The organism is Empedobacter sp. UBA6305, from assembly GCF_002440405.1.
GTDB lineage: Bacteria > Bacteroidota > Bacteroidia > Flavobacteriales > Weeksellaceae > Empedobacter > Empedobacter falsenii_B.
Map to the genome: position 1 here is coordinate 1 of NZ_DJTP01000023.1, position 56,515 is coordinate 56,515.

The 56,515-nt window shown below is 31.2% G+C and carries 48 protein-coding genes; 22 read left to right on the forward strand and 26 right to left on the reverse strand.

Going from position 1 to position 56,515, the window contains the following annotated elements; all coding sequences use genetic code 11:
* Positions 1–534 precede the first annotated feature (534 nt).
* Both B3M86_RS06180 and B3M86_RS06185 read left to right on the forward strand, forming a co-directional pair.
* Positions 535–927, forward strand: coding sequence for a DoxX family protein (locus B3M86_RS06180; RefSeq protein ID WP_038330750.1), 393 nt, complete (start codon positions 535–537; stop codon positions 925–927).
* A gap of 183 nt (positions 928–1,110) precedes the next feature.
* The gene (locus B3M86_RS06185; RefSeq protein WP_291076107.1) at positions 1,111–2,103 is read left to right on the forward strand and encodes an OmpA family protein; all 993 of its coding nucleotides are present in this window, start codon (positions 1,111–1,113) and stop codon (positions 2,101–2,103) included.
* A gap of 209 nt (positions 2,104–2,312) precedes the next feature.
* On the opposite strand, the gene B3M86_RS06190 is transcribed toward B3M86_RS06185, so the two are convergent.
* Positions 2,313–4,508 carry a B12-binding domain-containing radical SAM protein gene (locus B3M86_RS06190; RefSeq protein WP_291076109.1) on the reverse strand — a complete coding sequence of 732 codons (2,196 nt, stop codon included), beginning with the start codon at positions 4,506–4,508 and terminating at the stop codon, positions 2,313–2,315.
* 59 nt (positions 4,509–4,567) lie between these two features.
* Entirely contained in the window at positions 4,568–5,518 is a 951-nt protein-coding gene (locus B3M86_RS06195) for a M20/M25/M40 family metallo-hydrolase (protein WP_291076111.1), read from the reverse strand.
* A 221-nt stretch (positions 5,519–5,739) separates the two neighbouring features.
* On the opposite strand from B3M86_RS06195, the gene B3M86_RS06200 reads away from it, so the two are divergent.
* From B3M86_RS06200 to B3M86_RS06220, 5 genes are all read left to right on the forward strand, one after another.
* Positions 5,740–6,303, forward strand: coding sequence for an RNA polymerase sigma factor (locus B3M86_RS06200; RefSeq protein ID WP_185144198.1), 564 nt, complete (start codon positions 5,740–5,742; stop codon positions 6,301–6,303).
* Positions 6,296–7,123 (forward strand): HEAT repeat domain-containing protein, encoded by an 828-nt coding sequence (locus tag B3M86_RS06205; RefSeq protein WP_125350355.1) that lies wholly within the window; start codon positions 6,296–6,298, stop codon positions 7,121–7,123. Before B3M86_RS06200 ends, B3M86_RS06205 begins: the two co-directional genes overlap by 8 nt.
* 22 nt (positions 7,124–7,145) lie before the next feature.
* Complete coding sequence (locus B3M86_RS06210) at positions 7,146–7,955, forward strand: hypothetical protein (RefSeq protein WP_125350354.1); 810 nt, start codon at positions 7,146–7,148, stop codon at positions 7,953–7,955.
* Positions 7,952–8,677, forward strand: a complete 726-nt coding sequence (locus B3M86_RS06215; protein ID WP_291076114.1) for a hypothetical protein — start codon at positions 7,952–7,954, stop codon at positions 8,675–8,677. Before B3M86_RS06210 ends, B3M86_RS06215 begins: the two co-directional genes overlap by 4 nt.
* 96 nt (positions 8,678–8,773) lie before the next feature.
* On the forward strand, positions 8,774–9,238 hold the full coding sequence (locus tag B3M86_RS06220) for an OsmC family protein (protein ID WP_291046614.1): 465 nt from the start codon (positions 8,774–8,776) through the stop codon (positions 9,236–9,238).
* 41 nt (positions 9,239–9,279) lie between these two features.
* On the opposite strand, the gene uvrA is transcribed toward B3M86_RS06220, so the two are convergent.
* The gene (gene uvrA / locus B3M86_RS06225; RefSeq protein ID WP_125350351.1) at positions 9,280–12,081 is read right to left on the reverse strand and encodes an excinuclease ABC subunit UvrA; all 2,802 of its coding nucleotides are present in this window, start codon (positions 12,079–12,081) and stop codon (positions 9,280–9,282) included.
* A 151-nt stretch (positions 12,082–12,232) separates the two neighbouring features.
* Entirely contained in the window at positions 12,233–12,571 is a 339-nt protein-coding gene (locus B3M86_RS06230) for a hypothetical protein (RefSeq protein WP_038331633.1), read from the reverse strand.
* A 158-nt stretch (positions 12,572–12,729) separates the two neighbouring features.
* On the opposite strand from B3M86_RS06230, the gene B3M86_RS06235 reads away from it, so the two are divergent.
* Positions 12,730–13,704 (forward strand): bile acid:sodium symporter family protein, encoded by a 975-nt coding sequence (locus B3M86_RS06235; RefSeq protein ID WP_280045722.1) that lies wholly within the window; start codon positions 12,730–12,732, stop codon positions 13,702–13,704.
* Positions 13,685–14,776, forward strand: coding sequence for a DUF3810 family protein (locus B3M86_RS06240; protein ID WP_219034592.1), 1,092 nt, complete (start codon positions 13,685–13,687; stop codon positions 14,774–14,776). The genes B3M86_RS06235 and B3M86_RS06240 overlap by 20 nt, the downstream gene beginning before the upstream one ends.
* A gap of 33 nt (positions 14,777–14,809) precedes the next feature.
* Here the strand turns inward: B3M86_RS06240 and B3M86_RS06245 are convergent, their stop codons facing one another.
* Together B3M86_RS06245 and pepT are read right to left on the reverse strand one after the other, a co-directional pair.
* The gene (locus B3M86_RS06245; RefSeq protein ID WP_125350349.1) at positions 14,810–15,478 is read right to left on the reverse strand and encodes a head GIN domain-containing protein; all 669 of its coding nucleotides are present in this window, start codon (positions 15,476–15,478) and stop codon (positions 14,810–14,812) included.
* A gap of 88 nt (positions 15,479–15,566) precedes the next feature.
* Positions 15,567–16,808 (reverse strand): peptidase T, encoded by a 1,242-nt coding sequence (gene pepT / locus B3M86_RS06250; RefSeq protein WP_115000674.1) that lies wholly within the window; start codon positions 16,806–16,808, stop codon positions 15,567–15,569.
* Between the two features lie 64 nt (positions 16,809–16,872).
* On the opposite strand from pepT, the gene B3M86_RS06255 reads away from it, so the two are divergent.
* Both B3M86_RS06255 and B3M86_RS06260 read left to right on the forward strand, forming a co-directional pair.
* Positions 16,873–17,739: a hydroxymethylglutaryl-CoA lyase gene (locus B3M86_RS06255; protein ID WP_125350348.1), complete on the forward strand. Its 867-nt coding sequence runs from the start codon at positions 16,873–16,875 to the stop codon at positions 17,737–17,739.
* Positions 17,740–17,875: 136 nt separating this feature from the next.
* Positions 17,876–19,246: a peptidylprolyl isomerase gene (locus B3M86_RS06260; RefSeq protein ID WP_286485166.1), complete on the forward strand. Its 1,371-nt coding sequence runs from the start codon at positions 17,876–17,878 to the stop codon at positions 19,244–19,246.
* A 60-nt stretch (positions 19,247–19,306) separates the two neighbouring features.
* Here the strand turns inward: B3M86_RS06260 and B3M86_RS06265 are convergent, their stop codons facing one another.
* Positions 19,307–19,849, reverse strand: a complete 543-nt coding sequence (locus B3M86_RS06265; RefSeq protein ID WP_291046588.1) for a lipocalin family protein — start codon at positions 19,847–19,849, stop codon at positions 19,307–19,309.
* A gap of 125 nt (positions 19,850–19,974) precedes the next feature.
* Between B3M86_RS06265 and B3M86_RS06270 the strand changes: the two genes are divergently transcribed.
* The 4 genes from B3M86_RS06270 to B3M86_RS06285 are packed head-to-tail and all read left to right on the forward strand — an operon-like array spanning position 19,975 to position 22,219.
* Positions 19,975–20,247, forward strand: coding sequence for a DUF2089 family protein (locus B3M86_RS06270; RefSeq protein ID WP_038331614.1), 273 nt, complete (start codon positions 19,975–19,977; stop codon positions 20,245–20,247).
* On the forward strand, positions 20,240–20,719 hold the full coding sequence (locus B3M86_RS06275; RefSeq protein ID WP_291053330.1) for a PH domain-containing protein: 480 nt from the start codon (positions 20,240–20,242) through the stop codon (positions 20,717–20,719). Before B3M86_RS06270 ends, B3M86_RS06275 begins: the two co-directional genes overlap by 8 nt.
* A complete protein-coding gene (locus B3M86_RS06280) occupies positions 20,700–21,296 on the forward strand; it encodes a hypothetical protein (RefSeq protein WP_291076118.1) in 597 nt (198 codons plus the stop codon). The genes B3M86_RS06275 and B3M86_RS06280 overlap by 20 nt, the downstream gene beginning before the upstream one ends.
* A complete protein-coding gene (locus B3M86_RS06285) occupies positions 21,293–22,219 on the forward strand; it encodes an alpha/beta hydrolase (protein WP_291046572.1) in 927 nt (308 codons plus the stop codon). Before B3M86_RS06280 ends, B3M86_RS06285 begins: the two co-directional genes overlap by 4 nt.
* Before the next feature lie 374 nt (positions 22,220–22,593).
* Here the strand turns inward: B3M86_RS06285 and B3M86_RS06290 are convergent, their stop codons facing one another.
* The 10 genes from B3M86_RS06290 to B3M86_RS06335 all read right to left on the reverse strand — a co-directional run bounded on the left by B3M86_RS06290 (position 22,594) and on the right by B3M86_RS06335 (position 38,395).
* Positions 22,594–23,445: a carboxylesterase family protein gene (locus B3M86_RS06290; RefSeq protein ID WP_291076120.1), complete on the reverse strand. Its 852-nt coding sequence runs from the start codon at positions 23,443–23,445 to the stop codon at positions 22,594–22,596.
* A gap of 103 nt (positions 23,446–23,548) precedes the next feature.
* The gene (locus tag B3M86_RS06295; RefSeq protein WP_219034584.1) at positions 23,549–25,003 is read right to left on the reverse strand and encodes a glycoside hydrolase family 30 protein; all 1,455 of its coding nucleotides are present in this window, start codon (positions 25,001–25,003) and stop codon (positions 23,549–23,551) included.
* 5 nt (positions 25,004–25,008) lie between these two features.
* Complete coding sequence (locus tag B3M86_RS06300; protein WP_291076122.1) at positions 25,009–25,848, reverse strand: endonuclease/exonuclease/phosphatase family protein; 840 nt, start codon at positions 25,846–25,848, stop codon at positions 25,009–25,011.
* An 88-nt stretch (positions 25,849–25,936) separates the two neighbouring features.
* A complete protein-coding gene (locus tag B3M86_RS06305; RefSeq protein WP_286500644.1) occupies positions 25,937–28,183 on the reverse strand; it encodes a glycoside hydrolase family 3 N-terminal domain-containing protein in 2,247 nt (748 codons plus the stop codon).
* 10 nt (positions 28,184–28,193) lie between these two features.
* Positions 28,194–29,534, reverse strand: coding sequence for a glucoamylase family protein (locus B3M86_RS06310; protein ID WP_291076125.1), 1,341 nt, complete (start codon positions 29,532–29,534; stop codon positions 28,194–28,196).
* A complete protein-coding gene (locus B3M86_RS06315) occupies positions 29,534–30,967 on the reverse strand; it encodes a RagB/SusD family nutrient uptake outer membrane protein (RefSeq protein ID WP_038330437.1) in 1,434 nt (477 codons plus the stop codon). Before B3M86_RS06315 ends, B3M86_RS06310 begins: the two co-directional genes overlap by 1 nt.
* Positions 30,968–30,986: 19 nt before the next feature.
* The gene (locus B3M86_RS06320; RefSeq protein WP_038330434.1) at positions 30,987–33,917 is read right to left on the reverse strand and encodes a SusC/RagA family TonB-linked outer membrane protein; all 2,931 of its coding nucleotides are present in this window, start codon (positions 33,915–33,917) and stop codon (positions 30,987–30,989) included.
* Positions 33,918–34,095: 178 nt separating this feature from the next.
* Positions 34,096–36,813: a helix-turn-helix and ligand-binding sensor domain-containing protein gene (locus tag B3M86_RS06325; RefSeq protein WP_038330432.1), complete on the reverse strand. Its 2,718-nt coding sequence runs from the start codon at positions 36,811–36,813 to the stop codon at positions 34,096–34,098.
* Positions 36,814–36,873: 60 nt separating this feature from the next.
* Entirely contained in the window at positions 36,874–37,587 is a 714-nt protein-coding gene (gene lipB, locus B3M86_RS06330; RefSeq protein WP_291063248.1) for a lipoyl(octanoyl) transferase LipB, read from the reverse strand.
* Between the two features lie 151 nt (positions 37,588–37,738).
* Positions 37,739–38,395: a hypothetical protein gene (locus B3M86_RS06335; RefSeq protein WP_291076129.1), complete on the reverse strand. Its 657-nt coding sequence runs from the start codon at positions 38,393–38,395 to the stop codon at positions 37,739–37,741.
* A 146-nt stretch (positions 38,396–38,541) separates the two neighbouring features.
* Here B3M86_RS06335 and B3M86_RS06340 point away from each other — a divergent pair, with 146 nt between their 5' ends.
* Positions 38,542–40,710, forward strand: coding sequence for a S46 family peptidase (locus tag B3M86_RS06340; RefSeq protein WP_291076131.1), 2,169 nt, complete (start codon positions 38,542–38,544; stop codon positions 40,708–40,710).
* A gap of 145 nt (positions 40,711–40,855) precedes the next feature.
* A complete protein-coding gene (locus B3M86_RS06345) occupies positions 40,856–42,004 on the forward strand; it encodes an AI-2E family transporter (protein ID WP_125350690.1) in 1,149 nt (382 codons plus the stop codon).
* A gap of 104 nt (positions 42,005–42,108) precedes the next feature.
* Here B3M86_RS06345 and B3M86_RS06350 read toward each other — a convergent pair whose 3' ends face one another.
* From B3M86_RS06350 to B3M86_RS06365, 4 genes are all read right to left on the reverse strand, one after another.
* On the reverse strand, positions 42,109–42,684 hold the full coding sequence (locus B3M86_RS06350) for a phosphatase PAP2 family protein (RefSeq protein ID WP_291076134.1): 576 nt from the start codon (positions 42,682–42,684) through the stop codon (positions 42,109–42,111).
* Positions 42,684–43,238 (reverse strand): twin-arginine translocase TatA/TatE family subunit, encoded by a 555-nt coding sequence (locus tag B3M86_RS06355; RefSeq protein ID WP_236688155.1) that lies wholly within the window; start codon positions 43,236–43,238, stop codon positions 42,684–42,686. The genes B3M86_RS06350 and B3M86_RS06355 overlap by 1 nt, the downstream gene beginning before the upstream one ends.
* Positions 43,239–43,330: 92 nt before the next feature.
* A complete protein-coding gene (gene secD / locus B3M86_RS06360; protein ID WP_291076136.1) occupies positions 43,331–46,246 on the reverse strand; it encodes a protein translocase subunit SecD in 2,916 nt (971 codons plus the stop codon).
* A gap of 121 nt (positions 46,247–46,367) precedes the next feature.
* The gene (locus B3M86_RS06365) at positions 46,368–47,216 is read right to left on the reverse strand and encodes a DUF6929 family protein (protein ID WP_291076138.1); all 849 of its coding nucleotides are present in this window, start codon (positions 47,214–47,216) and stop codon (positions 46,368–46,370) included.
* A gap of 123 nt (positions 47,217–47,339) precedes the next feature.
* Between B3M86_RS06365 and B3M86_RS06370 the strand changes: the two genes are divergently transcribed.
* The 5 genes from B3M86_RS06370 (at position 47,340) to mnmE (ending at position 52,446) form a co-directional block, all read left to right on the forward strand.
* Positions 47,340–48,557 carry an MDR family MFS transporter gene (locus B3M86_RS06370; RefSeq protein WP_219034569.1) on the forward strand — a complete coding sequence of 406 codons (1,218 nt, stop codon included), beginning with the start codon at positions 47,340–47,342 and terminating at the stop codon, positions 48,555–48,557.
* Positions 48,558–48,594: 37 nt separating this feature from the next.
* A complete protein-coding gene (locus B3M86_RS06375) occupies positions 48,595–49,161 on the forward strand; it encodes a cob(I)yrinic acid a,c-diamide adenosyltransferase (protein ID WP_291076140.1) in 567 nt (188 codons plus the stop codon).
* Positions 49,154–49,786: a thiamine diphosphokinase gene (locus B3M86_RS06380; RefSeq protein WP_280037555.1), complete on the forward strand. Its 633-nt coding sequence runs from the start codon at positions 49,154–49,156 to the stop codon at positions 49,784–49,786. Before B3M86_RS06375 ends, B3M86_RS06380 begins: the two co-directional genes overlap by 8 nt.
* 65 nt (positions 49,787–49,851) lie before the next feature.
* A complete protein-coding gene (locus tag B3M86_RS06385) occupies positions 49,852–50,586 on the forward strand; it encodes an SIMPL domain-containing protein (protein ID WP_291076142.1) in 735 nt (244 codons plus the stop codon).
* A 462-nt stretch (positions 50,587–51,048) separates the two neighbouring features.
* The gene (gene mnmE / locus B3M86_RS06390; RefSeq protein ID WP_291074396.1) at positions 51,049–52,446 is read left to right on the forward strand and encodes a tRNA uridine-5-carboxymethylaminomethyl(34) synthesis GTPase MnmE; all 1,398 of its coding nucleotides are present in this window, start codon (positions 51,049–51,051) and stop codon (positions 52,444–52,446) included.
* A gap of 70 nt (positions 52,447–52,516) precedes the next feature.
* Here mnmE and B3M86_RS06395 read toward each other — a convergent pair whose 3' ends face one another.
* The 5 genes from B3M86_RS06395 to B3M86_RS06415 all read right to left on the reverse strand — a co-directional run bounded on the left by B3M86_RS06395 (position 52,517) and on the right by B3M86_RS06415 (position 56,115).
* On the reverse strand, positions 52,517–52,849 hold the full coding sequence (locus B3M86_RS06395) for a hypothetical protein (RefSeq protein WP_291076144.1): 333 nt from the start codon (positions 52,847–52,849) through the stop codon (positions 52,517–52,519).
* Positions 52,850–52,971: 122 nt separating this feature from the next.
* On the reverse strand, positions 52,972–53,199 hold the full coding sequence (locus B3M86_RS06400) for a hypothetical protein (RefSeq protein ID WP_115000470.1): 228 nt from the start codon (positions 53,197–53,199) through the stop codon (positions 52,972–52,974).
* A complete protein-coding gene (locus B3M86_RS06405; RefSeq protein ID WP_306822320.1) occupies positions 53,186–53,602 on the reverse strand; it encodes a DUF5675 family protein in 417 nt (138 codons plus the stop codon). Before B3M86_RS06405 ends, B3M86_RS06400 begins: the two co-directional genes overlap by 14 nt.
* Complete coding sequence (locus B3M86_RS06410) at positions 53,599–54,354, reverse strand: hypothetical protein (RefSeq protein ID WP_219034567.1); 756 nt, start codon at positions 54,352–54,354, stop codon at positions 53,599–53,601. Before B3M86_RS06410 ends, B3M86_RS06405 begins: the two co-directional genes overlap by 4 nt.
* 132 nt (positions 54,355–54,486) lie before the next feature.
* Positions 54,487–56,115, reverse strand: a complete 1,629-nt coding sequence (locus B3M86_RS06415; RefSeq protein ID WP_291076147.1) for a helix-turn-helix domain-containing protein — start codon at positions 56,113–56,115, stop codon at positions 54,487–54,489.
* Positions 56,116–56,515: the final 400 nt, after the last annotated feature.

Genomic DNA, 56,515 nt, shown 5'->3' on the forward strand with positions numbered 1-56,515 from the left:
CTCGACTTTTCAGCAATGACGATTTATAAATTCATTGTAAAAAAAGGATTTTGAATATTGAAAAAGGAGTTAAAAATCCGACGATTTAGAATCGAAATGTTTTAATCATAGTAAATAAATCGATATTTTTCAGTTTACTGAACTATACAATTTCTAAAATAAAAAAAACTATGTTTCTATTGTGGTTAGAAAATTAGAGGATTCGGTTCGACACTTCGACACTTCGTAAACTCAGTAACAAGTTTCAATACTCACATCAAATACCGTCACTTCGAGTGATTTTCGAAATGTAATGTAGAAAATTATATCAAGAAGTTAAACGTTTTAAAACAATTTTCATCTTATTCTTCAACATAATAAATGTGACAGCAAGAAAGAAAAAAACGTAAAAAGTTAAGCGTAAAACATAATAAATTAATTCCCTATAAATTTCAAATAAAAAATCTTGATTTTTCACCTATTCAAAACCCATTAAGTGTTAGTTGTACGATTTTTGATTCATTATTGAATAATAACATTCTAAAAATGAATACCATGAAAAATAACACGACACAAAACATCGCACGATATACCTTAGGAGCTTTTTTGATTGGAGCAGGAATTGCTCACTTAACTATAGCTAGAAAGGAATTCAAGGCACAAGTACCAAATTGGGTTCCTTTACCCAAAGATGACACAGTTGTGTATTCGGGAATTGCAGAAATAGCCTTGGGTAGTACGATTGTTTTAGCTCCAGATAGTAAAAAAGAAATAGTTGGAAAAATAGCAGCTTGTTTTTTTGGGGCTGTTTTTCCTGGAAACTGGGCTCAATATAAAAACAAAAGAGATGGTTTTGGATTGGATACAGATCAAAAAAGATTAGCACGATTATTCATGCAACCTTTACTAATTATATGGGCTTTGAAATCGACTAAAAATACTAAATAACTTGTTTGAAGTAACCAACTTACGACAATTGAATTATATTAAACAAATTTGAATGAAAGAGGATGACTTTTAATAAAGATCTAAATAAAAGATTAAAAAAATTACGCAAATAAATAGCTGTTTGATAATAATTTATAGTATTTTTATCTCAAATAATACTATAAAATTAATACTTGAACAGCGATGAATAAACTATTTAGTGTAGCAATTGCTGCAACTTTGATTGTTTCTTGTAACAACAAAACAGAAGAGAAGAAAACGAATAATGTTGCAGTAGATACTAATCAGAACAAAGAAAACACGATTGCTGATAATGGATTTGACATCAGCAAAATTCCATTTTCGACAGCTGATATTGGGGATTTTCCTTTCATAAATCTTCCGCAAGGTTTACAAGAAATGAACAAACCTTTGGTAAAAGAATTCGACATATGTTTTTTTCCTATTAACGGTGTTATGACACCTTTTGAAGGAAAGTTGTATAAAACTTTTGTTTCACCTAAACAAGGAGAAGAATTTTCGCAACATTTCTTTGAAAAAAGTATGGCTGATTATTTACAATCTATCGGGGCTGTTAAAGTGTTTGATGGTGAAATAACCAAAGAAGAATATGAGCGTTACAATAAACAAGATCCGAATAAAGGAGGCGAAGGTGATATGGGATACGCTGGACAAAATATGAAGTTTTGGGTATTACGTACAAAAGATAAAGGAAATGTATATATACAATACCTTTCTAACAATGCTGGTGCTTCGCTTAATGTACTACAAAAAACAGACTTTAAGCAAACTATCACCAAAGTAACAGCAGACGAAATTGCTGAGGATTTGACTAAGAATGGAAAATCTATTTTATATATTAATTTTGATGTTGATCAAGCAAAAATCACGCAAGAAGGTGATGAGATTGTGACTGAAATTTCAAATGCCTTAAAGAAAGATAACACATTAAAAATATCAATTGAAGGGCATACTGATAATTCTGGCGACGCTAAGCATAACAAAAAACTATCTAATGATCGTGCAAATGCTGTAATGCAAAAACTAATTGCTTTAGGTATTGATAAAACACGTTTATCTGCTATAGGATACGGAGCTGAAAAACCATTGGTAGCAAATGATACAGAAGAAAATAAAGCTAAAAATAGACGTGTAGAGTTGGTTAAAGTAAAGTAAAATCTATATATGTTTTAATTTTATTAAACATGAAAAATATTGATACTAATCCGTAGTACATTATTAAAAAAAGTTGCTCCAAACATTATAGAAACTAAAGAACTAGATTCTATACTAAAGAATGTTTAATTCTGATGGTTCTTTAAAATCATTAAATACAAATTCATATCTACCAAAAAAACCTTGAATAATTCAAGGTTTTTTTATGTTTAAACAATCAGTAAAACTGTTTCTTTTAATTTTTCGGCTTGTTTTGAATAAATAAAAATCTCAAAATCGGTTTGTATTTTTTCTTCAAAACTTTGTTTCATTTGTTGATAAGAAACTGCTTTTGGACTTTCTTTCAAGTATTGAACAAAATCAACCAACCATTCGCCAATCTCTTTGTCTACAACAATTTCAAGATAATCTTGTTTGGTATGAAATTGTAAAACTGCATTCTCAAAAGTTTTTCCTTTTTTTGTTTTCGTTACAAATTCTATTTGTGGTCTACCTCCTAACCAAACTACTTTTTGCGTTGGTTTATACATTACAAAAGTTTCATTATTCAAAACTGTTTCGATATAATTTGGTTGAATTGACGTTCTCGGAACTTTAAAATCAAACCACTCATTCAGCGACAACTCAAAACCAACACCGTGCATATAGTTAAACAATGATTTCTTTAATCCATTCGAGAATTGATCATGAATTAAACCTGATTTTTCTTCGTGAATCATATCATTATTCGCAAAAGTTCCTAATTCGGTGCTATGATTAATTACTTCATATTTCTCTGGATTCAACCCAACTGGGCTATGTGCTGTCATCGCAAATTGATGCCAAAATCCTGATTGAAGAATTCCTAATTCGAACATTTGACGCACCATTTCCAAACTATCAATCGTTTCTTGCTTTGTTTGTGTCGGAAAACCATACATCAAATATGCATGTACCATAATTCCAGCTTCGGTAAAATTTCGATTTACAACCGCAACTTGCTCCACTGTTACACCTTTATCAATCAATTTCAACAATCGATCCGAAGCGACTTCCAAACCTCCAGAAACCGCAATACAGCCCGAAGCTTTCAATAATCGACACAAATTATATGTAAAACTTTTCTCGAATCTTATATTTGTCCACCATGTTACAGTTAATTTTCTTCGAAGAATTTCTAACGCAACTTCTCGCATTAATGCTGGCGGAGCAGCTTCGTCCACAAAATGAAAACCTGTATTTTGAGTTGTTTCAATCAACTCTTCCATTCTATCCACAATTTGTTTTGCAGCAATTGGTTCATAAATTTTGATATAATCTAACGAAATATCGCAAAACGTACATTTCCCCCAATAACAACCATGCGCCATTGTCAGCTTATTCCAACGCCCATCACTCCACAAACGATGCATTGGATTAACCACTTCGATGACAGAAATATATTGATCTAATTTGATATCCGTATAATCTGGTGTTCCCACTTCGCTAAATTTATAATCGCGAACAGTTTGATTATTGATATAAGAAACTTGATTATTTTGAAGAGCAAAAGTTCTTTTTAACTCAGAAACTTCAACTTCATTGTTGATATATTTTAACAATTGCTCAGTTGGTGCTTCACCATCATCTAATGTAATAAAATCGAAGAACTCAAATACTCGTGAATCGCTTAAAGAGCGCAATTCTGTATTTGGAAAACCTCCACCCATGTCCACAACAATTTCAGGATAATTTGCTTTAATATATTGCGCACAACGGAAAGCCGAATATAAATTTCCTGGAAAAGGAACCGAAAAACCAATCATTTTTGGATTCGTTTTCTGAATTAATTTCTCTAATTCCGAAAGTGTAATTTTATCAATATAAGTTGGGGCTTTCTGTAATTCTTGATACAATTCATCAAAAGAATTTGCCGATCTTCCTAAACGTTCAGCATAACGAGAAAAACCAAAATTTTCATCAACAGCTTCAATGATTAAATCCGATAAATCTTCTAAATATAGCGTTGCCAAATGCTTCGCTTTATCTTGAAAAGACATCGAACCAAAAGCCCATTCCAAATCTTCAACTTCTGCAAAACGAGAAGCTTCTGGTAAATATCCATCTTGAATAATTGAATCAGCTAAGGTCGAATTTTTTCCTTGTAAAAATCGGATAACAGGATCAATAGTTGCGATATATTCGTCGCTTAACATCACCATTCTTTTACTATTATCACCTAATTCAATCTCTTGATTTTGAATAAATTCAAATAAATCAATTAAACCTTTTCTTGAAAATAATTGTAAGATAACATCTAAACCTAAATCAGCTTGAAAAGTTGAATATGAAAGTGTGTTTAGAAATCCTTTTAAATAAACTGTTCCAGGATATGGTGTATTTAATTGCGTAAAAGGTGGTGTGATTAATAAAAGATCCGTTTTCAATCGTTGAAATTTGTTGCAAAAATACGGATTGAAAAAAAATAATTTTAGATTTTTATCAATTATTTTTCAGTTTTATCAGTGCTTCTAAACGGCATCATCTCAATTTTGAAACTTCCTTCAATCACAGCTTTTTCGAGATTAAGAATTCCTTTCAACGATTCATAATCTACTTTATCTGCATCGTCAGTTGGTTTATGATAATCGTCGTGACCGCCTGTATGGAAAAATAAAACTGGAATATCTTTCTCATAAAACGAAGTTTGATCCGAACCGCCTCTACCTTCATAACCTGTATAAAATTTAACAAAATCAGTCGGATTAATTTCATTAAAAATTGTTTCGAAAGTTGGAGAAGTTCCATAACCTATAATTGAAACGCCAGATTCTTTGTTCAAACGACCAATCATATCCATGTTTAACATCCAATGCACTTTCGATAAATCATACGTTGGATGTTTCACAAAATAACGTGACCCTACCAAACCTAATTCCTCTGCACCAAAAGCAATGAATAGAAAATTAACAGGTTCTGTCATTTTATTTTTACTGTAAAATCTTGCCAATTCTAACAAACCAGCAACGCCAGAAGCGTTATCATCAGCACCATTGTGAATCATTCCATAACTATCTTTCGCCAAAGAACTTCCTTGCTTTCCTTCTCCCAAATGATCGTAATGCGCACCAATCACAATCGTTTTTTCCGCTTTATTATCTAAAAAAGCAATCACATTTTTTGCAGAACGAATACTGTCAACAACTTTTACTTTTTTTACTTTTGCCTCAAATCCTTGAAAATAGCCATCTTCTCCTAAAGGTTGAAGTTTATATTTTTTGAATTCTTTCACAATATATTTTGCAGCTTTCAAATTTTCTTCACTTCCAGTCCCTCTTCCTTTCATTTTATCATCAGCCAAAAAATAAACGTGTTTTTTAAGGTTTTTTACTTCAATTTCTTGCGCAAAAGACTTGGTTCCTACAACCAAAGATAAGATGATAACTATTTTTTTCATATTCAATTTCGACTAAGTATACGTCTAACAAAAATAGAAAAATAATCAAGAATATAGATGAGTAGGATAATTTTAGAAATTTAATTTCGCTTATTATCACTGAAAATCAGGGTGAATAATTCAATAATTGTTAAATTTCAAAAACTTTTTTAAAAATTGATGCAACATTCAAAAACTTGCTGCGTCTATACAATAGACACAACAATGAAACCTTGAAAATTTTGGAGAAAGAAAATTTTTCAATAAATGATAAACAACTATTAGATTGGTGCGAATCTGGTGTAGAGGCTGGTTATACTCAGCTCTATCATCGCTATTCGAAATCAGTTTACAATTCTGTTTATCGTTTGGTGACAGAAGTTTCTGATGCGGAAGATTTGACACAAGAAATTTTTATTTCACTTTTTTCTGATATTCAAAAGTTGAAAAGCATCGAGAATTTAGGAGCTTGGTTCAGTAGAGTTGCGATTAATAAATCGATTTCACATTTACGAAAAAATAAAGTTTATTTTTCTGATGTTGATGGAGCAAATATTATTGATGACAGTGAAGAAAGTTTGGAAGAAAAACAAATATTGGATGGTAAAATTGAAGAATTGCAACAAGCGATTGAAGAATTACCTACTGATACAAGAACAATTGTGAATCTATTTCTGTTCGAAGACATGCCGCAAGAAGACATTGCTCAACTTTTGGGATTGAGCCACAACACGGTGAGAAGTAAATATCATCGTGCAAAAAAGAAAATTTACGAAACCTTACAACAAACCGTTTGCAATGAATGATTCTTTAAAAAAACATATCGAAAAAAACAGAGAAGCCTTTGAAAACAAAGAACCTTCTGCAGAATTATGGAAAAGAATTCAGGCTGAGATTCCTAAACAGGAAGAAAAAACTTTGGTAATTGAACAGCCTAAGAAATGGAGAATTCAGAATTGGAGTATTGCTGCTTCTGCGCTTGTTTTATTGAGTGTTGGTGGATATTTTTTCTTAAAAAATGATCAAGTAAATTCACCAAAAACAATTGAAATTGTAAAAGAAAAACAGGTTAAAAAAGTAGAAGAAATTCAACCAGAAATTGTTCATCCAACTGAAATGAAAACTGAACAAAATGAAAAAGAAATTCAGTTTGTAAGGATTACTAAAGAGAAAAAAGTTGAAAAAATTGTTCAACCAAAAGAAGAACTAATTGGTATAGATGAAAATCTTAAAAATGAAATTTTAAGTTCATTAAATGATCAAGAATCAACAAGTAATCGTATTGATGCAATTGCAAAAATAGCTGATTTACCAAGTATTGATCACAATTTAAAAGAGAGTTTATACCACTTAGCTTTAAATGACAACAATACAATTGTGCGACTAAATGCACTCGAAGCACTTGCTTCAAAATTACCTAAATCAGAAGCTTCAAAAGAGTTAACAGATCTTTTTATGAAGCAAGATGATCCGATGGTACAAATGGAATTAATAGGAATGATTGCGCATATCAATAACGATCAAATCGATTTGAAATTAACAAATAAATTACAAGAAATGGTTTTGGATCCTACAACAAAACCGTTTGTGAAAGACGAAGCGTACGCGGTTCTTTTTAGAAAATAATAATTAACAAAAAAATCAAAAAATGATAAGAAAAATATTTTTGGTAGCTGCATCTTTTATGATGATGTCTACGTACACTTTTGCACAAAATGAATCGAAAAGTGCGAATGAAGATAATTCGAAAACGTACAAATTAGCTGTAAGTAAAGGAAAATTGAACCTTGATCTTGGACGCGTAACAGTAGAAGGTTACAACGGAAACGAAATTGTTTTTTCTACAAAAACAAGATCGCGAGATAATGACGAAAGAGCAAAAGGATTGCGCTCGATCAACTCATTAGGACTTGAGGACAACACTGATTTAGGAATAAATGTTGTAGAAAAAAATGGTGTAATTGAGGTAAAACAACTACAACAAATGACGCCTCCAAATATCAAAATTTTAGTTCCAAAAGGTGTAACAATTTCATTTAACCATCAATCTCAATTTGGAAGTACTATTACATTCAAAAATATCGAAAATGAAGTTGAAGCAACTGCAAGTTACAACAATGTAGTGTTAGAAAATGTAACGGGACCTGCAACAATCAATACGATTTATGGTTCTATCGATGCTAAATTTAGTCAAAATGTAAAAGGTCCTTTGTCGCTTGTATCTATCTATGGTCACGTGGATGCTTCAATTCCGAAATCATCTAAAGCAAATGTAAAATTAACGACTTCGTTTGGTGATATTTTGATTGCACCTGAATTATCGTTAAAATTAGAAACAGTTGATAAATCATCTGAAATGATAAAAATTAACAATCAAGCAACAGGAACATTAAATGGCGGAGGGACAAGTTTCCTTTTCAGATCAGATTATAGTAAAATATATTTGAGAGGGTTATGAGAACAGTAATTTTATCTTTAGCAGTGGGCTTATTGACAAATTTATCAATCGCTCAAACAAAAATTCAGAAGAATTTCTCAGTTGAAAAAGGTCAAGAATTAACATTAAAATTTGATTATCCACAAATCGTTAAAATCACAACATGGAAACAAAACGAAGTGAGTATCTCTGGAAATGTTAATATCAATAATGGTAAAAATGACTTGAATTTCAACTTAACTGAAAGCAAAAACAGTCAAGGAAAAACCATCGAAGGTAAAGTTGTAAAACTAGAAGATATTCCACATCAGGTGACAGCGACTTTTGGTAATGAGAAAAAACAATTTCAAACCAAAGAGGACTATCAAAAATATATTGATGCAAATGACATTAAATCCTCTTCGGTTTCTACAGGTGTACAAATGGATATTACATTGGAAATCAAAGTTCCTGAACATATGAAAACGACTATCGAATCAACGTATGGAACAATTGAAGTTATCAATTTTGATGCACCGATTATTGCACAATCAACATATGGAAGTGTAGATGCAACAATGAATGCAAAACAAATTGGAGAAATAAAAGTGGAAACTTTTTTTGGGAAGATGTACACGAATCTAGATTTTGGAATCAAAACTATAAAATCAGATAATTTTCATTCTGTAATTGCAGCAAACGTAGGTAAACAGCCATTGCAAGAATTTTCTTCGAAATATGGAAATGTCTATTTAAGAAAGTAAATAGTAGATAAATTATAACATTTTTTGAAAACACAATTGAGGATTCTCAGTTGTGTTTTTCTTTTAGAAAAGATTATTTTTGATAAAAATTAAGCCTTGAATCATTTATTTAAAGTTGCCCTAAATTGGATTAAGAAAGAGCCTCAAACAGATTCTTCAACCAGAATTTATACAAAAAGTCATCACATTTCGATTGAAGGAAAACCTGATTTAGAAGTTTCTGCTGCGAAAACTTTCAAAGGTGATCCAAACTTATACAATCCCGAAGATTTGCTTTTGAGTAGTTTGACCTCTTGTCACATGATGTCGTATTTATATTGTTGTACACAACATAAAATCGAAGTAATTTCTTACCAAGATCATTCGGAGGCCACATTGCAAGTGAATCCTGATGGAAGTGGAAAAATTATAAAAGTAGATTTATTTCCTGAAATCATTATTTCTAATTCATCACAAATCGAGTTGGCGCTTTCACTTCATAAAAAAGCAAACGAATTGTGTTTTATTGCGAATTCGTGCAATTTCCCTGTTTATCATCACCCAAAATGTAACGCAAAATAAAACCGAACTAAACTCGGTTTTAATAATTTATTTTATTTCTGTTATAATTTCTCTTTTAAGAATTGAGCTGTGTAGGACTCTTTTACTTTGACAATCTCTTCTGGCGTACCTTCGGCAACCAAATAACCGCCTTTCTTCCCTCCTTCTGGACCAAGATCAATCACCCAATCGGCAACTTTGATAATATCCATATTATGTTCGATTACAAAAACCGAATGTCCCAAATCAATCAAAGCACGTAATGCTTTAATCAACTTCTGAATATCATGGAAATGCAGACCTGTAGAAGGCTCATCAAAAATAAACAAGGTTTTATTTGTCGTTTCTCCTTTCGTCAAGAAAAAAGCCAGCTTCACACGTTGTGCCTCTCCACCAGAAAGCGTATTCGACGATTGCCCAAGTTTTACATAACCCAAACCAACATCTTGTAATGGTTTCAGCTTTTCGACAATTTTATTTTGCTGATGAGTTGCAAAAAAGTCAATTGCTTCATCAATTGTTAGATTTAAAATATCTGAAATCGATTTTCCTTCGAATTTAACTTCTAAGATTTCTTTCTTGAAACGTTCGCCATGGCAATCTTCACAAACCAGCTCTACATCAGCCATAAACTGCATTTCGATGGTAATTGTCCCTTCTCCTTTACATGCATCACAACGTCCGCCATCTACATTAAACGAAAAATGTTTTGGTTGAAATCCCATCACTTTACTTGCTTTCTGATTGGCAAATAAATTTCGGATATCATCGTAAGCTTTTACATACGTCACAGGATTAGAACGCGAAGATTTCCCGATTGGATTTTGATCGATTAACTCAATTCCTTCCAATTGTTTCAGATCTCCAACTAACTCATCAAAATCACCGATTTTATTTCCAAAAATCTCGAAATGACGCTGAACAGCTGGTGCTAAAATATCTTTCATTAAGGTAGATTTCCCTGAACCCGAAACACCTGTAATAACGGTTAATTCGTTCAGAGGAAATTTAACATCAATATTTTTTAGATTATTTTCTCTTGCTCCAATAATTTTCAAATAATTAGGAGATTTTAGACGTTTTTTAGGAACTTCAATTTCTAATTTTCCGTTCAAATATTTAGATGTTAATGTATCACCTTTTAATAATTCATCATAGGTTCCTTCAAAAACTACTTCACCTCCATTTGTTCCTGCTTCTGGACCAATATCGATGATATAATCAGCAGCTTTCATGATATCTTCATCATGCTCTACCACAATCACTGTATTGCCTAAATCGCGTAAACGATGTAAAATTGTAATAAATTTAGCTGTATCACGCGAATGTAAACCAATCGAAGGCTCGTCTAACACATACATCGAACCAACCAAACTACTTCCCAAAGAAGTTGCTAAATTGATACGTTGCGATTCTCCTCCAGACAAAGTATTCGAAGCACGATTTAGCGTTAAATATTCTAAACCAACATCTAACAAAAACGTTAAACGCGACTTAATTTCGTATATAATTCGACCCGCAATTTGCTGATCATATTCGTTAAATGTAATACTTGTAAAGAAATCATTCAACTCATTCAAAGGTAAATCAACCAAATCATTAATCGATTTATCCGCAATTTTCACGTAATTCGTTTCCTTACGCAAACGCTTTCCTTTACAAGTTGGACAAGTTGTTTTACCACGATAACGAGACAACATTACACGATATTGAATTTTGTATGTATTCTCCTCAACCATTTTGAAAAAGCCGTCCAATCCTTCCCAGTCGTTATCTCCGTGCCACAAATAGTCTTTTTGCTCTTCGGATAATTCAAAATAAGGTTTATGAATTGGAAAATCTACTTTTTGAGAAAGTTTGATAAAATGATTTTTCCACTCGCCCATTTTCTCGCCTTTCCAAGCTACAACCGCATCTTCGTAGATTGACAACGATTTATTTGGAACGACAAGATTTTCCTCAACTCCAATTACTTTCCCGTAACCTTCGCAAGTTGGACAAGCTCCATAAGGATTATTGAAACTAAAGAAATGAATAGTTGGTTCATTAAAAATCAAACCATCTGATTCAAATTTATTTGAGAAATATTTTACCGTATTATCTTCTACATTTACAATCGCTATTTCTCCTTTTCCTTCGAAAAAAGCCGTCTCGATAGAATCTGCCAAACGATGATAAAAAGATTCTTCGTCCTCTGTTGGCAAAGCGATACGATCAATGACAAGATGAATATCATTTTCGGGTTGAGGTTCAAAATTAAATGAAATTAAATCTTCAATTTTCACTTGATTTCCATCGACACTCAAACGTGTAAACCCTTGCTGTTGAAGAATATTCAAATGTTCTGCAAACGAACGCTCTTCTGGCACAACCAATTTTATTTGAAGAATAAATTTAGTTTCAGCCACAAAAGTTTTTAGATAATCAATCGCATCCGTTACCGAATCTTTTTGAACTAATTCTCCTGTAATCGGTGAATATGTTTTTCCAATTCGTGCGTACAACAACTTTAGATAATCATAGACTTCTGTCGTTGTTCCAACTGTAGAACGCGGATTTGTAGAATTTACTTTTTGCTGAATCGCTATTGCTGGCGCTATTCCTTTGATATAATCAACTTGAGGCTTATCCAATTTTCCTAAAAACTGACGTGCATAAGACGATAAACTTTCGACATAACGACGCTGACCTTCCGCATACAACGTATCAAAAGCCAAAGTAGATTTCCCAGAACCAGACATCCCAGTAATCACGACTAATTTATTTTTTGGAATCGCTAAATCAATGTTTTTTAAGTTGTGCAATTTTGCACCTTTAATCAGAATAAATTCTTTCGGATCAAGTTGATTGATATCTTTTTTCATCTTGGCACAAAGTTAAGTTATTTTAGAAAGTTAAACTTAATCGCAACAAAAATTAGTCATAAAATATAACGTATAAAAAAGAACAGATTTAGTTAAAATATAAAAGCGCATCAACATGTTGACGCGCTTTTTTCAATAAAAAAATAAAAATTTATTCCTGAAATAATAAATAATTTTCTTCGTTTAACTCTTGATATCCAACATCGTACACATAAAAAATTGTGCCATTTTTTGATTCATCTACATTTGTAATGTACTTAAAATCAAAGTTTCTCAAACTCAATTCGTTTTTATTTACCGAACGAGCTCCTTCTTCTAATAAAGTTTTTAAGATACGATTATTTTTTCTTAATCTGTTGTTAATATTTCGTACAATTTCTACTTTATCACGATTAAGATTATTATTATAAGAATTTCGACAAAAATCGTTACAAAACTTTTTGTCTTTTCGACCAAATAAAGTTTGGTTACATTGAAGACACGTATTCATAAGATAGATTTTAGGTTATTTAAATACAAATATAAAAAAAAGTTAATCAATTTACAAATACTTAACATTATACCCTTTTCTACTTTAAAACGAAAGTATTAAATATTTAGTAAATGTTTATCATCTTATTTATTATTTTTGTTTAAATTTTATTGATTTTGAAAATTCTAAATAAATTACCCGACCCTTTTATTCTGTTTTTATTCGTTGCCATTGTTGTCGCATATTTTTTCCCAGATATTAGTTTGTGGTCTTACAAGGATTTCAATCTGAATACAATAATTGATATTGGAGTTATCTTAGTATTCTTTTTTTATGGATTAAAACTTAATTGGAAAGAAGTTTTTAAAGATTTAGCAAATTGGAAAATGCATGTCTTGATTCAATCCATCACATTTATATTTTTTCCATTATTAGTCTTGTGTTTCTATCCTTTCATAAAAAATTACCCAATTTATTTTACTCTGTATGTCGCAATATTTTATTTAGCCGCGTTACCAAGTACAGTTTCTTCGTCAGTTGTAATGGTTTCTATTGCGAAAGGAAATATACCAAGTGCTATCTTTAACGCAAGTATTTCTGGACTAATAGGTATTGTTGTTACACCGCTTTGGATGAGTTTGTTTTTATCAAAAAGTAATGGTGAATTTGATTTATTAGGAACTTTTTTGGATTTAGTTCTTAAAATTATTTTACCTGTTTTTATCGGAGCTCTTCTTCAACCTTATTTAGGGTTCTTTTACAATAAATATAAAAAGCAATTCGGTAATTTAGATAAACTAACCATTGTACTTATTGTTTACAACAGTTTTAGTCATACTTTTTTGGATGGATTATTTACAAAATTAGGCGTTCTTCCGTTGTTGGCAGTTTTCATAATTGTAGTTGCGTTATTCTTTTTCTTTTTCAAACTTTCAAAATGGATTGGTAAGAAAATGAATTTTAATCGAGAAGATGATATCACAATTCAATTTTGTTCGACTAAAAAATCATTGGTTCATGGCTCGGTAATTGCAGCGGTTATTTTCACGGGAGATATCGGTATTTATTTGATTCCGATTATGCTTTACCACACTTTTCAGTTAATTTATATCAGTTATATCGCTAATCAATATGCTAAAGAAGTTGAATAAAACTTATCGAAGTATCCTTATCTTTCTATTTCAAATTATTTTATTTTCGATACTATTTTCAATCGAAAGCGTTGATGATTTCATCGTCAATCATCTTACATTTCCAATTTCAGGATTTATTGCAAAAATTACGAATTCAGTTCATTTTCCTGTTGGAGAATTGTTTTATTTAATCATTGGAATAATCGGTTTTGTATTGATTTTTAAATTGATTCGAAGTTTTTTCAAATCGAAAGAAAAAGTTTCGCATTCAATTTATTGCATTATGATTTTTGTAAACTGTATCTATTTTATTTACACGTTTGCTTGGAGCGTGATGTACAAAAAACAAACATTAACTATTGACAAAGAAAAAATCGTTATTCAACCTAAAATTCTGAAAGAAATCTATTGCTACGAACTTGATAAAGCAATATCAGCAAGAAATTTAATCGAACACAATGATTCAACAACAACGATAAAATTCAAATCTAATTTAAAAGATTATAATCAAGAATTTTTTGCTTTACAACACCAAGTAAATAATGTAAAATGGTTAAAAAATTATCGATTATTAAAAGATACACAATACAAATTATCTTGGATTTCGGAAATGCAAAATTATATGGGTATTTTGGGATACTATAACCCTTTTACGGCAGAAGCAAATCTGAACAGATACAATACAAATTTGAAACAACCTGCAACACTTTTCCACGAATATGGACACCAAATGGGATTTGCATCAGAAAGTGAAGCTAATTTTTTAGCTTATTATTTAGGTACAAAATCTAGAAATCCTGAAATTAATTATTCGTTTTATTATAAAAGTATTTATACGCTTTTAGGTGCTATTTACAAATCTGATCCGTATTTTGTGAAAATGGAATTGGATAATATGCATTCTAAAATAAAGCAAGACAGAAAAGCCGAATTAAAACATTATTTGAAATATGAAGGTGTTACGAGCGATACTTTTTCTGAGTTAAATAATCAGTTTTTGAAGGCTAATAATCAAGAAGGAACTATAAGTTATAGCAAATATGTCGAATTGATTTATTTGTTATATCAGACAAAAAAAGCAACGAATTAATCGTTGCTTTTATATTATTGTTAAAGTTCTAAATCATTTAAAATTAATTTTTCCACCAGCTAATTTTTTCTGATTACGTTGCGTTGGATTACCATAAATATCAATCACTCCTCCTGCTCTAGTTTTTGCATCTACAGATTTCTCCGCTCTCGCTTCTATTACTCCTCCTGCATTTGTTGTTAAACTTGCTGTATCAGAATTTAATGTTTTCGAATAATATTTCCCTCCAGAATTTGCAATTACAGTCTGAAATTCAGTATCACCAGTTAAAATTACTTCAGCACCAGAATTTATTTTGACTTCTAATTTTGATGTTTCGATTGGTAATTTGATAGATGAACCTTCGTTAGATGTCAAATACAATGCTTGTGATTTTACAACATCATCAGAATAAATGCGAGAACCTTGACTTGCCTGAATTTCGTATAATGATTTGTAATAAACCTTAACCGTTGCTTCTCCTCCTTGCATCAATTTGGTTCCTGTCATTTTCAATTTCAGTTCACCTTTGTTATTTTCAACTTGAACATCGCTCGCATTAACTCCATCTACTTTCACTAGGTTTTCGTTTGATGAAATTAATTCAACTGGAATTTTATCATAAACTTTTAAGATATTAAAATCTCCAACATTTATCTCTTCTTGCGCAAATGCAAAAGTTGAACAAAATATAGCGGCTGCTGATAATACGATATTTTTCATAAAAAAAGTTTTCTAATTTGGTTTGAAATTATGCAAAATTTAAACCAAAAAAGAAAACTTAAGTTATTTTTAAGATATATTGTAAGAATTATTTCGCTCCTTCAGCTGTTAATTCTGCAATACGTACAATAATTTCTGTTGCTTTTTCCATAGATTCTACCGGAACATATTCGTAAGGTCCGTGGAAATTATGACCTCCAGCAAAGATATTAGGACAAGGTAATCCCATAAAAGATAAACGAGCACCATCTGTACCTCCACGAATTGGTTTGATGTTTGGCGTAACTCCACAATCTTTCAAAGCTTGTTCAGCAATTTCAACAGATTGGAATTTCTCTTTTACTTTCTCAATCATATTAAAATATTGATCAGAAACTTCTGCTGTAATTACTTCATGATCAAAACGCTCTTGAATATCAGCAGCAATTTGTAAAAATAAAGCTTTACGCGCTTCATATTGCTCCATATCGTGGTCACGGATAATGTAAACCATTTTTGCTTCAGATACATTTCCTGTAATTTTAGCTAAATGAAAGAATCCTTCGCGACCATCAGTTAATTCAGGAACTTCGTCGTTTGGTAATTGCGCAGCAAACTCCATTGCAATATTAGATGCATTAATCATCTTATCTTTTGCATAACCTGGGTGAACAGATTTACCTTTGATTGTAACAATTCCAGATGCAGCATTAAAGTTTTCGTACTCTAATTCTCCAATTTCAGAACCATCCATTGTGTAACCCCATTCAGCACCAAATTTCTCTACATTAAAGAAATCTGCACCGCGACCAACCTCTTCGTCAGGTGTAAATCCAATAGCAATACGTCCATGTTTAATTTCTGGATGAGCAATCAAATATTCTGCAGCTGTTACAATTTCAGCAACACCAGCTTTATCATCAGCACCTAATAATGTTGTACCATCAGTTGTAATGATTGTTTGACCTTTATATTGAGATAATTCAGGGAACTCGTTTGGTGATAAAATCATTGATTCGTTCAATTTGATATCTCCACCATCGTAATTTTCCCAAATTTGAGGTTGTACATTTTCTCCAGAAAAATCTGGCGATGTATCCATATGAGAAACAAAACCAATAGTAGGCACTTCGTGATCAACTGTAGAAGGAACATATCCAAAAACATACCCGTTTTCATCTATTGAAACATCTTCTAAACCGATTTGTTTTAACTCTTCAACCAAATAATTTGCTAAATCCCATTGACGGTCTGTACTTGGAAATTTATCTAAAAAAGCTTCACTTTCAGTGTAAGTTTTAACATATTTCAAAAAGCGTGTTACCAACTTTTCTCTCCATTCTGTTTGCATTGCGTTTTAATTTTTGTCAAAATTACTAAATTATCTACCTTTAAGGCGCAAATAAACCAAAAAAATGAGTGAGCTAACTTTTAAAATTATTGAATGTCCTCGTGATGCAATGCAAGGACGCAAAGATTTTATTCCAACTGATAAGAAAATCGATTACTTAAATCGTTTATTGACTGTTGGTTTTGAAGCGATAGATTGTGGAAGTTTTGTTTCGCCAAAAGCGATTCCACAGATGGCGGACACAAAAGAAGTTTTAGATAATATTGATAAAACCAATTCAAAATCGAAATTATCTGTTGTTGTTGCCAATAAAAGTGGCGCAATGAAAGCTGCAGAACACGAAAAAGTGGATATTATTGGATTTCCTTTTTCTATTTCAGAGAATTTTCAACAATTCAACACGAATAAAAGTCGTGAAGAAGCGTTTGAAATGGTGAAAGAAATCAACCAAATCTCAAATGATAATGGTAAACATATGTTAATTTATCTTTCGATGGCGTTTGGAAACCCTTATGGAGAAACTTGGAATGAAGAAATCGTAAAAGAATGGTCTAAAAAAATGGCGGATATCGGAATTTCTTCAATCAATTTATCAGATACAATTGGTGTTGCAGACGAAAAAACAATTGTTGATTTGTTCCAAAATTTGATTCCTCATTATCCAGAAATTGAATTTGGCGCACATTTTCATACCGTTTATACCGAATGGCATTCCAAAGTACAAGCCGCTTATGATAATGGTTGTCGTCGTTTTGATGGCGCTATAAAAGGTTTGGGCGGATGTCCAATGTCAAAAAGTGATATGGTCGGAAATATGCCAACTGAGAAGTTAATTAGTTTCGCAAATGAGCATAAAGAAAAACATGGTTTGAATCTTTTTGATTTCGAATCTGCTTGGAATGTTTCTTTGCGTACATTTGGCTTAGTTTAATCTTAACAATAAACTAAAAAATCAATTCTTTTGTTAAAGGAAATTAAAATATGTTGGACTTTAACAAAAAAAGTTAAATTTGCTCATCGGTAAGTTTTTTTATCGAGCTTAGAATATTAAAATGAAATTAAAGTATATGAAATTTAAATCGAGTATGATGTTGCTAATTGCAGCATTATTTACGGTAAATACTTTTGCACAAACAGCAAAACCAACACCAAAACGTCTTGCTAAAGTAGATGGTATAGCTGCTGTTGTCGGAGATCAGATTGTTTTAGAGTCTGATGTAGATCGTGACTATTTAATGTCGAAACAACAAGGGATGAAAGTCGAAGACAAATGTGATTTCCTAAATGACATTATGTTAGACAAAATGTTGGTTGATCGTGCAAAACAAGATACTTTAATCAAAGTGACACAAGACGAGGTCACTCGTCAATTAAACAACCAAATCGAAGGTTGGATTGCTCAAGCTGGAGGAGAAAAACAAATTTTAGACTATTTCGGATTCCGTACAATGGCGGAAATGAAAAACGAAACTAAATATATCGTAGAAGATAATATTTATGCACGTAACAAAAGAGAAATGGTTGTAAAAGGTGCTGATGCTACGCCAGAAGAAGTTCGTTTGTTTTTCGAAAAACACCAAGGTGAGTTACCAGACGTAAAAGACGAAGTTTCGATTAGCCATATTGTAACTTATCCTGAAGTTTCGCAAGAAAATCAACAAAAGATTATTGATCAATTAAAAGAAATCAAAAAAGAAATTGAAGAAGGTGCTTCTTTTGCAACGAAAGCAATTTTATATTCAGAAGATCCAGGTTCTGCAAGTAACGGAGGTGAATACAAAAAAGTTTCTCGTGGTAAAATGGTAAAAGAGTTTGATGCGGTGGCGTTTAACTTACAAGAAGGTGAAATTTCTGATCCATTCAAAACTGATTTTGGATATCATATTATTAAGTTAGAAAAACGTCGTGGACAAGAATTAGATTTGCGCCATATCTTGATTACGTTGAAACCAACAGAAGAAGAAATAAAAAAGGCTTATAATAAATTAGATTCTATTCGAGTTTTAATTAACGACGGAAAAATGACATTTAAAGATGCTGCATTAAGATTTTCTGATGATAAATACACAAAATTTAACTCAGGAAATATCATGAACCAAAATTCTGGTGACGATCGTTTCGAGAAAATGGCTTTGCCTCTACCAATGTTTACAGCGATTGCAACATTAAATGAAGGAGATATTTCTCAAGTTTTCGAAGATGATTTTGATAACAGAAAAGCTTTAAGAATCTTAAAAATCAATAAATTTTATCCAGAGCATAAAATCAATTATCAAGATGATTATTATAGAATTCAGAAATTTGCAGTTCAAGATAAAGAACGTACATTGTTGATGGATTGGGTAAAACGTCAAGTTGGTGATGCTTACATTAAAATTGGAAAAGAGTACCAAAGTTGTAATTTCCCGATCGATTGGGAAAAGAAAAACCAAAAATAATAAAACAAAAAACCTCGAGAAATTCTCGAGGCTTTTTTTATGTCTTAAAAATAAATAATCTTATTTCGCAATTGGAACTTGAGAAGGCCAAATTAACTTACTTGGATCAAATCCTACTTTCTTTGCCGAATCAAAAAATCTGTCTTTTACCTTATCCGAAATCTCTTTCTTACGCGATAGAATCCATAACTTTTTATAATCTTCACTTGCAACTAAAACATTATTGTAATCTTTATCAAAATCAATTACATATAATTTTTTTGCTAAAATTGGTAAAAACGTTGTCGAGAACAACCCAACATTTTCAATATCTTGCGTAGCAATTCCTTCAATCTTTTCCCATCCTTTTTTCTTCGCATTATATCCGCGTACAATCACTTCCAATTGCCCATTTTCTTCGTTCAAATTAAAACGATGTGTCACATTTGTTTGTCCTTTTTGTGCTTTATTTTCCAAACGTGCAATCTCGTACCAACGTCCTAAAAATCCACCTAAATCAAAATTTTGAGCTGGTTTATATTTTACCTTTTTCCTATTGTGATTAACGATATATGCTGTTGTCCCTAGCGCCAATGCTGCAAGGGCTAATTTCTTAAAATTCATTTTACTAAAACTTAGGTTGCAAATGTATCAATAATATTAAAGTTGAAAAAATATGATTTCAAATTTTGAATTAATTAAACTTTCATTTAACTTTATTAAAATTAATTTTAATATTATTTAACCAAATGAAAAAACTTCCTGTTATATGTCCCAGCTGTGCCGAAGAATTAGCGGTCGAAAAATTAATTTGCAACCATTGCGAAACACAAGTTGTAGGAAACTATGAACTTCCTTTATTTCTGAAACTTACAAATGAAGAACAAGCATTTATTATGCAATTCTTTGTCAACTCAGGAAGTTTAAAAGACATGGCAAAAGAATTTGAAGTCAGCTATCCAACCATGCGAAATAAAGTAGATGATTTGATTAATAAAATAAAAACAATGTCCGATGAATAAAGAATTTTCAGTATCGATGTCGCTATTTTTTAAGGTTACAACTGCTATTTTAATTGTATTATTAATCTTAATTGGAGGAATATTGTTTAAAGAAACAGAAGTATATGTTGCGGTGATTTATGCAATCATTATTTATCCGTTGTTTGCGTATTATTTTTTAATCTCTTTAAATAAAATTAAAGTTGATTTGAATAATATTTATCTTATTTCAAAAGTCAAAACGAGTATTATTCCGATAAATGAAGTGAAAATTATTACAAGAAAATCTCAAAATAATTTGATGATTATAGGTGCACGAGGCATTTATGGTTTGATAGGAAGATCTATGGACAATTATCGATGCAATATAAAAAATCGTACAAAACTTGTTGCTATTGAATTAGAAAATGTAAAATATTTGGTGAGCTGCGATCAGCCAGATGAATTTGTTAACACAATAAATACACTAAAAAATGATAAAGAAACTCCTTAATCCATTTGCATATTTCGATGAAAAAATACTGTTCATTATTGGACTATTTTCGCATTTCCTTTTCACTTATATCGCCAATATTACTGAATCTTTTTTCCCTGATTTTTTAAGCATTAAGAAAAATGGAATTTCTTATTCTTATCTCGATTTGTTGTATCAAAATACGAGAAATTTAGTAATTGCAATCCTCATATTTTACATTTTAGGAAAAATCATCAATAACAGAACACGAATTATAGACATTGTAAACGTTGTTTTAATCTCAAGAATCGCTTATTACATTGTATTCATAACGGATTTTATTCCAATTGTCAACAAAAGTATGGACAAGGTTTTGAAAGGAGTTACAACAAATAATCTCGAAGTTTTGCACGAAGCTCCAACAATGATTGTACTTGTAATTGTAGCTTTTATCGCGATATTTTTCTTGTGTATAATGCTCTATTTTTTATACATAGGTTTCAAAACTGTTACAAACATGAAAAATACAAAACAAGCTTTTGCTTTCATTGCTACCTTGTTATTTATCATTGTTTTAACCACAATATTATCATTATTAATACCACAAAAAATATGAAAAAAGTTTTATTTTTCTTTATACTTATTTGTTCTACAGTTTTTGGTCAATCAAAAAATGATTTCACAGAATCAGATATTCAACTTAACGAAAATCAAGTTAAATTATTTGGAACATTATGTTTACCTCAAAATGCAAAATCTAAAATACCAATTGTTTTATTAATTTCTGGTTCTGGACCAACAGATAGAAATGGAAACAATAATATGATGATTAATAACTCTTTGAAATATTTAGCTCATAGTTTAGCTGAAAAAGGAATTGCATCTATTCGCTATGACAAAAGAGGAATCGGAGAAAGTTCTATTGCTAATTTGGACGAGTCTAAACTTACATTTGATGATTACGTTGAGGACGCAAGGAATTGGATAACTTTCTTAAAAAAAGATAAAAGATTTGGTTCTATTTCAATAGCTGGACACAGCGAAGGTTCATTAATTGGAATGCTTGCATCTTCAAAAAATGTCGACAAATTCATCTCGATTTCTGGTGCAGGAGAATCTATTGACCAAATACTTAAAAAACAATTAAATCTACTTCCTGAACAATTAAAAACCGAATCGTATGCTATTATAGATTCTTTGAAAAATGGAAATACTGTAAATAATATTAATCCTAATTTATCTTCATTATTTCGTAAAAGTGTACAACCTTATTTAATTTCTTGGATTAAATATAATCCTGTAAATGAAATCAATAAATTAACTATTCCTTTTTTAGTGATTCAAGGGGGTATGGATATACAAGTTGATACGGAGAACGCTAAAAACCTATCTCCTAAATCTGCTGTTATTATCAAAGGGATGAATCACGTTTTAAAAAATGTTACTTCAAAAGATGATTTATCTTCTTACAACAACCCAGAACTTCCAATAAATATAGAATTAGTAGAAGTCATTTCTAATTTTATCCTCAAAAACTAACTATAAAAGACAAAGCAAATTGCTTTGTCTTTTTATTTAAGAATTAACAAGCTGTTCCTCCTTCAAAATTTGTCATTGTAGTTTTTTTTATCAAATTTTAGAGTGATTGTCATTGTTCCATTAGCTAAAACTGAATCAGATTCTATATTTTATTTACCTATTATTTCTTGATCTACATCAATTTAAAATAATAATTCTATTCTTAAATTTACAATTCTTATTTGTGATTCGTAACAAAGGAGTTTAAAGATTATACAGATTTTTCATAGTATAAAGTTGGTTAGGTTATTTAGCAAAGAGCAGAAGAAACTTTTGCTCTTTGTTTGTTTTATATTTATAATCATTAAATAATTTATCATGTACTTATATTTTTATTAGTCAACAATTATTCGATTATTTACTTTTTTATTCCCAATTATTGATTGATTAATAAAATTGAAAACTTCGTCTAAATATTGTTTTCTTAATCCAGACCATTCATGTTTTCCTGAATTAGAGAAAATAGCAAAAGATGCCTGACTATATTTTCTATTCAAATCTTCTAAAGTAGCAGAACCATTTAAAGGAAAAAATCCTGGTTGATTATCCAAACAACTTCTGTGTGGCGCATTGTAAGCTGGTACAACATCATCGCTTAAACCATGTACATAAACTGTTGGCAAAACACTCGATTTTGTAACATAACGATCGTCTACAATCGCTCCTGCATAACTTACTAAACCATCAATTTTAACTTGATTGAATTGATTTCCGTACCATAAATCTCTCAAATAATAAGCATTTAGAATAGTCTCCGCTCCTGCACTACTTCCTCCTAAAATTAATTTATTAATCGAGAATTTAAGTTCTTTTGAATTATTTTGAATAAAATTTAGCGCAGTTAAAACATCAAAAGAGGCTTCTTTAAAAATCATCAACTTTTCTTGTTTTGGCAAATCACACCCAAAACCAGCCGAAGAATTTGCCAATAATCTATACGAGATAGAAACAGCTACGAAACCTCTTTCTTGAGCATCTTTCATTCGTTCAATTTCTTCTTTATCCGCTCTTGTTCCTCCTGAAAATCCGCCTCCGTGTACCCAAGCAAATACATTATAGGTTTGATTCTCTTTATAGTTTTTCGGATAATAAATATCAAACGCTAAATTATTTTTTTTATCATATACTATCGTTTTCTGCGCATATGTATAACTTATCATTAAAAATAAGGCAACTAAATATTTCATTTTCTTCTATTTTAAATAAAAATTGCTTGACTTTAACTTCTTACGTTGTCAATTTGTCAAGCAATTTACTATAAATAATTTTCCCTTTAATTATTCTATTTTTTTACGAAATAATGATTGTGCTAATCGAATGTTCTTGCGAATTCACCTCAACAGCTTCTCCTTCTATCCATAAATTATATTGATAAGGTTTATCTGTTTGATTCATCACAACCACCACAACTTTTCCGTCTTTGTTTACAAAAGAAGTCGTCATTAAATCTGAACGATTAGACGATGCTGCAATTCTTTGCGCACCTGGACGAATAAATTTTGAGAATTGACCAATGTAGTAAAACGAATTTGTATACGTAACTTGTCCATTTCTAGTATCACCATGAATTGGTGCAAAACAGAAATTTCCTACGTGATTTGGTCCTCCTTTTTCATCCAACAAAACATTCCAATCTGTCCAAGCAACTGTTCCGGAGTTAAAATCGTTGATCATATTGTAACCATATTTTTCACCCAATGCCCAATTTCCCATTTGATTGTAATCAAATTGTTCTTTACAACCTTCTGTAAAAATTAGATTAACATTCGGGAAAGCTTCGTGAGTTAACGCTACATTATTGAATAAATTCACGCTTCCGTTCCATGTTTCGTACCAGTGAAAACCAACTCCCCAAACATATTTAGCAGCTTCAGGATCATTCAAAATAGTTGAAGCACGCTGGTAAATTAAATCACGGTTATGATCCCACACAATAATTTTTTTGTCTTTTAATCCTTTTTGGTGAAAAGTCGGACCTAAATTATTTTTCAAGAAATCACGTTCTTCTTCAGCTGTATAAATACACGATTCCCATGTTTGCGTTGCCATTGGTTCGTTCTGAATAGAAACTCCCCAAATTGGTAAACCAATTTTCTCATAATTCTCGATAAATTTCACAAAATAGTTAGCCCAAGTTTGGTAATATTCAGGTTTCAAAGAACCTCCTTTTAACATACTGTTATTCGTTTTCATCCAAGCTGGCGGACTCCAAGGACTTGCATATAAACGATAAGCATCTTTCATTTCTGCTTTTGCCATTTTAATCATCGGAATTTTATAATTCAAATCATGTGCAATGTCAAAAGTTTTTAACTCATTATCATTATCTTTTACATACGTGTAACTATCGCTCGAAAAATCACTCGAATTTATTGTTGTTCTAATCAACGAATAACCAATTCCTTCTTTTTCGCTATAATAAGCTTTGATAATTTCTTGTTGCGCTTTCTTTGGCAATTTTGCTAAAACTTCTGCTGAAGCATCTGTGATAGCTCCTCCAATTCCTTCAAATTTTTGGAATTTACGTTTTGGATCAATAAAAATTGCAATATCTGTTTCTTTTGGTTGTGGAAACTTTTTTACAGCTAACTTATCTGTCCATTTTGCGATACGTTGATTCGTATTTTTAGCAGTTGTATATATTTCGATTTTCTTGTTCGAAAGTTTAAAATCTTGCGCATTTACGGCAAAATAATTTAACAATAAAGCTGCAATAAGAGGATATTTCAAATGTGATTTTGTCATAATTATTATTGAATTAAAAATTTGGCTAAAATTGGTAAATGATCTGATGGATATTTGAAATCGTAGAAATCATCAATCGTATTGAAACTTTTACACGTTACTTTTGAATTCTTTTTGTAAAAAATGTAATCTAAAATTTCTGTTCCTTTTACATTGAATTTAAAATCTTCCCATGTAAAATCTGGTCCATAAACCATTTGCGCATTTAGACGAGTATCTAAATATTTGTTTTGAATATATTTAACAGATTCATCGTTTTGATTCATATTAAAATCTCCCATAAAAAATGCTGGAACGTTTTTCTTTTCAGTTAACTTTTGAATTAAATTATCAATCATTTCTAACGATTTTTGACGCGCAATTTTTCCATCATTATCAAAATGTGTATTGATTATCCAAAATTTCTTTTTTGTTTTCTTGTCTTGAAATAATCCGTAAGTGATAATTCTGTTGTATGCTGCATCCCAACCTTTTGATTCTTTTTCTGGCGTTTCTGACAACCACATTGTTTTTTGTTCTAAAACTTTGTATTGATCTTTTTTGTAAAAAATCGCCGAATATTCAGCATTTTTATCACTTGAACGAGGTTCTCCGATAAAATCTAATTGTGAATCATTTTGTTTGATAAAATCTAGTTGAGGAACTTGCGCTTCTTGTACACCAACAAAATCAGCGTCATAATATTTGATTAAATCAACCAATTTTTGTTTGCGAATATTCCAATGATTTGCGCCATCATCAACAGAGGCTAGTCTAATGTTGTAAGACATAATTGATAAATTTTGTTGAGCAAAACCTATCATTGTCATGATTAAAACTAAACTTAAACTAATATATTTTTTCATGTGTGAATTTTTGTAAAAATCCAAGTAAGCACTTACATACTTACTTGGTTGAGAAATAAAACTAAATTTCTAACTATATATGAGGAATTTAATCAACTAAAGTAAAACTTGTTTTAAGTGAAGCGTTAGAATCTCCTCCAACAAAAATGTCGAAATCTCCTGCTTCTGCAACATAGTTCATATTGATATCGTGGAATTTTAAATCTTCTGGAGTTAATGTAAACGTAATTGTTTTTGTTTCTCCTTTCTTAATCATCACTTTATCAAAACCTTTCAATTCACGAACTGGACGCGTTACACTTCCTACTAAATCGCGAACATATAATTGTACCACTTCTTCTCCATCGTAGTTTCCTGTATTTTTAACATTTACAGTTACTTTGATTTCATCTTTTCCATTTTTCATTGTGGATTTGTTCACTTTTAAATTACTATAATCAAACGTTGTATAACTTAAACCGTAACCAAATGGATATAAAGGCGAATTTGGAGAATCTGTGTAACGAGATTTATATTTTTGCTCTGCATCACTTTCTCCTAAATAAGGACGACCTGTATTTTTTTGATTGTAATGAATTGGAATTTGACCAACAGAACGAGGAAATGTCATAGGTGTTTTAGCCGAAGGATTATATTTACCGTACAAAACATCTGTAATCGCTAAACCTCCCATTGTTCCTGGATACCATGCATATAAAATTGCATCCATATTATCATTCTCCCAAGAAATTGTCATTGGACGACCAGACATTAAAACTAAAACAATTGGCTTACCAAGTTTCTTTAATTCTTTTAATAATTCTTTCTGATTTCCTGGTAAATCTATATTTGTTTGAGAAGCCGCTTCACCTGTTTGGTTCTCGTTTTCCCCCATAATCGCAACAATTACATCTGAGTTTTTCGCTATATTAATTGCTTCTTGGAAACCATCAGTTTTAGAGGAATTAAGTTCTGTTCCTTGTGCATAAGTAATTTTTGCATTTTTACCTAAAACATCATTCAACCCTTCCCAAACAGACCATGCTTTTCCATAACGATCTCCACGTGCAGCCCAGTTTCCAATGATATTTTTCTCATCTTTTACTAATGGACCAATTACTGCAACTTTTTGAGATTCTTTTAATGGTAAAATTTGTTTCTCATTCTTTAATAAAACCATTGATTTACGTGCAACATCACGAGCTTCATTTAAAAACTCTTGTTTCATTACCGTTTCTTTCTCACGTTTTGAATTTGAATATCGATATGGATCTTCGAAAAGTCCTAAATCATATTTTGCTTCCAAAATTCTACGAACTGCAGTATCAATCACATCTTGTTTTACTTTTCCTTCTTTTACCAATTTTGGTAAATGATTAAGAAAAGCACCACTCATCATATCCATTTCAATACCTGCTTCAACCGATTTTAGAGTTGCTTCTTCCAAATCTTTTGCAATTCCATGAGGAACTAACTCCTGAATCGCAGTATAATCTGTTACAACAAAGCCTTTGTAATTCCATTCTTTACGTAAAATTTGATCGTACAAATATTTACTTGCTGTAGAAGGAACTCCTCCAATTTCGTTAAAAGACGTCATAAAAGATCCAGCACCAGCATCAACAGTAGCCTTGAAAGGAGGTAAAATATAATCTCTTAAGAATCGATCCGAAATTTCTACCGTTCCATAATCGCGTCCAGCCTGCGCCAAAGCATATCCTGCAAAGTGTTTTGTACACGCTAAAACGGTATTCAAATCATATAAACTTTTACCTTGAAAACCATTAATACGCGCAATTGCAATTTTACTTCCTAAGAAAGTATCTTCACCTGCACCTTCAGAAACACGCCCCCAACGAGGATCAAAACCGATATCAACCATCGGAGCAAAAGTCCAATGAACTCCACCAGCAGCTGTTTCTTCAGCAGCAATTCGAGCCGATTTTTCGATTGCTTTTAAATCCCAAGAAGAAGCTTCTCCAAGTGGAATTGGAAAAATTGTTTCGTATCCATGAATCACATCATATCCAAAAATTAATGGAATACCAAGACGTGTTTCTTCAACAGCAATTTTTTGCAATTTTTTGGTAATATCTGTTGTCGTTGCATTAAACACAGACCCCATCATACCTTGTTTCGTGTATTTTATATAATTTTTATCAATTGCAGATCCTGTAACATCACCTCCGTCATAGGTATATTGTACCATCTGCCCTACTTTGTCATCAATCGTCATTTGACCCATTACGTAATCAATAAATTCCGATTTCGATTTTGATTTATCAAACTTTATTTTTTGCGCATAAGTATTGAATGCTAATCCTAAGAAAGCAATTGAATAAATTAGTTTTTTCATTTTTTTGATTTTAATTCGAGGCTGTCGTTTTGAATTTCAGTTTATCTAAACCTCTTTGTACATCTTCATTTTGCATAAACAATTTCCACAATAATCCAGAGCGATAATTCTCTATCATTGGTGTAATTGTTCCTTGATCTATCGCCAAATATTTTGTAATCACTCGATCATTTTTTACATCAACCGCATCATACGGACCTGCTACTCCAATCAAGCTTTTGTTTTGTTTTTCATAAATAAACTTCAAGAAATCCATAGATTCTTTCGGTGTATATGGAAAAGATGATAATGCTGCTGTAGGCGTAATTACATTATTGTCATTTAATGGAGAATGAGCTGTATAACCTTCTGTTCCATCTGGATTGAAGGTATAACTTGCTGTTAATCCCCACATATTTTTTTCGTACTTCTTGAAACTCTCCGTTTTTTGTTGATTGTAGATGTAATGAATCTTTGCTTGATTTTTCACCACTTTTCCATAATCAACACCAATTCCATCTATCAAATTGTTCGGATTAAGTCCAATAAAAGAATATTGTGCCCAAAATAATGGACCTACATTTTTATCAGCTCCGTTATGTTTTACAATCAATGGAACTCCGTATGCAGAATCATTTGATTTTATATCCCCATTTCTCGTCCAACCGTTGTAATAAACTTCTGAATTGATCGAATATTTTGGAGAAGCCGCAGCAATAACATACGTAATCATGGTTTCATCAAATCCTTTTAATGGAAAATTGATTTTCCATTCGTAATTTGGTGACCAATGCCAATACAGCACATTTTCTCCACGTGTATAAAAATTGAAATCGATTTCTTTCCAAAGTTGATCAGCTAATTGCGAAATCTCTATTTCTTTCTCATTTTTAGAATCTTTGAAATACTCTTTCAAACAAATTAAACCCTGAGCAAGAAATGCAGTTTCTACCAAATCACCTCCGTTATCGTATGTACTAAAAGCTTTTACTTTTCCTGTTTCGCCATTTAACCAATGTGGCCAAGCTCCATGAAAACGATTTGCATTTTGTAAAAATTTCAATCCTGTTAAAATTCGTTCAGTTGCTTCTTTTCTTGGAATAAATTCGCGATCAATCCCAACAATTAAACTCATTAATCCAAATCCTGTTCCTCCTGTTGTAATGATGTTTGAATCATTTTCTGGATAAAAACCATCAGGATGAAAACGTTCTCGAGCTAATTTTGAATGAGGTTCAGCATAATCCCAAAAATATTGAATCGTCTGTTTCTGAACTTTATCTAACAGCTTATTTTCTTGTTTTGTTTGAGCAAAAGCACTTGCGCCACATAAAAGAGCGCAAGTAACTATTGTTTTATTTAATTTAACCATTACCAACCTGGGTTTTGAGTCATTGTTGGAGTTTGAATAATTTGTCCATTTGGAATTGGAAACAATTCGTGTTTTCCAGTAACGAAAGTTTTACCATTTTTCGCCATCATTTCTTTTGCTTGACCAGTACGAACTAAATCAAACCAACGATCATGCTCAAATGCTAATTCTAAACGTCTTTCATTCCAGATTTTTAATCGTAATTGATCTTTAGACATACTTGCTACTGGAGCTAACTTAACACGTGTTCTAACGCGATTAAGAGGTGTTAAAGCGTCTTGACCAATCTCGTTTGCTGCTTCAGCTTGAATTAATAAAACTTCAGAAAAACGAATTACACGGATATTTTTGTCACCATCAGCAGAACCAAGATTCGCACTTGAATATGCTTTTTCGTTATACATCGGGTTTTCTACAGAAGTTGGAACTAAACGACCGTCATATAAAGTTTCACCTCTAAAAATGATTGTTGCATCACGACGAATAGCATCTCCTTCAGCATTAAAAGCATCTAATAAATTTTGAGAAGGAACATTGAATCCCCATCCCCAACCTCCAGTACCACGAGCACCTTGAGTTTCTGAATATTGTTGAACACCATGCGCAACAGCATCTCCACGAGCTTGAATTTCAAATAAAGATTCTTTACCGTTCTCAGTTTCTTTTCTCCAAGTTGTTGCGTAATCACTTTCTAAATCGTAAATACTAGAATTAACAACAGTTGTAGCCATATCGTATGCTTGTTGATTTTTTCCTTGGTATAAATATACTTTTGCTAATAAAGCTTGAGCAGCTCCTTTTGTTGCACGTCCTAAATCTTTTGCAGCATACTCATTTTTAGTAGGAAGTTTTGATATTGCATCTAATAAATCTGCTTCAATGTATGCATAAACTTCTGCTTTTGGTTTACGTAGTGCATAAGATGCTGGTACATCTAATTCTTGTATCACAGTATCTCCAAACATACGAACCAAATAGAAATAAGAAACAGCTCTCAAAAATTTTGCTTCCCCAATTAATCTATTTTTTTCTGCATCTGTAATTGATGATTCTGTCGTATATTTTATTGAATATGACGCTCTACCAATTGTTTTATAAAAACGTTTCCACATTGCTTCAATAGAACCTGTTGTAGAACTATGTAATAATTCGTCTAAATCTCGTTTATCTCCACCATTATCTGTAGAAGAACTTCCTTTATCTGCATTATCAGAAATCATTTCAGTAACTCCTAACCAAGAGAATGCATAATCCCAATCTGTAAACATTCCGTAAATACCATTCACATATTTTTCTGGAGATTGAGAAGCTTGATCATCAATTGCAATATTTTCTTGAGAATCAACATTCAAAAAATCACTTGTACAAGAACTTAATGTTCCGATTGAAAGAATAGAAGCTAATGTTACTATTTTAAATATATTTTTTTTCATTTTTTTAAAATTTTCTAGATTAGAATTCTACGTTTAATCCAACTAAAAATGTTCTAACATTTGGATATGCAGAGAAATCCATTCCTGTTGTTCCATAAGGACTTCCATCGTAACGTTTTCCTTTTACATTATCTAAAGTTAATTCCGGTGTAAATCCTGAATACTTCGTAATCATGAATACATTTTGAGCACTAACATATAATCTTAAGTTTCTGATAAAATCAATTTTATCTCTAAAATTATATCCTATTGTCATGTTACTTAATTTGAAGTAATTACCTTTCTCTAAATAATAAGAAGAAGCAACTTGATCACGCTCCGCTCCAGGATGAGAATTTGTACTACCAGCTCCTGTCCAACGATCATTGAACATATCAACTGTTATATTTTCTCCTCCTAAACGTGTGTTTTTGATACCATTGTAAATCTTATTACCACCAGCTCCATAACCACTAATCGTTAAATCGAAGTTTTTATATTCTAAACTAACATTAATTCCGTAGTTATATTTTGGAATATATGATCCCATAAATTTTTTATCACGATCATCAATAACTCCATCTCCATTTTGGTCTTTGTAACGTAAATGTCCTGGGCGAGCACTTGATAAATGAGCATTGCTATTTATTTCATCTTGTGTTTGCCAAACACCTTCTACTTCATATAACCAGAAAGAACCCAGTGGTTGACCAGCTTCTAAACGTTTTGCAATTTGTCCATTTCCTAAAGAACCCCCTGTCATTCCAGAATATCCTTCTTTAACAGACTTCACTTCATTTTCGTTGTAGTTGAAGTTACCACCAATCGAATATCTTAATCCTCCAGCTGTTTCATTACGATAATTTAAAGCAATTTCAAAACCTTGATTTACTACTTTTGCTGCATGATCATAAAAATCTTTTTCATAAGGAGATGAACCTATCTGTTTAATATTTAAGATGGCATTTTTCGTTGTCTTATTGTAATAATCTAAACTTCCTGATAATTTACCTTTCAATAACTCGAAATCTAGGCCAGCACTCCATTCATCTACAATTTCCCATGAAATATCATAAGCAGGCGAACCGATATAAGCTCCATAAATTAAATCTTGACCTGGTCCAAATACATAATTCGCATTATCACTACCTGTAGAAGTTGTAATTGTTGTATAGTTGTATGGCACATCTGCATTACCTAAACGTCCCCAACCTCCACGAAGTTTTAAGAAAGAAATTACATTACTATCTTTTAAGAACTCTTCATTAGAAATATTCCAAGCAGCAGAAACAGAAGGGAAAGTTCCCCAATATTTTTCGTTTTGTTTAAACTGGCTTGAACCATCTCTACGAATAATTCCAGAAACGTAGTATTTATTTGCGTAATTATATTGTAAACGAGCAAAATAAGAAGCATAAGCAATTGGAGTATAATTATTTTGATCCATTGCAGCTTTGTATTGTCCAGAAGCATGATGAGCAGACCAATATTGTTCTTTATCAGGAACATCATATACTGTGATATCTGAATATTGACCAATACCCATTTTTTCAGCAGATACTCCAGCAACAACATTGAACGAATGATCTCCAAATTTGCGATCAAATGTTACGAAGTTTTCCCATGACCATCTAAATGTTTCTACATTATTTAGATTTAGAGAGTTATTCATATAAGTTGAACTCGCAGGATTCTTCGCTTTTAAACCTTCAAACTCAGCAGCAGTTCTAATTGGGTTACCAGCAATCCATCTTTCTTTAATTGGATTAAATTCTCTGTATTTGTACCAATATTTTGTTCCTCCAGCACGAGAAGTTACTGTTAACCCTTTTGTAAGTTTCAACTCTGCTTCTATATTTCCTTGAAGTGTAGTAGAATTAGCTTTTTGATTATCATAATACAATGTTGACATTGGGTTACCATGAGAGTTCAAATTACTTGTCACCTCTCCAGGTTTTGCAACATATGTTACTTCTCCTGTTGTTGTATTAAAAATTGGTAAACCCCATCTTCCGTTATCATATTTTACAGGAACCAATGGTGATTGACGGTAAGCTACATCAAATGCTCCATATGGTTTAGGATTCTCTCTAGAAAAAGTAGCACTAACATTTTGTTTAATCTTTAAGATTCCATCAAACAATTTATAGTCATTATTACTACGAACAGTTGTTCTTTTGAAGTTATTTCCTTCTAAGATTCCTTTCTCTTCGAAATTATTAATACTGAACATGTAATTAATATTTTCTCCAGCGCCAGCTAACGAAACATTATTACTAATTAATTGTCCTGTGGTTAACATTTCATCAAACCAATTCGTGTTATATTTTTGATTTGTAGAAATCAAAGAACCTCCTGTTGCTTTTCTTTGTTCATTAAAATAAGTTATGTACTGATTAGCATCAGCCATATCTACCATATTCATAGTATTTCTTACTCCAATATATGAATCATAATTAACTCTAATCTTTCCTGTTTTACCACGTTTAGTTGTTACAACAACTACACCGTTTGCACCACGAACTCCATAAATAGCTGAAGATGCTGCATCTTTTAAAACATCAATTTTTTCAATGTCATTTGGATTAATATTGTTAATATTTGGAACAATTAATCCATCCACAACATATAAAGGAGCCTTCCCTCCTAGGGCTGTACCCATTCCACGAACCAAAACAGTTGGTGTACCACCTGGAGTATCCGTATTAATGATATTAACACCAGCTAATTTCCCCTGCAAAGACTGCATGGCAGTTGTACTTGCAATTTGCGTAATGTATTTAGCATTAGCTGATGACACAGCTGATGTAAGATCTGATTTCTTAACAGTACCATATCCAACCACAACGGCTTGATCTAGTATAATAGAATCACTTTCGAAAGGATCTCCTATCTGTATAGAATCGTTAGTAACTTGGGCATTTACACAGAAAGACCCGAGAATAAATAATGGAAGAAAATATTTTTTCATTCTATTTCAATAAATGGTTATTTCAAAAATAGAATGTTTTAACACTTGATTAACAAGTAATAATTTCAGCTAGAATAACTTTCTGAAAAAATAAAACATATAACACTAAATATCAAATAATTATGTAATATTATATTTACAATATGATGTAGTTATGATGTAATTTATTTTCCGATATTTAAAAATTAATCATATATTTATTTAGGTTTATTTCAGAAGGAATTTGCATTTTTTTGCGTAATCTATATCGTTGTAGTTCTACCGATCGATAATTAAGGTGCATTAAAGGAGCAATCTCTTTGGTTGATAAATTCATTCGAAGGAAAACACACAGTTTTAAGTCTTTTGCTGTTAAATTAGAATATTTCTCAGCTAATCTCTTAATAAAATCTTGGTGAATTTCCTGAATATTTAATTCGAAATTTTGCCATTCATTTCTGTTGTAACTATATTCCGAAAACGTTTTCTCAAATTTCTTTTTTAATTTTTTATTGATTTCATTCATTTCCAATTGAGAAAACAATTGATTAATTTCTAAGATCATAGCACGTTGATTAGCTAATTTCAAAGCTTGTCCAGCCAATTCTGTAGATTTCGTTTGTAAAGAAGTTTCTAAATATTGTTTTTCTTTATGATGATTCAATTCTTTTAACTCTTGTTGATGCTTCATTTCCATCAAATTCAATTCATATTCAAATTGCTTTTGTTTAATTCTGAAACTTTGTTTCAACTTCATTCTGTTATATTTATAAATAGCCAAAATCGATCCAACAATTAATAAAATATAAAATAATATCATCAAATTTGATAAATACCAAATCTTCTTAACCCGAAAATCAAAATGATTCAACTCCACAAAATTTCCATCTTTTAGAGCATAAATAGACAATTGATATGAACCGCTTTCTAATTGTTTATAATTAATTATAGGCTGATTAAGCGGTTGAATTTTAGAGTTATTTAATTGATAATACAATTGATAATTTGCAAAATCATCATTCAAAATTGAAACATAAAAATCTATATAATTATTTGAATACTCAATATTAGGTTCATTATTCAAAACCGTTTGATTGATTTTTGCTTTAATTTTTACCTTTGGTAATTCGCGACGTATAGATTTTAAATCATATTTCAATAATCCGTTTTCGAGGTTAATGTATAAAAACTGATCGTTGATTTTAGCCGTTAAATTGTCATCAACCAATTTTCCATCATACAATTTTTTGGGAATTAAATAATGAATCAATTTATTCTGTTCCACTTTAGAATAATACAGAATATTATCCGCTTCAACTAAATAACGATTCTCTTTTAAATAACGAATTCGATTAATATTCTTTAATTTCGAATCTAAATTCTCATCAGAAAATAAGTTTTTATTTATATCATAACGGACTAAATGTTGATCATCAATCAATACAAAAACCTTATTATCTTCGAGAATAGTTTGCGGATTAACTAATTTTTTATGTTGGTAAAATATCTCCTTTCCTGTTCTATTTTTAAGATCAAATAAATATAAACCACCATTTTTTCCTGTTCCTAAAATTTTATTTTCAACAATAATAAAATCAATAATTGGAATAGTTAAACTGGAAACTTTACTAGATTCTTCATGAGAACCTTGTATATATTCATTGATTCCTGTAAAAGATGATTGATATAATTTATTTCCATATTTGATCAATTTAAAACCTCCATTTGTAGAAGAAATCTTATTCAATAGTCCTGAATAAATGTAAGTTCCCCAACTATCCGAAACATAAATTGTATTATCAATATTTGTTACATTCCAAATTAAACCTTTCTCGAGAACTGAATTTGTTTGGTTTAGAGTATTCGAATAATTATAAAATCCGTGATTTGTTCCCAACAAAATATTGTCTTTGTAAAAATCGAACGAAAAAACATTTCCTAAATGACCATTGTAATCATATAATAGTTGAGTTTTGTTTTTCAATTCTATTTTCGAAATACCTTTATCCGTTCCAAGCCAAGCATTTCCTTTAGAATCTATTCTTATATTTTGGATTGTATTACTGATTAACCCAGAGTTTTGATTGTAATTTTTGTAAGAATTAGTTTTTAAATCATATACATAAATCCCATTATTTGAAGTTCCAATGATTAATTTATCTTCTAATCGAATCATTTTTAACACTAAATAATTCTTTAGCATTTTATTGAATTCCACATTGAACTCTTGTAAACCAGCTGTTTTGTTGTACTTGAAAATTCCTTCTGTTAGTGTACCAACTAAATAATCATTATCATATTTTTCTATTCCATGAATGACAATTGATTTACCTTTTTCAATTTCAAATAACGGCTCAAAATGTCCATTATTAAATTCGAAAATACCTTTAGAAATAGTGGCTACTAACATTTTACCCTTCACCAAATAAACGTAAGAGGAAAGCGCAGGTAATTTGTATCGTTTAACTGTTTTACCATCAAATTGAAAAAGATAATTGAACGATTGAAAATAAATAGAACGATTATGATAAAATATTTTCCAGATTTCTTCTTGTTCTAACCCTTCAAAACTTTTGAATTTATCTGAAATTGAAATATAAACTTTCTTTCCTTCAATCGTTTTCCAATATCCAAAATTATTTAATGCACCTGAATACAATACATTATTCATTGTAAAAACAGAACGTATAATTGTTAAGCTATTTGGCGAATATTTTTCCCAAAAATTACCATCATATTCTAAGATATTTCGATTGTTCGCAAAATATACTTTTCCTTGCTTTTTATTTTCTGTAATATCCCAAATAGGCGATTCGCCCAAATATTCGCTTTTAGAGTAATTCGAAATAATTGGCGCAAACGATTGAGATTTGCTATAAGTGGAAACAAGTAAAAATAGAATAAATAAGCTTCTCATTGTGCAATAAAAAAGACCGTAAAAACGGTCCTTAAAAATAGATTATATTTCTGAATTATCTTATTTAAATTCTACATCAAAAACTTCTGCAAAATGTTTTTTTGTAAACGCTTTCACTTCGTTCATATCTACCTGATATCCAAGTTCTCTTTCCAATGAAGCAACAGCTTTATCGTGAATTCCGCATGGAACTATGTATTCAAAATAACGCAAATCTGTATTCACATTTAGTGCAAAACCATGCATTGTTACCCAACGTGAAGCCTTAACACCCATTGCACAAATTTTTCGAGCAAAAGGTCGACCAACATCCAACCAAACACCAGTTTCTCCTTGAGAACGCTCACCTTTTAGTCCATATTCGGCAATAGTTTTGATAATCACTTCTTCCAAATTGCGCATATACAAATGAATATCTGGCTTGAAATTATCCAAATCAATAATAGGATAACCAACTAATTGTTGCGGTCCATGATAGGTAATATCTCCACCACGATTGGTTTTCACAAAAGTTGCATTTATCTCGTTTAATTTATCACTCGAAGCCAACATATTTTCTAAATGTCCACTTTTTCCAAGTGTATAAACATGCGCATGTTCTACAAAAAGTAGATGATTTCTAGTATTTTTAAAATCTGAACTTCCCTCCTTATCTTGCGCTCTATTATATTGTTTTACAGCTATATTTTCTGCTAAAAGACTTTCTTGATAATCCCAAATCTCTTGGTAATCTCTGTTAATTCCTAAATCTTGGAATTCGACAATTTGTTTCATTTCACAATGTGTTTCGAATGTCAAATTTACGAAACTAAGAACTTAATAAGTAATTTTGACTGATTTATTCTTAACAGAAATAATATCGTTAAATGTAAAATTTAGTTTGATCGTTTTTTGATCAAAAGAAAGGTTAGCATCTTCATTTGTACTACTTACTATTTTTTTTTGGTGCATGAATGATCAATTGATAATTAAACATCTTATTGAACATCATATTATCCTCCATTCTCCTATCAAATTTACTTGTTAGGCTTTTAATTAATTTTTCATATTCATTTTTATTGAATACAATTTCAAAACTGTTCGTGTTTATATTTTTCTGATTATTTAAATAATTCGTGTTAAACGGATTATCAATCGCGATAAATAAATTAAACAAAAAATCATTCAATTCTTTACTTTCCTTATTTATCGAAGTTGGTTTCGAAATTAATACTGATGAATAAGTTAACTCATTAAAATCTACAAACACTTTGTGGTGTTTAAACTTCTCGAATGCTAACTTATTTTCCTCAAAATAATTGATTGCATTACTTCTTTTATCTTTCAAAAAATCTTCGTCATCTGTCATTATTTTGAATAGTGTTTCTATTGTTATACCTTTTTTCAAATCTTCGACAACTTGTTTTTTTTCATCCAAAAGCGCATTATAACCTGACTCATCTTGAATAAATGATTTTAGGTCGTTGCCATTTAAAGAATAATTATAATCAATTTTCCCATCCTCTTTTATGACATATTCTTCTTTTATTGTACACGATTGCAATCCTAAAACCATTAAACCAACTACTAATATTCTTTTCATTTAGCTAAATTTTGATTGTAAAAATACTCGAAATTATTTTTTATAATCTCACTAAAAATAATGGTTTTGAGCATACATTAACGATTGAATAAAAATCTTTATCTTTGGAATTCTAAGAAATCGGTAAACAAAATAATCAAATAAAAATGAAGAAATTATTCGTTAAAGGATCTATTTTAATGGCTTTGTTTGCAAACTTTAGTGTTTTTGCACAACAAGGTGGTGGAATGTGGATTCCAACAGAATTGAATGAAAAGGAAATGAAAGACATGGGATTGAAAATCTCATCAAAAGACATTTTCAGTACTGGAGATAAAAGTATCAACAATGCAGTTGCTCACTTTGGTGGCGGTTGTACATCCGAAGTTATTTCTCCAAATGGTTTATTATTAACTAATCATCACTGTGGTTATGGAGAAATCCAAGCACATTCGTCTTTAGAAAATGATTATTTAACAGATGGTTTTTGGGCAAAAGAGTTGAAAGACGAATTACCAAACGAAGGTTTAACAGCTACTTTTATTGTAGATATTAAAGATGTAACTACTGCAATTTTAGCTGGCGTTAACGATAATATGTCGGAGGAAGATCGTAACAAAATCATCAAGAAAAATATTGAAGATTTTAATGCAAAAACTAAGACAGAATCTTACCGTTCAGTATTTATCAAACCTTTTTACAAAGGAAATAAATATTACCAATTTACGACAGAAACATACAAAGATGTTCGTTTAGTTGGTGCGCCACCTTCTGCAATTGGAAAATATGGAAATGATACAGACAACTGGGTTTGGCCACGTCATACAGGAGATTTCTCGATGTTTAGAATTTATGCAGATAAAAACAACAAACCTGCAGATTATTCACCAAACAATGTTCCGTACAAACCAAAACATTTCTTACCTATTAATATTTCGGGAATTAACGAGAATGATTTCACGTTTGTATATGGTTTCCCAGGTACGACGGACGAATATTTACCAGCTTCTTCTATCCAGCAAATAAAAGATGTAATTGATCCTGCGCGTATCAATGTGCGTACAATTGCGTTATCTCATATCGATAAAAAAATGCGTGAAGACGATGCAACTCGTATCGCTTATGCATCTAAACAAGCGCGTATTTCGAATGCACATAAAAAATGGATTGGTGAAGTTTTAGGATTAAACCGTTCGAAAGCTGTAGAAAAACGTCAACAATACGAGCAAGAATTTATGAATCGTATTGCAAAAAATCCTAAATTAAAAGGTGAATATTCGAATATTATTTCAGATTTAAATCAAGTTAATAAAGCAAATCAAGATTATAATTTAGCGTACACAATGTATTCTGAAACATTTTTCTCAAATTCAGAAACATTCAGAATGGCGTTAACATTGAACAATATTTTGAATTCGGTTGGACAAAAAAATTACGCAGAAACAAAAGCTAAAGCGTTGAATACAGTTGCGTCTATGCACAAGGATTATAATCCAGAATTGGATAAAACAATTTCTTCTGATTTAGCAGATAATTATTTCAAAGTTGTTCCTCAAAATTTATTACCAACTACAACAGCTGCAAATATCAAAACAGCTTTAGGAAATTCGGTAATCAACGGAACGAAAAAAATTAATGGTCAATCTGTTTTAGGAAATATCAAAACTTTGGCTGAAAATGATGCTGAGTTTATCAAAGCCTTAAAAGAAGATGCCTTAATTGCTCAAATTCGTTTAATTTTAGATGCAAATCAAACGAAAGTAACGCCTACATATTTAGCGAATCAAGATAAAATCAACAAGTTGATGCGTACGTATATGAAAGCGCAAATGGATGTATTTACAGACAAGAAAATCTTCCCAGATGCAAATTCAACTTTACGTGTAACTTACGGAAAAGTTGATGGTTACCAACCTCGCGATGCGGTTTATTACGAACCTGTAACGCACATGGAAGGTGTAATGGAAAAATATATTCCGGGAGATTATGAGTATGATTTACCAAAACAAATGTTAAGTTTATACGATAAAAAAGATTACGGAAAATACGCCGATAAAAACGGAAAATTACCTGTAAACTTTATTGCAACAAACCATACAACTGGTGGTAATTCTGGTTCTCCTGCATTGAATGCAAAAGGAGAATTAATCGGATTGAATTTTGACCGTGTTTGGGAAGGAACAATGTCAGATTTAAATTATGATCCAGAGATTTGTCGTAATATTATGGTGGACTCTCGTTATATTTTGTGGGTAGTTGACAAGTATGCTAATGCGCAACGTTTGATTGATGAAATGACTATCGTTGACGAAAGCAAAAATGCAAAGAAAAAATAATATTTTTCACTATATTCTGAAAACCACGTTTTTATAACGTGGTTTTTTTATTGAAATAAACGTAAGATTCAAATAAAGTCTTAAGAAATAAAACTATATTTATACAACTTATCTAAAAAATTGTCAAAATAAAACACTCATAATTATGGAAGTCATAAGAAAATGGCCTTTTTATTTAAAACTAACTTGCACATTATTGTCAATCATTTGTTTAACATTTATTTCAATAATAGGTAAAGGAATTTTAGTTCCATTAATATTAGGCTTCTTAATTTCAATATTATTAGCACCCGTTTGTTCATTTTTCGAAAGATATTTACGCATTCCACGTGTTATTTCAAGTATCATTACCACCTTGCTTTTTGCAGCATTTATCTTAGGAATTTTCTATTTGATTGCTATACAAATGGCTGAAATAGCAAATGAATGGCCTACGTTTCAGAAACAAATCATAGAAGCTTTTATGAATTTGCAAGATTGGATTCACCATACCTTTGGTGTTAATTCGCATGCGCAAATGGAATATTTGACAAAGAATGTCAAAACCACTATCGAAACGAGTACAATTGTAATCGAAAAAGTAATTTCTATTGTTTCATCGATGGCTGTTACAGTTTTGTTCACTTTTTTATACATTGTATTCTTGTTGATTTATCGTCGTCATTTGGTAAAATTCTTATATTACGCATTCAATTCAAATACACACGACCAGGTTTATAATGTCATTACATCTATTCAAAAAATGGTTAAACAATATTTGATTGGCTTATTTTTACAAATGTTAGTCGTATCAATTTTATCCTTTATTGCATTTTCTATTCTTGGACTTAAGTACAAATTTGTTTTAGCTATTTTAACTGGCGTTCTAAATGTTGTTCCCTATGTAGGAATTGTTATTTCATTAATTATAACGCTAATAATCACATTTGCCACAATGTCAGCTTCAAAATTGTTCTTTGTTTTAATTGCATTTATTGCAATTCATGCAATTGATGGAAATGTGGTGATGCCAAAAATTGTAGGTTCTAAAGTAAAAATCAATTCTTTGATTGTGATTATTGGATTAGTAATTGGAGAAATGACGTGGGGAATTATGGGCATGCTATTATCGATTCCAATACTTGCGTTGATGAAAATTGTTTTTGATAATGTGACTGAATTAAAACCTTGGGGTTATCTTTTGGGTGATGAAGATTCTACAGAAATTGATGATGATTTAAATACATTTTTAGCCAAAAAGAAAGCTAAAAAATCAAAGAAAAAAACAAATAAGTTGGACGAGAATTTGGAGTAATCTGATTTCTATTTTACATAATTGGATTGCTGACTATTATTTTATCCATTAAAAAAGTCTATAACAAATTGTTATAGACTTTTTTTGTATTTATTATTATGAATCTAATTCTTCTTCAAATATTTTTTTTCTAAAAAATAATACAATTTCAAGAAAAGAATCGAGAAAAATATTCCGATTAGTTTTCCGAAAAATATATCTCCTGTGAAATGTACCCCGACATAAACTCTACTGTAAGCAACCATTAACGCCCAAACAAGTAAGACATAAAGTAACCATTTGTAATGGCGTCTTAGCAGTATTCCAATAAAAATTGCAATCGCCATATGATTAGATGCATGCGCCGAAGTAAAACCGTATTTACCTCTACCCTCGCAATCTATCGGGCGAAATAATCCTTGAATCGATTCGGTGTAACATGGGCGAAAACGTTGAAAAGAATTTTTCAAGATATTTGTAAATTGATCTGCACACGCTATCATCAGTGCAATACAAACTCCAGCCAATAAGGTTTTTTTCCAACCAAGTTTTACATAAAGTAAGATGAGAAAGATGACATACAACGGAATCCATGTTTTTTTATCGGTTACGAATAACCAAAACCAATCCCATTTTTCATTCCCTAAATTATTGAAATACAAAAATATTTGTACGTCCCAATCAAAATAATCTTGTATCATTACCTACTTACTGATCCGCCTAAACCTAATGCTTCGTCTACAGATTTTGGTTCTACAACAACCGCAGGTTCTTCCACAATTGGCTCAACCACATTTTCTATAACGGGTTCTGTTGTTTCTTGCACATCCAATTCCAAATCCTGTACAGGATCTACAGCTTTCATAGTTGGTGCATCATCTTTCAACGCTGCATTTACTGTATTGTCTTGATGAATAGCTTGATGCATTTCATCTACTGGATTACGAACTTCATCAAATGATTTCTGAAAATCTTCCATTGGATTAATTTTCGCAAAAGAATCTTTGACTTCGTTCATTGGATTTAACTCTTTTATGGTATTCTGAATCTCTTTTGTAGGATCAACATCCTGAACAGGATTCATAATCTCTTGCTTGATATCTTCAGATGCTTCTTTTAATTTGCGCACAGCAGTTCCCAAACCACGAGCAATTTCTGGAATTTTATCTGGTCCAAAAATCACTACAGCAACCACCATAATAATCACGACTTCCTGGAAGTCTAAAAACGCTGGGTATATTACTAAACTATTCACTAAACAAATGTATAAAATCTAAATTTAGTAGAAGAAAAAAAGCCATCAAATTTCTTTGATGGCTTTCTTAAAATTTATTTAAAATTTGAATCTTATTTATTCATTTGACCTTTTTTAGTAAAGTCATACAATAAAGGAGATGCAACGAAAATAGACGAGAATGTACCAATTACGATACCGATTAATTTCGCAAACATAAATCCTTTGATTGATTCTCCACCAAATGCAAAGATGATTAATACGATTAAGAACGTTGATAAAGACGTATTGATTGTACGTGATAATGTTTCTGATGTAGAAATATTAATAATATCGTACAAGTTGTGGTTTTTCTCAACTGTTAAATTCTCACGAATACGATCCAAGATAATAATCGAGTCATTCATCGAGTAACCAATTACCGTCAAAATCGCCGCGATAAATGCTTGGTCGATCTCCATGTTGAAAGGTAAAATTCCTTTGAATAAAGAGAAAACTCCTAATACAATAATCACGTCATGCGCTAATGCGATGATAGTTGATAATGAGAATTGCCAACGTTTGAACATCACGATTAAGTAGAAGAAAATTGCAACTAATGCTAAAGAAACCGCTATATAAGAAGCTCTTGTTGTATCATCGGCAATTGTAGGACCTACTTTTGCAGAAGACATTAAACCTATTGTAGCATTATCTTCAGAGAAATCTTTTTCAGACATATTTGCTGGTAGATAAGATTTAAGACCTGTATATAATTTGTCTTTGATCTCGTCATCTACATTTGTTCCGTCTTCGTCAGCTTTGTATGCTGTTGTAATTTTTACTTGATTTTGACCACCATACGTTTTCACCTGTGGCATCATTTTTTCGCCATCTAACACGAAAACATCACCCAAACTTTCAGAAATTTGTTGTGGATCTACGTGTTTATCAAAACGAACTGTATATGTACGTCCACCTTGGAATTCGATACCCATATCAAATCCTTTTGTGAAGATAGAGATTAAAGCAACTACTGTTAAAACAATTGAAATCGCATAAGAAATTTTTCTTGTTTTTAATAAGTCAACCTTAATATTTTGTAACCAGTGCGCTGTAAATGATGTATAGAAAGGAACAGATTTTCCTTTTGCTAAACGTCCTTCTACGAAATAACGTGTAATGAAAATCGCTGTAAATGTTGATGTAAAAATACCAATCATAAACGTTGTTGCGAAACCTACAACAGGACCTTTACCAAAGAAGAATAAAATTAATGCTGTGATAAATGATGTTGAGTTGGCATCGATAATTGCAGAGAAAGCCCCTTTCCATGAATAAGCGAAATCTACTGCTTGACGTAATGATTTTCCTTTTCTTAATTCTTCTTTTACACGTTCGTAAATCAAGATATTCGCATCCATTCCTGTTACCAATGTCAAGATAATCCCGGCAATACCTGGTAAAGATAATGTAGCTTTAAGTGATACTAAAAATCCTAATAAGAATAATAAGTTAACGATTAATGCAACGTTAGCATAAATACCTGCACGGCTGTAGTAGAACAACATCCAGATTAATACTAATGCAAATGCACAACCGAAAGCGATTAACGAACTGTTGATTGCTTCTTGTCCTAATGATGGACCAACAACCTCAGCAGAAACGATTTTAGATGAAGCTGGTAAAGAACCTGCTTGTAAAATGTTTGCTAAATCTTTTGCTTCGTCAATTGTAAAGTTTCCAGAAATAACAGAATTACCTCCTGTAATTTGATTACTGATGTTTGGCGCAGAATACACCATATTGTCTAATACAATTGCAACACCTTGACCTGGTTGTCCAGGACCTGCAGGTTTCAACTCGTCTGTAATACGAGACCACTCTTGTGCACCAACTTGGTTCATTTGCATTGTAACAACAGGCTCATTTGTAAGAGAACCAGGATTACGTTCACCAGCAGCAGAAACTACTTTATCTCCTTCAATTAATGGTTCTTGCGTTCCATTTTTACCTTTTAAGACATAAAACTCTAATAATTTAGGAGCAGATTTATCATTTGCTTGTTTACCTAAATTCATTGGCTTATTCGCCCAAGAGTATTTGTATCCTCTAATGTTTGCTGGTAATCCAGGTACAAAACCTTTGTCTTGCATCACACGGTTTACAACAGCAGTATCTTTTACATTCACAACAAAACTTGCGTTAGAACCAGCTGGTTGCATAACTTCTGCTAAAGTTTTGATTGTTTGTCCTTTCTCATTTTTCACATTATATTTTTCTGTATTAACACTAGAAAAATATTGTAAAACTGTAGGATCTTGACGAACAACTTGCCAAAACTCTAATTTTGCTGTAGATTGTAATAATTTTTTTACACGATCAGTGTCAGAAACACCTGGTAATTCTACCAAGATACGTCCATCACCTTTATCACCTAAACGTTGAATTACTGGCTCAACAACACCAAATTGATTAATACGAGAGCTAATTACATCATAAGCTGTTGCAACTTTAGCTTCGATATCTTTACGGATTACTTCTTTTACCTGATCATCAGAAGCATTGTACGCAATTTTATCCGCATTGTTTTTGTTTCCAAACAAATCTGCAGCTGCATATTTTGTTCCTCCTTTTATTTTATCAAATTCTTGAAAAAATAATTCGACATAAGGTACGTTACCGTTTGTTTTTTGAGCTTTATCTGTAGCGTCCAAAGCCGTTGCCAACATAGGGTTTTGACTTTTCGCTGATAAATTCTCGATTAAATCTCTTTCAGAAACTTGTAAAATTACGTTGATACCACCTTTCAAATCTAATCCTAAATTGATTTCATTGTTTTTGGCATACCCATAATCGTACTTAATAATTCCCAAATCAAGAGGATGCTGAGCCAAGCTATCTAAAATTCTTGGTTCGTCTTCTGGCTTACTCGCCAAGCGCGCCGCCTCATGCTCCACTTTAGTTGTGTACCAAGTATAACTTAGTTGTCTGATACACAAGAGACTTAAAATAATTGCAAATGCTGCAATGAGCCATCTTCCTCGCATAATGTTTAATTGATAAATAAATTTTGACGGACAAATATAATAGTCTTGAAAATACTTTCACAATTTTTTAAGAATAAATCGAAAATCGATGTCCGTATTTCGAAATTCTTTATTCAAAAAATTAGATTTCCTTTTGGTATTTGTAGATATAAATTGACGCTTTATTGGAGTCATCATCATTATCTTCGCACAAATACAAGGTATAATTCTTTCCAGATTCTTTATACAACGCTAAACCTTCGATTTTCTTATCATCCGAAATTTTTTGCCAACGCGTAACTTCCATCGCAGCCAAATCTAATTCGCCAATAATAGAACCTTTTATTTCTCCATTAAACTGAGTTGTACTTTTAGATTCCACAGTTGCAGTAAACAAAACTTTTCCATCTACCAAAATAGCATCAGAAAAAGTAGTCGTTTCATTGTTGATTTTAGGTAAAGTGATTGAAAAAAAGTCAATTGATTTTCCTCTCAAATCATTTATCTTGCCTCCCACTCTATAAATTCCGTTTATGCCAGCAGGACCATTTCCTCTGTTGAAAAAATATGTACAATGTCCATCTGTAATAATTCCTTCGATGTTAAGATCTTTTTTAGATAAATTTGAAACCTTTAAAAATTCATCCAAAAGAAAACTATAATTATCGTTATGTACCTCTTTAGTTTTGATGTTATATGAAATCAAATCGAAACGATTTTCCTTAGAACCCGAACCAAGAATATACAAATGATTGTCAAATTTTGTAATCGCTTCAAAATCTGGTTTATCTTTTTTGGTGATATGTTTTGATTTTACTTCTGGATTCAAATCAACTTTATCCACTTCTTTTTTCTTTTTATTGTAAACGTACAAATGTGCTTTATCATCGGAAATCGTGTAAACATGGTGTTTATCAACCACTAATCCAGATGCCGCTCCAAGCCCATTTATGACAATTAAAACCTTAAGAATGAAATTGTAAAACAACATAGATGTAAGATTTGTTTTTAAGAGGTTTCAAAAGTAATCAAAGAATATCAGAAACCTTGATAAATAACCATTTTTTTGAAAAAAAAGAACTTAAATTTGTAGCACTTAAAAGAAAATTGAGAGATGAAAAAAATTCTAAAAATTTACATTGACGCTTACAGCGGACTTTCGAAAGAATCTTGGATGTTAGCCATCGTAATGTTGTTGAACCGAATGGGTTCGATGGTTTTACCATTTTTAGGAATTTATATGATCTCCGAATTAGGATTTTCTTTAGAAAACTCGGGAATAGTTTTGAGTTGTTTTGGAGTTGGTTCTGTAATTGGTTCTTGGCTTGGAGGTTGGATAACAGATAAAATCGGAAACTTTAAAGTACAAGCCATCAGTTTATTTCTGAGTGCTCCGATGTTTTTGATTTTACCTTATTTTAAAACGGTAGAATCTTTTGCTGTTATTATGCTTGTTTTGAGTATTATTAGCGAAATGTTTCGTCCTGCAAACTCAGTTGCCATCACGCGTTATGCAAAGAAAGAAAATATCACTCGTGCTTTTTCGTTGAATAGAATGGCGGTTAATTTAGGTTTCTCAATTGGTCCATCAATGGGAGGTTTTTTATCTAATTATTCGTACGATTTATTATTCTATTGCAATGCAGGAGCTGCTTTGGTTGCAGGAATTGTATTCTTTGTCTTTTTCAATGGACGAAAAGAACGAAATGCTGCTACAGAAAATATTTCTGATAAAACAGTTGTCGAAAAAGAACGTAATGCATACACTGATACACCTTTCTTAGTATTCAATTTATTTTGTGTATTATTCTCTATTGCATTTTTCCAAATCCTAAATACACTTCCATTATTTTACAAAGATGTAGTTCATTTAACACAAACAGAGATTGGGTTATTAATGGGATTCAGTGGAATAATCATTGTTGTATTCGAAATGTTATTGATCCATTACACCGAAAAACGATTTTCAGTTACTCAACTTTTAGTTTTTGGTTCATTTGTCACAGCAATTAGTTATTTTATCTTCACATTTAGTCACACATTAGGTATGTTATATTTAGCAATTGGACTAATGTCTATTGGAGAAATGCTTGTTTTACCTTTGATGTCAACGGTAACAGCTTTTCGTTCGCAAAAAAATAACCGAGGAGCTTATATGGGATTGAACGGAATGACAGCTGCAATTGCCTTTATTGTTTCGCCATTTTTAGGAACTCACATTGCTACCGATTATGGTTTTAATATACTTTGGATAATCACCACAGTTATTTTAGTTATCGTAGCTATCGGATATCACTTTTTTACTAAGCCACTTTTACCAAAAAATATTTAAGATTTTCTTATCTTCGATAATTATAAGTTGAAATCACATGAAAGTATATACAAAAACAGGAGACAAAGGAACAACAGGTTTATATGGAGGAACACGTGTCTCTAAAAATAGTTTAAAGATTGATTCTTACGGAACTGTTGACGAATTAAATTCTTATTTAGGATTGGTTCGTTCATATGAAATTGATCCAGCATTAGAGGAAGAAATTATCATCATCCAAAAAGGATTATTTAATCTTGGTGCTGAATTAGCAACGCCAGTCGATAAATTATACTTGGCAAATGGTAAACCTCGTATTCCGAAAACCGTTACTGAAGAAGATATTGTTCAATTGGAAGAATGGATTGATGATTTGGAAGGACAATTAGAACAATTGACACATTTTATTCTTCCAGGTGGAAATCAAGCAGCTTCTCATGCACATGTTGCGCGTTGTATTTGTCGTCGTGCAGAACGCTTAACAGTTGGTTTAGCTGAAGAAGAAGAAATCCGCCCAGAATTACAAAAATACTTGAATCGTCTTTCTGATTATCTGTTCGTTTTAGGGCGAAAAATTGCCACAGACAATAATCACGAAGAAGTAAAATGGATTCCAGGTGAATAAAAAAGCGCTTTTATTTTTGAATGGCGAAGTTCCAACTATTCTGCCTGATACATCAAATTATGAAATGATTTTTTGTACAGATGGTGCATTTCGTTATTTACAAAAATTACATATAACGCCCGATGTTATTTCGGGCGATTTTGATTCTTTTGAAATCAGTCAGTTTCCTCCTGAAACAGAAGTTATTTCTACTCCAGATCAAAATGACACAGATTTTGCAAAAGCCTTACAAATCATTTTGGATAAAGGTTTTGAACAGGTTGATGTTTTTGGAGCAAGTGGTCGTCAACAAGATCATTTTATTGGAAATTTGAATGCGGCTTATCGTTTCAAAGATCAAATCAATATTTTATTTTACGATAATTATAGTCAATATTTTTTCGCAGAAAAAGAAACAAAGTTAGAAGGCTATTTTGGACGAACAATTTCGCTCCTACCCTTTCCTGAATGTAAAAACATTGTCACAAAAGGCTTGGAATATCCGTTGAATAACGAAGATTTGAACTTACTTTCTCGCATAGGAACTCGTAACAAAGCCAATGAAGATGTGGTTACAATTGATTATTCAGAAGGTAATTTAATCATCTTTATCATCGATCAAGAATTTCCTATTTTGATTGCTTAATTTCACTATTTTTAGTGAAACGCATCTTTAGTATTTTTTGTACATTTACTGAAAACCAAATTACTATGAATAAATTTTCAGTTATTGTTGCATCTATTTTAGCCGTTGGACTGATTGCTGCAACATGTATATTAGGGAACGCCTACAAATATAAATTCAGAAGTTCTGAATCGATCGATGTTACTGGAAATGCTTTGAAAGATTTTAATGCCGATTTAGTTAAATGGCGTGCAACTTTTAGTCGAAAAGATTATGATTTACGTGTTGCTTCGGATCAATTAAAAGCTGATCAAACGGTTGTCAAAAACTTTTTGATTTCGCAAGGAATCAATCCAAAAGAAATTGTTTTTGAAGCGGTAAATATTTCAAAAGATTTTCAGTACGGAACAGATGCAAACGGAAATTCGATAAGTCAATTTACAGGCTATAATCTTTCGCAAGATGCGACTATCGAGTCGAAAGAATTGGATAAAATAGAGAAAGCTTCGCGGGAAATATCAACTTTAATTAGTCAAGGTATCGAATTGAGTTCATCTAATCCAAATTATTATTATTCGAAATTAGAAGATTTGAAACTTGAGTTGATTGCGCAAGCTTCTGAAAATGCAAAACAACGTGCAGAAAATATTGCTACAAAATCTGGCACTAGTTTAGGAAAATTAAAACAAGCCGATTTGGGTATTTTTCAGATAACAGGTAAAAATGATAATGAAGAGTATTCTGCTGGTGGATCATTTAATACAACATCACGTCAGAAAACGGCTCAAATTACAGTGAGAGCAAGTTATAACTCAAATTAAAAAATAAAAAAAAGCTTCTTAATTTATAAGAAGCTTTTTTGTCTATTTAAATACTACTGCAAGTAATATCAAAGCGGATATTACAATAAGTACATCTACAATTTTAATTCTAAAATTACCAATTCCAAAACCTCTTTTTGTAGCATAATTTTTCTTTGATGACATTATAAATTCCAATTTCTAAAAGAAATACTAAAAGTGTGCCAATTATCTATCAAAATCTAATTTTTTATAAGTTGATGATAATTTAGAATCATAGGATTAAAACCATTTGACTAAAAATTTTAATTTCATGATCCTCAAATTCTTTCCCAATAGCATCAGATGTAGCAGTAATTAGTTCAGGTTAAAAAACATCCCTTTTTAAGTATTAATATATTAACAGTAAATATTTTTACATTTTAAAAAATTATCATATTAATTATAATTTTCCAACAACTTATTATGTTGTAAATTTGCCTTATGCTAAACAACGATACAATTTGTGCATTGGCAACTGCCAATGGAATGGGCGCTATAGCGGTTATTCGTATTTCTGGACCAGAATCAATTTCTAAAGTTGCTCAGATTTATCAATCAAAATTTAATTCAACTAAATCTTTGAATGACGCTTCTTCTCATACCATACATTTGGGTTATGTGATGGATGGAGATACCATTGTTGACGAAGCATTATTCTCAATATTTAAAAATCCTCATTCATATACAGGTGAAGATGTCGTAGAAATTTCGACACATGGATCGATTTATATTCAGCAAAAAGTTTTAGAACTTTTAAATAAAATAGGCATTCGAAATGCCAATCCAGGTGAATATACTTTCAGAGCCTTTTGGAATGGTAAAATGGATTTAACACAAGCAGAAGCTGTTGCTGATCTTATTTCTTCGGATTCTAAGGCTTCGCACGAAATTGCTATCAAACAAATGCGTGGAGGATTCTCTAATCAAATCAAAGATTTAAGAGAACAAATGATCAATTTTGCAGCTTTGATGGAATTAGAATTGGATTTTTCTGAAGAAGATGTTGAATTTGCAGATCGTACACAATTTTATGATTTATTGAATAAATTACAATCCATCTTAAAACGTTTAGCTGATTCTTTTGCTTTTGGAAATGTTATCAAAAATGGAGTACCAGTAGCTATTGTTGGTGCGCCAAATGCAGGGAAATCTACTTTATTAAATGCATTATTAAACGAAGAACGTGCTATTGTTTCGGATATTGAAGGAACAACTCGTGATACCATTGAAGAAACCATTTATATTGATGGTGTTGGGTTCCGTTTTATTGATACAGCTGGAATTCGAGAAGCTGGCGATACGATAGAACGGATTGGAATTGAAAAAACATTCGAAAAAATAGACAATGCTTCTATTATCATCTATTTGTATGATGCCAATATAACTGCTGATAATCAAATTGCGAATCAGTTAGATGATTTGCAACGTAGAGGAAAAATCTTGTTTAATGTTGCCAATAAAATTGATGTAAACAATAACGAATCAGCTATTTCTGATGCTATCAAACAAGAGTTTAAAGATGTTGTTCATTTAGAAATTTCAGCTAAAGATCAATTTAATATTGATGCATTGAAAGAAAATCTGATTCATCAAATCAAATTAAAAGGAACAAATCAGGATGACACAATCGTTACGAACTCTCGTCACTTAGAAGCATTACAAAACACACTTTCTCAAATTGGAAAGATCAAACAAGGAATGGACATGGGACTTCCTGGGGATTTGTTAGCAATGGATATCCGTGAAGCTTTAACATATTTGGGACATATTACAGGTGAAATAGATGTGGATCAAGATATATTAGGGACGATATTTGGCAAGTTTTGCATCGGGAAATAATACTTATTAAAAATTATGTTATATAGAAAAAGGTTTTCAATAAAATTGAGAACCTTTTTCATTTTTGGTTTTACGATTTCATCTTAAAAGCAATCAAAAATTCGTCAAAAGTTAGGAAGTCTTTTTTCTCTTTACCGATTATCTGCTTTGCTCTATTGAGTAAGCGTAGACTTTGCCTATACCCCTTTCCCGTAATAATTGATACATCTTTCGGATAAATCACCATTCTTTGTAATTCGTTATTTTTCATTTCTGTAATAATTAGCATTACCTCAATGAAACTTAAATGAATGTTGTTAAAATTTACATCAATAAAATAAGATTTCCAAATCACACTTGTAATCAAATGCTTAGTCTTCGTCGTAAGGGTTGTTTTTCTTATGCAGTAAATATGATGTTCCATAACTGCATATTGCTCCTACTATTCCCATACAAATCGTATAAACAAGTTGTTCCCACTGAATGGTCGCTACCAAACTTGTCATTGTTCCTCCTATCGTTCCAACAATTAACGATGTATTACTATTATTCATCATCATTACTTTGGTTTTTGTCGTTTACCGTCAATTGACTGACAGCTGATATTACTCCTCCTGCTACGGTCAAATAACCTCCTATGGTCACTAATGTTGCTGGTAATGCTATAGGAGCAGCAATTAATACACCTCCAATTGCAGCTAAGGTTAATCCTATATTTCGTAGTTGTTGGAATAATTTAGGTGTAGGTGCTGTAAAGCGATTAATAATTGTCATGTTGTTTACTTTTAATCCTTAAACTTACTTTTTGATCACGATCAAGTTTATCATTTACTAGAGTTTTAAGTTTTGTAAATGCTTTTCTTGATAACTCTCCTCTCCCTTCACCTGTTAATATGGTTACTGGAGCTATACATCCTTGTAATTCAGTTTTTGCATGATTGGCAGGATGAATCAAAATCAATGAACGATTGGGTACATTTGTAATCAGAAAATGTTGACCAAATTTTGGTGAGCTTCTCTTTTGGATTGCATAACATCCTTCTGGTATACATGAATTGCGGGGTTCGTTCTCCTTCCATGGTAACTCGATCGTATAACAAATAAACTTATCGTTGATGAATAAGCTACCATTTGTACCATTCGGATAATACATTCGTTCTACTACAATTGTCATCATGGTAAATTGATTTCGATTAAATGTGCTGCATTAAAACTTCCATTTTTTAATGGATACAAAACGGTATTCACCTCTTGGTAGAATTCGATTCCAATTGCTAAAGCGATTGTATGCTCTGAATTTGGAGAAAGATTGTTCAACAATTCTACATCATTCACTTCAACCTCATCGTATGGATAATAATCGGTATACGATGTTTTGGTAATGTATTCGTTCTTCACAAAATCAATTTCTGTAGAAGCTGCTACAAATCGGTAATTGGTAGCTCCTTGTGGTGCTATTATCACATCTAAGGGTTTGTATGCTTCTAATGTAAATTTTGTTTCACCAGAAGTACGTTCTATATCTACTTGTACAGGAATTAAGACCGTTTTTAACCATGATGCCCCTGCATTAAAATCAAAGCCTTTCATCAGTAATTGATTTCCTTTGTGTACATTTCTTTGTCCACGAGCATTTGTAGTATCTTCTTTTAGGATACCATGCATTACTTTTGTGAGACGACTTGATAATTTGCTGTCTTTTGCATTTTTTATGATCGCATTGAATGCGTTTCGTAGTGTTTTTCCAGCAGTACCTGCATTCTTAAATTCTTGCATATTTTCTCTGGTACGCTGAAATCGCGGATCACTCATTATGGTATTACGGTCTATAGAACTTTTTTCTCTTACCATATAACCATCTTTTGATTTGTAGAAGTTTAAATCTCCGATTGAACCTCTAAGTTTTAAAAAGCCTTTTTGCTTTGCCATTTTTTTAAATTTTTAATTAAACATTGATCTCCATTGCGCAATGGTTTTGTAAAGTTGCAACAGCAATATGTTTAAAGCAATAGCTAAGTCCTTTTTAATGCCTGTATGTCAATAAATTACATTAATAAGCCATTATATACTCTCTATATTTTTTTGCTTTTGAATTTTAATAAAATCTAAAGGTCTTAAACCTGTTTCACTGTAAAATACATTTGAAAATTGTCTGGGATTCATATAACCTGCTATTTCTCCTAATGCCCCTACACTATAATTAAGGTATTGTGGCTGTTCTTGTAATAAATCAGTAATAAATTTTATTCTCAACCGATTGATGTACGATGAAAAATTAATTCCTTTGTACTGATTGACACATTTTGATAAATAAGTGGTATTCGTTGAAAATGATTTTGCCAAACTTACTACTGTTATATTAGGGTTTAAAAATTCTCTGTCCCGCTCAAATTCTTCAAATTTTAATAGTAAACTTTCAAATGCTTCTTTATTCAAATCCTCTTCATCTTTAATCGATATTCTCCGTTCTGTGTAACTTGATTGAGCAGATTCTTCAATAAACAGATTGTACTTTTCGATTAAATGTTTATTTTTATTTCTAGTTTTTACAATTCCTACGATCAATACTATTATTCCAGTAAAACACGCTGCCAATACGTAATATAATTTTTGAGACTTATTCAATATTTTTTCCTTTAATTTGAGCAATTGCACTGTGTCATATTCTTTGTATACAACTTGACTCATTTCTGCATCTAGCTTATAATTTAACTCATCCATTTTTAATAATTGATTGATTACATATAGTTGTCTGTTCGTATCAGAAGCTACCAATGTTTCCTCTAAAATGTTTTCGTATATCGGTCTATATTTAATTTCTAAGAAGTTGTATTCATTGAAAATACTATCTATTTTGTTAAAATATATTATTTTATGTTGTTGATTATTCAATTTATCAAATGCCTTTGCTTTGTAGTAATAAATTTTGGTTAGTGTATTAAAATCATTCGTTTTTATTAAAATATCTTCTTTAGTTGATAATAATTGAATAGACGTCACAAATTGATCATTTAAAAACTCATCAATTGCTTTATTTATCGTAAAGTATCTATGGAAAAATTCGTTATTTTCAAGTTTGCTTTTATTTAATCCTAATTGATTCAATTCTTTCGCTTTTGCTTTGTTACCAACTTCTTGATGGAGAGATGCTAATTGATATATTGTATTTAATAAATAGGCTTGGTAATCTTTGTTCTCTGGTTTTGATTGAAAAAAGTTTTTACATTTCAGCAACAATTCTTCTGCTTGGTTACATTGATTTAATTTGATTTTTATCATTGCCATATTAAATGTTACTTTATGTAATAAATATTGGTCTTTTGAATATTTTAACTCCTGATCTGCATATAAATAATTTTGTAACGCCTCTCTATAATCTTTTGCTTTGTAATAGGCTAGCCCTTTTGATAATAAAGCTGTTGCTATTAAATCTTTGTTTTTTAATTTCCGGGCAGTAATTATCGCACTATCTGCATATTCTATTTGAGTATTTAAATGACTTGAAAAAAAGATTCCTTCTTTATAAGCATAAAATAAATTTAGCTTATCCTTTTCTTTTTTAGCATTTCTTATATACGCTTGCACATAGATCATCGCATTTGGATGATGCTTTTCATGTACTAATTCATCCAATTTTTCTATTAGATAGGCATTATCTTTTGAGGCTAAGGAATCAACTTGATTAGCCATTGTTATAAGCGGAAGTAGAAAGAGTATGTATGTGTACACTACAACTCTTTTCATGGTATAGATCTATTGATTACTACTAAAATACTTTATTTTATATCGTAAATCGTTTATTAAGTACTTAATCGTTTAAAAGTGTATAATTTATAAATTATACATTCTTTTTATAAAATGTACTTGTTGTAATCTTTATTGTTCTATAAATATCTCTAGTTTTGAATGTCTTTGAACAAATAAGTCTAATCGATTACTTCAAAGAAACTTAAATGATGAATAAAAAAGAGAAGTTTTACTTCTCTTTTTTATTACCTCAACTTTATTGCCACTCTACTGCCACTATGTTGCCTTCATCTTGCCTTCATCTTGCCTTGATGTTGGGAGTATGTGGTAATGTGGTAATGTG

Excerpts from the sequence above, each read along its gene's own strand:
- B3M86_RS06180 (WP_038330750.1), top strand. The coding sequence starts at position 535 with ATGAAAAATAACACGACACAAAACATCGCACGATATACCTTAGGAGCT.
- B3M86_RS06185 (WP_291076107.1), top strand. The coding sequence starts at position 1,111 with ATGAATAAACTATTTAGTGTAGCAATTGCTGCAACTTTGATTGTTTCT.
- B3M86_RS06195 (WP_291076111.1), bottom strand. The coding sequence starts at position 5,518 with ATGAAAAAAATAGTTATCATCTTATCTTTGGTTGTAGGAACCAAGTCT.
- B3M86_RS06205 (WP_125350355.1), top strand. The coding sequence starts at position 6,296 with ATGAATGATTCTTTAAAAAAACATATCGAAAAAAACAGAGAAGCCTTT.
- B3M86_RS06210 (WP_125350354.1), top strand. The coding sequence starts at position 7,146 with ATGATAAGAAAAATATTTTTGGTAGCTGCATCTTTTATGATGATGTCT.
- B3M86_RS06215 (WP_291076114.1), top strand. The coding sequence starts at position 7,952 with ATGAGAACAGTAATTTTATCTTTAGCAGTGGGCTTATTGACAAATTTA.
- uvrA (WP_125350351.1), bottom strand. The coding sequence starts at position 12,081 with ATGAAAAAAGATATCAATCAACTTGATCCGAAAGAATTTATTCTGATT.
- B3M86_RS06230 (WP_038331633.1), bottom strand. The coding sequence starts at position 12,571 with ATGAATACGTGTCTTCAATGTAACCAAACTTTATTTGGTCGAAAAGAC.
- B3M86_RS06240 (WP_219034592.1), top strand. The coding sequence starts at position 13,685 with ATGCTAAAGAAGTTGAATAAAACTTATCGAAGTATCCTTATCTTTCTA.
- B3M86_RS06245 (WP_125350349.1), bottom strand. The coding sequence starts at position 15,478 with ATGAAAAATATCGTATTATCAGCAGCCGCTATATTTTGTTCAACTTTT.
- pepT (WP_115000674.1), bottom strand. The coding sequence starts at position 16,808 with ATGCAAACAGAATGGAGAGAAAAGTTGGTAACACGCTTTTTGAAATAT.
- B3M86_RS06255 (WP_125350348.1), top strand. The coding sequence starts at position 16,873 with ATGAGTGAGCTAACTTTTAAAATTATTGAATGTCCTCGTGATGCAATG.
- B3M86_RS06260 (WP_286485166.1), top strand. The coding sequence starts at position 17,876 with ATGAAATTTAAATCGAGTATGATGTTGCTAATTGCAGCATTATTTACG.
- B3M86_RS06265 (WP_291046588.1), bottom strand. The coding sequence starts at position 19,849 with ATGAATTTTAAGAAATTAGCCCTTGCAGCATTGGCGCTAGGGACAACA.
- B3M86_RS06270 (WP_038331614.1), top strand. The coding sequence starts at position 19,975 with ATGAAAAAACTTCCTGTTATATGTCCCAGCTGTGCCGAAGAATTAGCG.
- B3M86_RS06275 (WP_291053330.1), top strand. The coding sequence starts at position 20,240 with ATGAATAAAGAATTTTCAGTATCGATGTCGCTATTTTTTAAGGTTACA.
- B3M86_RS06280 (WP_291076118.1), top strand. The coding sequence starts at position 20,700 with ATGATAAAGAAACTCCTTAATCCATTTGCATATTTCGATGAAAAAATA.
- B3M86_RS06285 (WP_291046572.1), top strand. The coding sequence starts at position 21,293 with ATGAAAAAAGTTTTATTTTTCTTTATACTTATTTGTTCTACAGTTTTT.
- B3M86_RS06290 (WP_291076120.1), bottom strand. The coding sequence starts at position 23,445 with ATGAAATATTTAGTTGCCTTATTTTTAATGATAAGTTATACATATGCG.
- B3M86_RS06295 (WP_219034584.1), bottom strand. The coding sequence starts at position 25,003 with ATGACAAAATCACATTTGAAATATCCTCTTATTGCAGCTTTATTGTTA.
- B3M86_RS06300 (WP_291076122.1), bottom strand. The coding sequence starts at position 25,848 with ATGAAAAAATATATTAGTTTAAGTTTAGTTTTAATCATGACAATGATA.
- B3M86_RS06305 (WP_286500644.1), bottom strand. The coding sequence starts at position 28,183 with ATGAAAAAACTAATTTATTCAATTGCTTTCTTAGGATTAGCATTCAAT.
- B3M86_RS06310 (WP_291076125.1), bottom strand. The coding sequence starts at position 29,534 with ATGGTTAAATTAAATAAAACAATAGTTACTTGCGCTCTTTTATGTGGC.
- B3M86_RS06315 (WP_038330437.1), bottom strand. The coding sequence starts at position 30,967 with ATGAAAAAAAATATATTTAAAATAGTAACATTAGCTTCTATTCTTTCA.
- B3M86_RS06320 (WP_038330434.1), bottom strand. The coding sequence starts at position 33,917 with ATGAAAAAATATTTTCTTCCATTATTTATTCTCGGGTCTTTCTGTGTA.
- B3M86_RS06325 (WP_038330432.1), bottom strand. The coding sequence starts at position 36,813 with ATGAGAAGCTTATTTATTCTATTTTTACTTGTTTCCACTTATAGCAAA.
- lipB (WP_291063248.1), bottom strand. The coding sequence starts at position 37,587 with ATGAAACAAATTGTCGAATTCCAAGATTTAGGAATTAACAGAGATTAC.
- B3M86_RS06335 (WP_291076129.1), bottom strand. The coding sequence starts at position 38,395 with ATGAAAAGAATATTAGTAGTTGGTTTAATGGTTTTAGGATTGCAATCG.
- B3M86_RS06340 (WP_291076131.1), top strand. The coding sequence starts at position 38,542 with ATGAAGAAATTATTCGTTAAAGGATCTATTTTAATGGCTTTGTTTGCA.
- B3M86_RS06345 (WP_125350690.1), top strand. The coding sequence starts at position 40,856 with ATGGAAGTCATAAGAAAATGGCCTTTTTATTTAAAACTAACTTGCACA.
- B3M86_RS06350 (WP_291076134.1), bottom strand. The coding sequence starts at position 42,684 with ATGATACAAGATTATTTTGATTGGGACGTACAAATATTTTTGTATTTC.
- secD (WP_291076136.1), bottom strand. The coding sequence starts at position 46,246 with ATGCGAGGAAGATGGCTCATTGCAGCATTTGCAATTATTTTAAGTCTC.
- B3M86_RS06365 (WP_291076138.1), bottom strand. The coding sequence starts at position 47,216 with ATGTTGTTTTACAATTTCATTCTTAAGGTTTTAATTGTCATAAATGGG.
- B3M86_RS06370 (WP_219034569.1), top strand. The coding sequence starts at position 47,340 with ATGAAAAAAATTCTAAAAATTTACATTGACGCTTACAGCGGACTTTCG.
- B3M86_RS06375 (WP_291076140.1), top strand. The coding sequence starts at position 48,595 with ATGAAAGTATATACAAAAACAGGAGACAAAGGAACAACAGGTTTATAT.
- B3M86_RS06385 (WP_291076142.1), top strand. The coding sequence starts at position 49,852 with ATGAATAAATTTTCAGTTATTGTTGCATCTATTTTAGCCGTTGGACTG.
- mnmE (WP_291074396.1), top strand. The coding sequence starts at position 51,049 with ATGCTAAACAACGATACAATTTGTGCATTGGCAACTGCCAATGGAATG.
- B3M86_RS06395 (WP_291076144.1), bottom strand. The coding sequence starts at position 52,849 with ATGGAACATCATATTTACTGCATAAGAAAAACAACCCTTACGACGAAG.
- B3M86_RS06400 (WP_115000470.1), bottom strand. The coding sequence starts at position 53,199 with ATGACAATTATTAATCGCTTTACAGCACCTACACCTAAATTATTCCAA.
- B3M86_RS06405 (WP_306822320.1), bottom strand. The coding sequence starts at position 53,602 with ATGATGACAATTGTAGTAGAACGAATGTATTATCCGAATGGTACAAAT.
- B3M86_RS06410 (WP_219034567.1), bottom strand. The coding sequence starts at position 54,354 with ATGGCAAAGCAAAAAGGCTTTTTAAAACTTAGAGGTTCAATCGGAGAT.
- B3M86_RS06415 (WP_291076147.1), bottom strand. The coding sequence starts at position 56,115 with ATGGCTAATCAAGTTGATTCCTTAGCCTCAAAAGATAATGCCTATCTA.